General features: G+C 71.5%; 38 protein-coding genes (1 of these 38 running past the window's edge). 10 read left to right on the top strand and 28 right to left on the bottom strand.

What is annotated here, in order from left to right:
- The 12 genes from ACFYXK_RS25745 to ACFYXK_RS25690 form a co-directional block, all read right to left on the bottom strand.
- Positions 1-3,772: the 5' portion of an amino acid adenylation domain-containing protein gene (locus ACFYXK_RS25745; protein WP_389413234.1), read on the bottom strand. 47 nt of this gene lie to the left of the window's left edge; the window shows 3,772 of its 3,819 coding nt (coding positions 1-3,772); it begins with the start codon at positions 3,770-3,772; the stop codon falls past the left edge of the window.
- 259 nt (positions 3,773-4,031) lie between these two features.
- On the bottom strand, positions 4,032-4,793 hold the full coding sequence (locus ACFYXK_RS25740; protein ID WP_266674330.1) for an ABC transporter permease: 762 nt from the start codon (positions 4,791-4,793) through the stop codon (positions 4,032-4,034).
- Positions 4,790-5,743, bottom strand: a complete 954-nt coding sequence (locus tag ACFYXK_RS25735) for an ATP-binding cassette domain-containing protein (protein WP_389413233.1) — start codon at positions 5,741-5,743, stop codon at positions 4,790-4,792. The genes ACFYXK_RS25740 and ACFYXK_RS25735 overlap by 4 nt, the downstream gene beginning before the upstream one ends.
- Before the next feature lie 113 nt (positions 5,744-5,856).
- On the bottom strand, positions 5,857-6,576 hold the full coding sequence (locus tag ACFYXK_RS25730) for a thioesterase II family protein (RefSeq protein ID WP_389413232.1): 720 nt from the start codon (positions 6,574-6,576) through the stop codon (positions 5,857-5,859).
- 81 nt (positions 6,577-6,657) lie between these two features.
- Complete coding sequence (locus ACFYXK_RS25725; RefSeq protein ID WP_389413231.1) at positions 6,658-10,554, bottom strand: amino acid adenylation domain-containing protein; 3,897 nt, start codon at positions 10,552-10,554, stop codon at positions 6,658-6,660.
- On the bottom strand, positions 10,554-18,323 hold the full coding sequence (locus ACFYXK_RS25720; protein WP_389413230.1) for an amino acid adenylation domain-containing protein: 7,770 nt from the start codon (positions 18,321-18,323) through the stop codon (positions 10,554-10,556). Before ACFYXK_RS25720 ends, ACFYXK_RS25725 begins: the two co-directional genes overlap by 1 nt.
- A gap of 10 nt (positions 18,324-18,333) precedes the next feature.
- On the bottom strand, positions 18,334-26,091 hold the full coding sequence (locus ACFYXK_RS25715; RefSeq protein WP_389413229.1) for an amino acid adenylation domain-containing protein: 7,758 nt from the start codon (positions 26,089-26,091) through the stop codon (positions 18,334-18,336).
- Between the two features lie 40 nt (positions 26,092-26,131).
- Positions 26,132-27,319, bottom strand: coding sequence for an NAD(P)/FAD-dependent oxidoreductase (locus ACFYXK_RS25710; protein ID WP_389413228.1), 1,188 nt, complete (start codon positions 27,317-27,319; stop codon positions 26,132-26,134).
- Between the two features lie 233 nt (positions 27,320-27,552).
- Positions 27,553-27,783: an acyl carrier protein gene (locus tag ACFYXK_RS25705; RefSeq protein ID WP_389413227.1), complete on the bottom strand. Its 231-nt coding sequence runs from the start codon at positions 27,781-27,783 to the stop codon at positions 27,553-27,555.
- Between the two features lie 34 nt (positions 27,784-27,817).
- The gene (locus tag ACFYXK_RS25700; RefSeq protein WP_389413226.1) at positions 27,818-29,401 is read right to left on the bottom strand and encodes an amino acid adenylation domain-containing protein; all 1,584 of its coding nucleotides are present in this window, start codon (positions 29,399-29,401) and stop codon (positions 27,818-27,820) included.
- 93 nt (positions 29,402-29,494) lie between these two features.
- Positions 29,495-30,172, bottom strand: a complete 678-nt coding sequence (locus tag ACFYXK_RS25695) for an LmbU family transcriptional regulator (RefSeq protein WP_389413225.1) — start codon at positions 30,170-30,172, stop codon at positions 29,495-29,497.
- Between the two features lie 163 nt (positions 30,173-30,335).
- Positions 30,336-30,551: an MbtH family protein gene (locus tag ACFYXK_RS25690; RefSeq protein WP_030301348.1), complete on the bottom strand. Its 216-nt coding sequence runs from the start codon at positions 30,549-30,551 to the stop codon at positions 30,336-30,338.
- Positions 30,552-31,263: 712 nt separating this feature from the next.
- Here ACFYXK_RS25690 and ACFYXK_RS25685 point away from each other — a divergent pair.
- Together ACFYXK_RS25685 and ACFYXK_RS25680 are read left to right on the top strand one after the other, a co-directional pair.
- On the top strand, positions 31,264-32,013 hold the full coding sequence (locus tag ACFYXK_RS25685) for a thioesterase II family protein (RefSeq protein ID WP_389413224.1): 750 nt from the start codon (positions 31,264-31,266) through the stop codon (positions 32,011-32,013).
- Positions 32,014-32,091: 78 nt separating this feature from the next.
- Entirely contained in the window at positions 32,092-33,063 is a 972-nt protein-coding gene (locus ACFYXK_RS25680; protein ID WP_389413223.1) for a BTAD domain-containing putative transcriptional regulator, read from the top strand.
- An 18-nt stretch (positions 33,064-33,081) separates the two neighbouring features.
- Here the strand turns inward: ACFYXK_RS25680 and ACFYXK_RS25675 are convergent, their stop codons facing one another.
- The 4 genes from ACFYXK_RS25675 to ACFYXK_RS25660 form a co-directional block, all read right to left on the bottom strand.
- On the bottom strand, positions 33,082-34,311 hold the full coding sequence (locus tag ACFYXK_RS25675) for an acetylornithine transaminase (RefSeq protein WP_389413222.1): 1,230 nt from the start codon (positions 34,309-34,311) through the stop codon (positions 33,082-33,084).
- Positions 34,312-34,381: 70 nt separating this feature from the next.
- Positions 34,382-35,533 (bottom strand): bifunctional glutamate N-acetyltransferase/amino-acid acetyltransferase ArgJ, encoded by a 1,152-nt coding sequence (gene argJ, locus ACFYXK_RS25670; protein ID WP_389413221.1) that lies wholly within the window; start codon positions 35,531-35,533, stop codon positions 34,382-34,384.
- A 136-nt stretch (positions 35,534-35,669) separates the two neighbouring features.
- Entirely contained in the window at positions 35,670-36,698 is a 1,029-nt protein-coding gene (argC, locus tag ACFYXK_RS25665) for an N-acetyl-gamma-glutamyl-phosphate reductase (protein WP_389413220.1), read from the bottom strand.
- 225 nt (positions 36,699-36,923) lie between these two features.
- Entirely contained in the window at positions 36,924-38,096 is a 1,173-nt protein-coding gene (locus ACFYXK_RS25660; protein WP_389413219.1) for a serine hydrolase domain-containing protein, read from the bottom strand.
- Positions 38,097-38,439: 343 nt separating this feature from the next.
- Here ACFYXK_RS25660 and ACFYXK_RS25655 point away from each other — a divergent pair, with 343 nt between their 5' ends.
- Entirely contained in the window at positions 38,440-39,138 is a 699-nt protein-coding gene (locus tag ACFYXK_RS25655) for an LmbU family transcriptional regulator (protein WP_389413218.1), read from the top strand.
- Between the two features lie 27 nt (positions 39,139-39,165).
- On the opposite strand, the gene ACFYXK_RS25650 is transcribed toward ACFYXK_RS25655, so the two are convergent.
- Positions 39,166-39,810 carry an FMN-binding negative transcriptional regulator gene (locus ACFYXK_RS25650; RefSeq protein ID WP_389413217.1) on the bottom strand — a complete coding sequence of 215 codons (645 nt, stop codon included), beginning with the start codon at positions 39,808-39,810 and terminating at the stop codon, positions 39,166-39,168.
- 316 nt (positions 39,811-40,126) lie between these two features.
- Between ACFYXK_RS25650 and ACFYXK_RS25645 the strand changes: the two genes are divergently transcribed.
- On the top strand, positions 40,127-41,482 hold the full coding sequence (locus tag ACFYXK_RS25645; RefSeq protein ID WP_389413216.1) for a lysine N(6)-hydroxylase/L-ornithine N(5)-oxygenase family protein: 1,356 nt from the start codon (positions 40,127-40,129) through the stop codon (positions 41,480-41,482).
- An 86-nt stretch (positions 41,483-41,568) separates the two neighbouring features.
- Here the strand turns inward: ACFYXK_RS25645 and ACFYXK_RS25640 are convergent, their stop codons facing one another.
- Complete coding sequence (locus ACFYXK_RS25640) at positions 41,569-41,790, bottom strand: MbtH family protein (RefSeq protein ID WP_053788244.1); 222 nt, start codon at positions 41,788-41,790, stop codon at positions 41,569-41,571.
- Between the two features lie 431 nt (positions 41,791-42,221).
- Between ACFYXK_RS25640 and argB the strand changes: the two genes are divergently transcribed.
- Together argB and ACFYXK_RS25630 are read left to right on the top strand one after the other, a co-directional pair.
- Positions 42,222-43,130 carry an acetylglutamate kinase gene (argB, locus tag ACFYXK_RS25635; RefSeq protein WP_389413215.1) on the top strand — a complete coding sequence of 303 codons (909 nt, stop codon included), beginning with the start codon at positions 42,222-42,224 and terminating at the stop codon, positions 43,128-43,130.
- A gap of 55 nt (positions 43,131-43,185) precedes the next feature.
- Positions 43,186-43,518, top strand: coding sequence for a hypothetical protein (locus tag ACFYXK_RS25630; protein ID WP_389413214.1), 333 nt, complete (start codon positions 43,186-43,188; stop codon positions 43,516-43,518).
- A gap of 120 nt (positions 43,519-43,638) precedes the next feature.
- Here ACFYXK_RS25630 and ACFYXK_RS25625 read toward each other — a convergent pair whose 3' ends face one another.
- From ACFYXK_RS25625 to ACFYXK_RS25615, 3 genes are all read right to left on the bottom strand, one after another.
- Positions 43,639-44,100, bottom strand: a complete 462-nt coding sequence (locus ACFYXK_RS25625) for a nuclear transport factor 2 family protein (protein WP_389413213.1) — start codon at positions 44,098-44,100, stop codon at positions 43,639-43,641.
- A gap of 132 nt (positions 44,101-44,232) precedes the next feature.
- Positions 44,233-44,604: a cupin domain-containing protein gene (locus tag ACFYXK_RS25620; RefSeq protein ID WP_389413212.1), complete on the bottom strand. Its 372-nt coding sequence runs from the start codon at positions 44,602-44,604 to the stop codon at positions 44,233-44,235.
- A gap of 15 nt (positions 44,605-44,619) precedes the next feature.
- Positions 44,620-45,219, bottom strand: a complete 600-nt coding sequence (locus ACFYXK_RS25615) for a dihydrofolate reductase family protein (RefSeq protein ID WP_389413211.1) — start codon at positions 45,217-45,219, stop codon at positions 44,620-44,622.
- A 113-nt stretch (positions 45,220-45,332) separates the two neighbouring features.
- On the opposite strand from ACFYXK_RS25615, the gene ACFYXK_RS25610 reads away from it, so the two are divergent.
- From ACFYXK_RS25610 to ACFYXK_RS25600, 3 genes are all read left to right on the top strand, one after another.
- On the top strand, positions 45,333-45,959 hold the full coding sequence (locus ACFYXK_RS25610; RefSeq protein WP_389413301.1) for a TetR/AcrR family transcriptional regulator: 627 nt from the start codon (positions 45,333-45,335) through the stop codon (positions 45,957-45,959).
- 134 nt (positions 45,960-46,093) lie between these two features.
- Complete coding sequence (locus ACFYXK_RS25605; RefSeq protein ID WP_389413210.1) at positions 46,094-46,330, top strand: response regulator transcription factor; 237 nt, start codon at positions 46,094-46,096, stop codon at positions 46,328-46,330.
- A 45-nt stretch (positions 46,331-46,375) separates the two neighbouring features.
- The gene (locus ACFYXK_RS25600; protein ID WP_389413209.1) at positions 46,376-47,083 is read left to right on the top strand and encodes an SDR family oxidoreductase; all 708 of its coding nucleotides are present in this window, start codon (positions 46,376-46,378) and stop codon (positions 47,081-47,083) included.
- 11 nt (positions 47,084-47,094) lie between these two features.
- Here the strand turns inward: ACFYXK_RS25600 and ACFYXK_RS25595 are convergent, their stop codons facing one another.
- Positions 47,095-48,171: an alpha/beta fold hydrolase gene (locus ACFYXK_RS25595; protein ID WP_389413208.1), complete on the bottom strand. Its 1,077-nt coding sequence runs from the start codon at positions 48,169-48,171 to the stop codon at positions 47,095-47,097.
- Positions 48,172-48,293: 122 nt separating this feature from the next.
- On the opposite strand from ACFYXK_RS25595, the gene ACFYXK_RS25590 reads away from it, so the two are divergent.
- Positions 48,294-49,055, top strand: a complete 762-nt coding sequence (locus ACFYXK_RS25590; protein WP_389413207.1) for a TetR/AcrR family transcriptional regulator — start codon at positions 48,294-48,296, stop codon at positions 49,053-49,055.
- Here the strand turns inward: ACFYXK_RS25590 and ACFYXK_RS25585 are convergent.
- The 6 genes from ACFYXK_RS25585 to ACFYXK_RS25560 form a co-directional block, all read right to left on the bottom strand.
- Positions 49,027-49,248, bottom strand: a complete 222-nt coding sequence (locus ACFYXK_RS25585) for an acyl-CoA carboxylase epsilon subunit (protein WP_389413206.1) — start codon at positions 49,246-49,248, stop codon at positions 49,027-49,029. The genes ACFYXK_RS25590 and ACFYXK_RS25585 overlap by 29 nt on opposite strands.
- On the bottom strand, positions 49,245-50,897 hold the full coding sequence (locus tag ACFYXK_RS25580; RefSeq protein ID WP_389413205.1) for an acyl-CoA carboxylase subunit beta: 1,653 nt from the start codon (positions 50,895-50,897) through the stop codon (positions 49,245-49,247). The genes ACFYXK_RS25585 and ACFYXK_RS25580 overlap by 4 nt, the downstream gene beginning before the upstream one ends.
- 296 nt (positions 50,898-51,193) lie before the next feature.
- Positions 51,194-52,027 (bottom strand): 4'-phosphopantetheinyl transferase family protein, encoded by an 834-nt coding sequence (locus ACFYXK_RS25575; protein ID WP_389413204.1) that lies wholly within the window; start codon positions 52,025-52,027, stop codon positions 51,194-51,196.
- Between the two features lie 118 nt (positions 52,028-52,145).
- Positions 52,146-53,897 carry an acyl-CoA dehydrogenase gene (locus ACFYXK_RS25570; RefSeq protein WP_389413203.1) on the bottom strand — a complete coding sequence of 584 codons (1,752 nt, stop codon included), beginning with the start codon at positions 53,895-53,897 and terminating at the stop codon, positions 52,146-52,148.
- A gap of 193 nt (positions 53,898-54,090) precedes the next feature.
- On the bottom strand, positions 54,091-54,840 hold the full coding sequence (locus tag ACFYXK_RS25565; protein WP_389413202.1) for an acyltransferase domain-containing protein: 750 nt from the start codon (positions 54,838-54,840) through the stop codon (positions 54,091-54,093).
- 456 nt (positions 54,841-55,296) lie between these two features.
- A complete protein-coding gene (locus ACFYXK_RS25560) occupies positions 55,297-57,438 on the bottom strand; it encodes a condensation domain-containing protein (protein ID WP_389413201.1) in 2,142 nt (713 codons plus the stop codon).
- Positions 57,439-57,671: the final 233 nt, after the last annotated feature.

Below are 57,671 nucleotides of genomic sequence, written 5' to 3'. Positions count from 1 at the left end.
ATGCGGGCATGTTCATCTCGTGGTGCGTGGCGTGCACGTCGTGCACCTCGATGGAACCGGTGACGTAGGGCCGCCACAGGTGGGCGTACTGCTCGTCCTGGAGCGTCGCGCTGAAGAAGAGCACGTCACCGTCGTAGACGGGCGACTCGAACGTCATCATGAGGTTCGAGTTGTTGGCCAGCACCTTGGACATGGTGTCGAGGAAGTCCTGCCGGTTGTCGGTGCCGATGTACTGGCCGAAGAAGTCCTCGAGCTCCGACCGGTACTCCGCCAGGGTCTTGTTGGCGTGGATCTCCGTCCATCCGTGTCCGCCGGGCTGGGAGTCCAGGATGGCCACGAGGGCGATCTCGTGCCCGAGCTTGTCCAGCGCGTGCGCGACGGCCTGGACGACGGTGCCGCCGTAGGACCAGCCGACGAGGTGGAAGGGCCCCTCCGGCTGGATCTTCAGCATCTCGGCGACGTAGTCGTCGACCATCTCCGCCACGGATCCCACCAGCGAGTCCACGCCGTCGGAGCCGCGGGACTGCAGGGCGTACGCCTTCCGGTCCTGCACGTGCGTCACGAAGCTGAAGTACGCCCAGCCCAGCCCGCCTCCCCCGTGGAAGAACCACATGGGCTCCTTGCCCGTGCCGGGATCGCCGTTCAGCGGCAGAACGACCGCGAACGGGTCGTCGTTGTCCATGGGAGTGCCGATGAGCACGAGCGAGGCCAGCTCGGCCACCGTGGGGAACTTGATGATCGTCCTGATGGGGATCTCGACGTCGAACTCCTTGCGGATGCGGACGCTGAGCCGGGTGGCGAGGAGCGAGTGCCCGCCGTGCGTGAAGAAGTTGTCGTGGATGCCGACCTTCTCCCGGCGGAGCAGCTCGGCGAAGAGGGCGCACAGTTTCTCTTCGTGGGCGTCGCGCGGCTCGCCGCCGGCCACGGCGGGCGTGTGCTCCGCGGGCAGTGCCCGCCGGTCGAGCTTGCCGTTCGGGGTCAGCGGGATCTCCGCCAGCGGGATCAGCGCGGAAGGCACCATGTACTCCGGCAGGCGCCCGCGCAGGTGCTCGGACAGCTCGGCGAGCAGCTCACCGGCCGACGCGTCGGCCGGGGCTCCGGAATCGGCTGCCGGCACCACGTAGCCGACGATGCGCTTGTCGCCTTCGTGGTCCTCGCGTACGACGACCACCGCCTGCGCCACGCCGGGGTGGCGGGCCAGCGCGTTCTCGATCTCGCCCAGCTCGATGCGGAAGCCCCGGACCTTCACCTGGTGGTCGGTGCGCGCGATGTACTCGAGCTGACCGTCCCTGTCCCACCGCACCAGGTCCCCGGTGCGGTACATCCGGGCGCCGTCGGGTCCGAACGGACACGCCACGAACCGCTCGGCGGTCAGCTCCGGCCGGCCCTGGTACCCGCGGGCCACCCCGTCACCGGCGATGTACAGGTCGCCCCGCACCCCGCGCGGAACCGGTCGCAGCCGCGAGTCGAGCACGTACACCTGGGTGTTGCCAATCGGCTTCCCGATCGCCGGCGCACCCGCACCGGCCTTCAGGGGGGCCATGGTGGACCACGTGGTCGTCTCGGTCGGGCCGTACCAGTTGCCCGCTTCGGCGGCCTGCTCCGCCAGCGTGTCGGCCAGCCGGGCCGGCACGGCCTCCGCGCCGGTGATGATCCGCAGCCCCTGAGCGGCGTTCGGCTCGTGCGTCAGCAGCATCTGCCAGAACGCGGGCGTGGCCTGGACCACGGTGACGCCGTGGCGGCGTATGAACGCCATCATGGCCGACGGGTCGGTGACGGTGTCCTTCTTCGCCATGACCATGGTCGCGCCGGCGACGAAGGGGAGGTACAGCTCGGTGTTCGCCATGTCGAACGAGACCGTCGTGCTGAACAGCATCCGGTCCGCCGGCGACAGCGGGAACCTCCGCTGCGTCGAGGCGATGAAGTTCGCGAGCGCGCCGCGCGGGACGGCGACCCCCTTCGGGGTGCCCGTCGATCCCGACGTGTAGATGACGTACTGGGTGTTCTCGGGACGGACGGCCACCTCGGGCGCCTCGTCCGGGTACTGCGAGACGTCCGCCCCGGCCAGCGTCCCGGCGTCGAGGACGAGTACCGGATCCACCTGCTCGAGGATGAAGTCGATCCGGGAGCGCGGGTGCTCCGGGTCGAGCGGAACGTAGGCTCCGCCGGCCTTCAGCACGGCCAGCAGCGCCACCATCAGGTTCACGGTCCGGGGCAGGCAGACGGCGACCAGCGATTCGGCCCGCACGCCGCGGTCGGCCAGCCAGTGCGCCAGCCTGTTGGACCGCGTCTCCAGCTCCCGGTAGGTGAGGGATTCGTCCTCGCCGATGACGGCGAGCGCCTCGGGTCTCTCCTCGGCTCGTCTTCGCACGGCGTCCAGCAGGCCCTGCTCCAGGGTCGGCTCGGCGGTGTCGTTGACCTCCTCCAGCAGCCGCTCCCGCTCCCCCGCGACCAGCACGTCCACGTCCCCGACGCGCACGCCCGGGTCGGCGACCAGCTGCTCCAGAACGCGCGCGAAGCGGGCGGCCATGGCCTCGACCGTGTCCCGGTCGAACAGCTGGGTCACGTACTGGATGTCGCCCCGCAGCGCCCCCGACTCGTCCAGGGCCATGCTGAAGAACAGGTCGACCATGGCCTTCGAGGTGAGGGCCTGTACGAACTCCACGTCGAGCCCGGGGAACTCGAGGACCGGCTTCTCGAAGTTCTGCCAGCCGCACATCACCTGGAACAGCGGCCGGTACGCGGTGGAGCGGTCGGGGTTGATCGCCTCGACCAGCACGTCGAAGGGCACGTCCTGGTGCTCGTAGGCGGCCAGTGCCTTGTTCCGCACCTGCGCGAGCACGTCGGCGAACGACGGGTTCCCGGAGAGGTCCACGCGCAGGACCAGGTTGTTGACGAAGCACCCGATCAGATCGGCCAGCGCCTCGTCGGTCCGCCCGGCGATCGGGGTGCCGAGCGGTATGTCCTGCCCGCCGCCGAGCTTGCTCAGCAGCACCGCCAGCGCGGAGTGCATGACCATCGCCATGGTCGTTCCGCGGTCGGCCGCCAGCTTCTCCAGCCCGGCCGCCACCTCAGGCTCCAGGCTGAAGCCGACCGTGTCGCCGTGGGTGGTCGCCTCGACGGACCGCGGACGGTCCAGCGGCAGGTCCAGCGGCTGGGGCACCCCGTCGAGTTCGTCGCGCCAGTACTCGATCTGCGCCCAGCCGAGGCCGTCCGGGTCGTCCAGTTCGCCGAGCACCTCGCGCTGCCACATCGTGTAGTGCTGGTACTGCACGGGCAGCGGCTCCCACTGCGGCGCCCCGCCGTCCTTGCGGGCGGCGTAGGCGGCGGCCAGGTCCCGTGCCAGCGGGGCGCCCGAGCTGCCGTCCGTGGCGATGTGGTGGATGACCAGGACCAGGACGTGCTCCTCGGGCGAGCAGCGCAGCAGGTGCGCCCGGAAGGGGATTTCGACCGCCAGGTCGAACCCGTGCGCGACGGCCTCGTCGATCGCGCCGGGCACGCCCTCGGAAGCCACCTCGACCACCGACAGCCGCGTCTGCTCCGAGGCCTCGGCCATCGGCAGGATCCGCTGGTGGGGCTCGCCCTCGCCGTCGGTCACGTACGTGGTGCGCAGGATCTCGTGCCGGTCGACCACATCGCTGATCGCCGCGGCGAGGGCGTCCTGGTCGAGGGGGCCGGTCAGCCGCAGGGCCGAGGGCATGTTCCAGGTCTCCCCGCCCTCCAGTTGGTGCATGTACCAGTAGCGGCGTTGCGCGAATGACAGCGGAACCATTGCTTCACTCCTTGAGGATCGTCTGGCTCAGGCCTCAGGGGACGTGAGCAGCCGATTCCTCCGCCCACGCAGCCACCTGTGGCAGGTCGAAGTACGTACGGGCCTGTCGCTCCCCGGCTCGGCGTAGGCGCAGCCGATCAGCCGGGTGGGGAGCGGAAAATGCCCGCATGGTGCCAAACACGGAGCCGCCCCGGCGACGCGCGGTCAGCCGAGGCGGCTCGGAGGGGGACGCCGACCAGCTGGTACGAGCCGGTCGGGGTCAGGCTCTCTTCTTGAACGTGGAGACCGCCCACACGTAGCCGAGGACGGCGATCCCGACGCACCAGGCGACGGCCGCGATCGCGTCGCCGCTCGAGGGGTTGCCCGCGAGCAGCCCGCGCAGCGTCTCGATGATCGGGGTGAAGGGCTGGTACTCGGCGAACTGCCGGACGCCGACGCCCATCGTTTCCGCCGGTACGAACGCGCTGCTCAGGAAGGGCAGCATGATGAGCGGCACGGCGCCCAGGCCCGCCGACTCCGCGGTCTTCGCGGCCAGCCCCATGGCGACCGTGAGCCAGCCGGCCGCGATGCTGAGCAGCACGATGATGCCGACCACGCCGAGCCAGTCGACGGCGCTCGCCTTGGGGTCGAAGCCCATCAGGAAGGCCACGCCGATGATGGCCGCGCAGCCCACCAGGGCGCGCACGGCGGTGATGACGACGTGCCCGGTCAGCATGGCGCCGCGGGAGACGTCCATGACCTTGAACCGGTTGATGATGCCCTTGGTCATGTCGGAGTTCACGGCCGTCGCGGTGGCCCCCAGGCCGTAGCTGATGGCCATCACGAGCAGACCCGGCGTCGCGTAGTCGATGTAGTCGTCGCCGACGCTGAACGCGCCGCCGAACACCTTGACGAACATCAGCATGATCACGATGGGGAACAGGACCGCGTTGAACATCGTGATGGGGTTGCGCACGTTGTGCTTGATGTTGCGGCGCAACATGATCGAGGAATCGGCCAACGGCGTCGAAGCAGTGCTCACTGTGCGATCGCCTCCTTGCTCAGGTGCTCGGTGCGCGTGGGGTCGGTCAGGGCGAGGAAGACGTCGTCGAGGTCCGGTCGCTGCACCGAGAACTCCAGGGCGTCGAGCGAGTGCGCGTCGAGCTGGTCCAGCAGGATCCGCAGCGACCGCGTCTCACCGTCGCTGGCCACCCGCAGCGTCAGCTCCTCGTCGTCCCGCACGGACCCGGTCAGGATGCGCGCCGCCGAGTCGAGTTCGTAGACGTCGGCGAACCGGAATCGGATGTGGGTGCCGGGGATCTGGCGCTTGAGCTCCTCGGGGGTGCCCTGGGCGACCAGGCGGCCCCCGTTGAGCACCGCGATCTGGTCGGCGAGCTGGTCGGCTTCCTCGAGGTACTGGGTGGTGAGGAAGATGGTGGTGCCCTCGGCCACGAGCTCGCGGACGATCCCCCACATCGTGCGCCGGCTGCGCGGGTCGAGACCCGTCGTCGGCTCGTCGAGGAAGATGATCTCCGGGTTGCCGACCAGCGTCATCGCCAGGTCGAGCTTGCGGCGCATGCCGCCGGAGTAGGTCGACGACAGCTTGTCCGCCGACTCCACCAGGTCGAAGCGCTCCAGCAGCTGCGTGACCACCTTGTCGCCGCCCCGCACCCGCTTCAGGTCCGTCATCAGCTGCAGGTTCTCGCGGCCCGACAGCAGATCGTCGACCGCGGCGAACTGACCGGTCACGCCGATGGCCGCGCGCGCCTGCTTGGTCGCGGTGGCCACGTCGTGCCCGGCGACGCGCACCGTACCGGCGTCGGCCTTCATCAGGGTCGTGAGGACGTTGACCGTCGTCGTCTTGCCGGCCCCGTTCGGGCCGAGCAGGGAGAAGATCGATCCTGCGGCGACATCGAAATCGATGCCGTCGAGGACGATCTTGTCGCCATATGCCTTGCGCAGCCCTGAAACTGCAATCGCTGAACTTCTCATTCCTCCACTTTCCTCTCCGGGCCTGTCACGCACCTGTCACATCCCTGACACGGCGTTCGACAAGATCGCCCGGGCCAGAGGGCCGCTCATTCCCTGCGCAAACCGATCCCGCCCTAACAACCGCGGGCGGACTCCGCCTCGATCACGTCCAGCACCTCACGGCCGAGATCGACCAGATACATGTGATCGCCCGGAAACTCCACATAACTGAATTCCGCCGTGGTCGACGCCTGCCACTGCCGGGCCTCTTCCGCCGTGACCAGTCCGTCGGAGGCGCCGCGCAGCGAGGTGATCGGGACCGTCACGAGTTCGTCGGTGCTCGGGACGTAGTTCTCGTGCATCTCGCAGTCGGCCTGCAGCACGGGGAGGATCAGTTCCCGCATCTCCGGGTGGTCGAGGGCCTCGTGCCGGAACCCCGCGAACTCCTCGACCCTGGCGAGGAACTCCTCGTCCTGGAGCCCGGTGGCCCGCCGCTCGCGCTGGGTCCACGGCCCGGGCGAACCGCTGACGACCAGCCGCTCGACCTGCACGCCGCGCGCGGTCAGCAGGTGCACCAGCTCGTACGCGAGCACCGCGCCCAGGCTGTGCCCGAACAGCACGACCCGGGCCCCTTCGCCGAGGTCCGCGACGACCTCGTCGATCGAGCCCTTGGCCGCCTCGACGACGTTCCGGTACGGCTCCTCCAGGATCTTGCGCTCCCGGCCCGGGAGGTCGACGGAGGTGACGCGCCACCGGCCGGCGGCCGGCTCCCGCCACGGGTGGAAGAACGAAGGACCTGCTCCCGCGAACGGCACGCACAGCAGCGTGGCCTGGTCCCCGTGTTCCGCGGACATGCCGGGCTCTGTCACCCCGACCAACCCCAATCATCCATTCGATCGTTTGTTGAACAGCTCCGGCACATGGATGTCCGGTCGCTACGCCAGCTTGCTGCCGACGACCTCGAAGAATTCGGCCACGGGCGCGGGCATGTGCATTTCGTGGTGCGTTGCATGCATCTCGTGCACCTGGAGGGAACCGCCGACGTACGGGCGCCACAGGTGCGCGTACGACTTCTCCTCGAGCGTGGCGTTGAAATACAGCACGTCGCCGCGGTAGACCGGAGATTCGAAATCCATCATCCGGTTCGTGTTGTTGGCCATGACCTTCGCCATGGTGTCGAGGAAGCCCTGCCGGTTGCCCATGCGGATGTACTGGCTGAAGTCGTCCTCGAGCTCCGCCCGGTAGTCCGAGGACTCCTTGCCGGCGTGCACCTCGGTGAACCCGTGCCCACCCGGCTGGGCGTCCAGGATGGCCACGAAGGCGACCTCGTGGCCGAGCCGGTCGAGCGCGTCCGCGACGGCCTGCACGATGGTGCCGCCGTAGGACCAGCCGATCAGGTTGAACGGCCCCTGCGACTGGATCTTCAGCATCTGGGCGACGTAGTCGTCGATCATCTCCTGCACGGAGCCCGCCAGCGTGTCCACGCCGTCGGAGCCGCGGGACTGCAGGGCGTAGGCCGGCCGGTCCTGCAGGTGCAGCACGAAGCTGTAGTACGCCCAGCCCAGCCCGCCGCCGCCGTGGAAGAACCACACCGGCGCCTTGCCCGTACCGGGGTCGCTGTTCAGGGGCAGCACGACCCCGAACGAGTCGGCGTCGTCCGCGGGAACACCGCCGGCGAGCATCAGCGCGGCCAGCTCGGCCACCGTCGGGTACTTGATGACCGTCCTGATGGGGATGTCGATGTCGAACTCGTTGCGGATGCGGACGCTGAGGCGGGTGGCCAGCAGCGAGTGCCCGCCGAGCGCGAAGAAGCCGTCGTCGATGCCGACCTTCTCCAGGCCGAGCAGCTCGCTGTAGAGGGCGCACAGCTTCTGCTCGAAGGCGTTGCGCGGCTCCCGGCTGACCACGGTGTTGGTGTCCTCCGAGGGCAGTGCCCGCCGGTCGAGCTTGCCGTTCGAGGTCAGCGGGATCTCCGAAAGCGGAATCACCACGGAGGGCACCATGTAGTCCGGGAGGCGCTCGCGCATGTACTCGGACAGCTCGGCGAGCAGCTCACCGGTCGACCCGTCGCCGGACTCGGGCACCACGTAGCCCACGATGCGCTTGTCGTCCTCGTGGTTCTCGCGCACCACGATCACCGCCTGCGCCACACGCGGATGCCCGGCCAGCACGTTCTCGATCTCGCCCAGCTCGATCCGGAAGCCCCGGATCTTCACCTGGGTGTCGGCTCGGCCCACGTACTCCAGCTGGCCGTTGCGGCTCCAGCGGACCAGGTCGCCGGAGCGGTACATCCGCTCGCCCGGCACGCCGAAGGGGCACGCGACGAACCGTCCCGCGGTCAGATCCGGCCGGCCGTGGTAGCCGCGCGCCAGGCCGTAGCCCGCCACGTACAGCTCCCCGGTCACGCCGGTGGGCGCGGGCAGCAGGTTCGAGTCCAGGACGTAGGCGCGCAGGCCCGGGATGGCGGGGCCGATCACGCTGGCGCGGAAGCGGGCGGCGGAGTTCTCGTCGAGGTCGATGCGGGTGACGTGCACCGTGGTCTCGGTGATGCCGTACATGTTCACCAGCACCGGCGCGTCGGAGGCGTGGCGCTGGTACCAGTCCGCAAGGCGGTTCAGGTCGAGGGCCTCGCCGCCGAATACCACGTACCGCAGCGCCAGGTCCTGGCCGGGGGCATCGGCGTCGGCCTGGACGAGCTGGTAGAAGGCCGAGGGCGTCTGGTTGAGGACGGTGACCCGCTCGCGGGAGAGCAGCTGGAGGAAGTCGCCCGGGGAGCGGGAGACGTCGTAGGGGACCACGACCAGGCGGCCGCCGTGCAGCAGCGGCCCCCACAGCTCCCACACCGAGAAGTCGAAGGCGTAGGAGTGGAAGAGGGTCCACACGTCGTCCGCGCCGAAGGCGAAGTCCTCGGCGGCGCCGAAGAGACCGACCACGTTGCTGTGCGGGATCAGCACGCCCTTGGGGCGGCCGGTCGACCCGGAGGTGTAGATCACGTACGCCGGGTGCTCGGGACGCAGTGCCGTGCGGCGCTCGGCGTCGGTGAGGTCGGCGGCCGCCTCCTCGGCGAAGCCCCCGGCCCGGTCGAGGTGCACCAGCGGGAGGTCCTGGTCCAGCCCCTGCGCGGCAGCGTTCGAGCTGGTGGTGACCAGCAGGACCGGCTGGGCGTCCTGGACCATGTACGCGATGCGGTCGGCCGGCGAGTCGGGGTCGATCGGCAGGTAGGCACCGCCCGCCTTGAGCACCGCGAGCAGCGCGACGACCAGCTCGGCCGAGCGCTCCAGGCAGACTCCGACCAGGGACTCGGGGCCGACGCCCTGGGCGACGAGGTGCCGCGCGAGCCGGTTGGCCCGGGCGTTGACCTCGCCGTAGGTGAGCGCGTCACCCTCGTGGGAGACGGCGACCTCGTCCGCCCGCTGCGCCGCCTGGCGTTCGAACAGCTCGACCAGGGTGACCTCGGGGATGTCGCGGCCGGCGGGGTTCACGTCCCGCACCAGCCGCACCCGCTCCGCCGCGCTCAGCACGTCGACGTCGCCGATGCGCACGCCCGGATCGGCGGCCAGCTGCTCCAGCACCCGGACGAGCCGGGCGGCGATCACCTCGGCCGACTCGCGGTCGAACAGCTGGGTCGCGTACTGGAGGTCGCCCTGCAGCGCGCCCGACTCGTCCGCGGTCAGGCTGAAGAACAGGTCGACCATGGCGGTCGACGGGATGGCCTGCTCGAACTTCACGTCGAGCCCGGGGATGCCGAGGTCCGGCTTCTGGTAGCTCTGCCAGGCGAACATCACCTGGAACAGCGGCTGGTAGGACGCGGAGCGCTCGGGGTTGATGGCCTCGACGAGCAGGTCGAACGGGACGTCCTGGTACTCGTAGGCCGTCAGCGCCTTGTCCCGCACCTGGGCGAGCAGCTCGGTGAACGTCGGGTTGCCGGACAGGTCCGCCCGCAGCACCTGGGTGTTGACGAAGAAACCGATCAGATCGGCCAGCGCCTCGTCGGTCCGCCCGGCGATCGGCGAGCCGATCGTCAGGTCGTCGCCGCCGCCGAGCTTGCGCAGCAGCACCGCCAGCGCGCCCTGGAGGACCATCGACATGGACGCACCGCGCTCGTCGGCCAGCTTCTGCAGCCCGGCCGCCACCTCCGCCGGCACGGAGAGGCCGATCGTCTCGCCGTGCGAGTTCGCCTCCGCGGGGCGCGGGCGGTCCGTCGGCAGGCTCAGCGGCTGCGGCACGCCGTCCAGCTGCTTGCGCCAGTACTCGACCTGCTGCGCGGCGAGGCTTCCCGGGTCGGACACCTCGCCGAGCACCTCGCGCTGCCACTGCGCGTACTCCTTGTACTGCACGGGCAGCGGCTCCCACTGCGGCGCCTGGCCGTCCTGGCGGGCGGCGTAGGCGGCGATCAGGTCCCGCATCATCGGCGCGCTCGAGCTGCCGTCCGAGGCGATGTGGTGGACGACCATGACGAGGACGTGCTCCTGGGGCGAGCAGCGCAGCAGGTGCGCCCGGAAGGGCAGTTCGCCCTCCAGGTCGAAGCCGTGCGAGACGGCCTCGCCGATCGCGCGGGACGTGTCCTCGGGCGCCACGTCGGCGACCTGCACCTGGGGCGAGGCCTCCGCCACCGTCAGGATCCGCGAGTAGGGCTCTCCGTCGTCATTCGTCGCGTACGTGGTTCTCAGGATCTCGTGCCGGTCGACCAGGTCGCGGATCGCCGCGACGAGGGCGTCCTGGTCCAGGGATCCGGTCAGCCGGAAGGCGGCGGAGATGTTGTAGGTCGCCGCCCCTCCTTCCAGCTGGTGGAGAAGCCACATACGGCGTTGTGCGAATGACAGCGGAATCATCACTTCACATCCTTAACGATCATCTGGCGCAAGCTGGGCCGTCGCGGAGCGGCCGATTGCTCCGACCAGGCGGCGAGCGCGGCCACCGACGGCAGGTCGAAGATCTTCCGGATCGGTATCTCGATCCCCATCTCGGCGCGGGCGCGGCTGATCAGCCGAGTCGCGAGCAGCGAGTGACCGCCCAGCTCGAAGAAGCCGTCGTCGATGCCGACCCGGTCCACACCGAGCACCTCCGCGAACAGCTTGGCCAGGGTCTCCTCGCGGGGAGTTCGAGGCGCTCTGTAGGCGGCGCCGTTGTACTCCGGTTCGGGCAGCGCGGCGCGGTCCAGCTTGCCGTTCGGGGCGAGCGGCAGCCGGTCGAGGACCATGAAGGCGGCCGGCACCATGAAGTCCGGGAGCCGCTCCGACACGAAGGCGTGCAGCTCCTTCCTCGACGGGCCAGAGTCGTCGGTCTTCGTGTCCTCGCCGGTGACGACGGGCACGACATACGCGACCAGCTGCTTGCTGGTGCTGCCGGCGCGCCCCTCGCAGGCGATGACGACGGCCTGCGCGACCCCGGGGTGCGCGGTGACCGCGGCCTCGACCTCGCCGGGCTCGACGCGGAAGCCGCGCACCTTGACCTGCGCGTCTCCACGGCCCGCGTACTCCAGCCGGCCGTCGGCGTTCCAGCGGGCCAGGTCACCGGTGCGGTACATGCGCGAGCCGGACGGGCCGAACGGGTCGGCGACGAAACGCTCGGCGGTCAGTTCGGCGCGGCCGTGGTAACCGCGGCCCACGCTTCCGCCGACGTACAGCTCGCCGACGGCGCCGGGCGGCAGCGGAGTCAGGCCGGGGCCGAGGACGTAGGCCCGCATGTTGCCGAGCGGGGTGCCGACGGGCGTGCTGCCCGCCCCGGCCGGCATGTCGCCGTGCACGGCGAACGTGGTGGCGTAGAACGACTCGCTCTGCCCGTAGGCATTGACGACGCGCACGCCCGGGAAGGCCTTGCGCGTCTTCTCGACGAGCGACGAGGGCAGGGCCTCGCCGGCGAAGACGACCGTCTCCACGCTGGTGCGGCCGGCGATCTCGTCGACGAGTTCGGCGAAGGCGGACGGCACGGTGGAGATGACGCTGCCGCTCCAGCCCTCCCGCTCGCCCAGGACCAGGACGTCCCGGACCACTTCGACGACGCCGCCGCAGGCGAGGGTCGTGAAGATCTCGAACGCCGAGACGTCGAAGTTGACCGACGTGCCCGCGAGGAGCCGCTTGCCCGCCTCCATGCCCACGCGGGAGGCGAGCCGCAGCACGCCGTTGACCACGTTCGCGTGGGTGATGGCGACGCCCTTGGGCTTGCCCGTGGAGCCGGAGGTGTACATGACGTACGCCAGCTGGTCCGCGTGGAGCAGCAGTCCGAGGCCGGTGTCGTCCCCGGACAGGTCGAGCGTGTCGAGGAAGACGTCCGGGGCGTCGTGCCCGGGCAGCACCGCGACCGTCGTGGAGTCCGTCAGGACCAGGACCGGCCGCGCCTCCTCGAGGATGGCCTCGAGGCGGTGGCTGGGGTACTTGGGGTCGACCGGCAGGTACGCGCCGCCCGCCTTCAGGACCGCGAGCAGTGCGACCACCAGGTCCGCCGACCGCGGCAGCGACACCGCGACCACCGACTCCGGTCCCACCCCGCGCCCGGCCAGTTCGCGCGCCAGGCGGTTGGCCCGGGCATCCACCTCGCGGTACGTGAGCGACGCGCCCTCGGCGACCACGGCGACCTCGTCCGGGGTCCGCGCCGCCTGTGCCTCGACGAGCCCGTTGACCGTGACGTCCGGAGTCGGGGCGGCCGTGTCGTTGAACTCGACGAGCAGCCGCTCGCGTTCGGCCGGGTCCAGGATGTCGACCTCGGCGACCTTCAGGTCGGGGCCGGCCGCCAGCTGCCGCAGGATCCGCACGAGGCGGGCCGCGAGCACCTCCACGGCGTCCTGCTCGAAGACGCCCTGCGTGTACTGGAGGATGAAGTGGAGGTGCGGGTCGAGCGCCGCCATCAGGGTCAGCGGGTAGTTGGTGCCCGTGGCCGCGCGCAGGCCCGTGAAGGCGATCCCGTCCGCGGCGTCGGAGGCGGCGCCGATGCCTTCCTCGTCGACCGGGTACGACTCGAAGACGACCAGCGTGTCGAAGAGGGACTTCAGGCCGACGGACTGCTGGATCTCCGTGAGCCCGTGGTAGTGGTGGTCCAGGAGACGGGCCTGCCGGCTCTGCAGCCGGGTGAGGACCTCGGCGAGGGTGTCGCCGGGTCCGTACTCGACGCGCACGGGCAGCGTGTTGATGAACATCCCGACGATCGAGTCGACGTCCGTCACCTCGGGCGGGCGCCCGGAGACGGTGGCGCCGAGCACCACGTCCTGGCGGCCGGTGAGCTGGCCGAGCAGCAGCCCCCAGGCACCCTGGACCAGGGTGTTGACGGTGACGCCCAGCTCGGTGGCGCGCCGGCTCAGGGCGCGGGCCTCGTCCTCGGGGAGCGTGATCTCGACCTGTCCGACGCCCTCGCCCTCGCCTTCGGCGCCGGGAACGAGCAGGGTCGGCTCCTCGACGCCCTCCAGCTCGGCCGCCCACACCCGGGCGGTCTCCTCCTGGTCCTGGCGGGCGCGCCAGGAGAGGAACTCGCCGAAGTCGCGGGTCGCGGGCAGACCGGCCGGGTCGCCGTGCGACGCGTACAGCAGCAGCAGGTCCCGCATGAGCAGGGGCATGGACCAGCCGTCGATGAGCACGTGGTGGGCGGTCATCACGAGCTCGGCGCGGCCGTGCTCGAGGACGACGAGCGCCACGCGGATCAGCGGCGGGGTGGCCACGTCGAAGTGGGCGCCCCGGTCCTCGGCGAGGAACGCCTCGAACTGCTCGGTCCGCTCCGCCTCGCCGAGGGCGGTCAGGTCGAGGTGCCGCCACGGCAGCGACACCGTCTCGGGCACCACCTGCACCACGTCGCCGTCCGCCCGGTTGACGAACGCGGCGCGGAGGCTGGGGTGGCGCGCCAGCAGGGCCTGCGCGGCCAGGTGCATCCGCTCCGGGTCGACCTCGCCGGACAGGTGGAAGACCAGCTGCATGTGGTAGGCGTCGAACTCGGCGCCGGACAGCATCGTGTGGAACAGCATCCCGGACTGCACCGGGGTCGTCGGCCAGATCCGGCACAGCTTGCCGAACTGCCCCTCCCAGGTGTCGATCTCCTGCTGGCCCACCTCGACCAGCGGCGCGTCGCTCGGGGTCAGGCCGCCGGCCCCGGGGGTCGCGGCGTGCCGCGCGAGGGCGGTCAGCGCCTCGACCCACAGGCCGGCCAGCTCGGTGACCTCGTCGCGGGTGAGCACGCCGGTCGGGAAGCCGAAGTAGGCGGTCAGCTCGTCACCGGCGGCCACGGCGTTGATCTCCAGTGCCGACAGCACCGGCATGTCCGCGTCGGGCGCGGCGATCAGGTCCTGGTGCGTGGTGTCCGGCGCCCAGCCGAGGCCCCGCAGCTCCTCGGGGATGTCCGCGCTGGAGGCCCGGCCCAGGTAGTTGAAGCCGATCCGCGGCTCCCGCTGTCCGGCGAGCGCGGCGGCGGTCTCCGTGTTGAGGTGGCGCAGCAGCCCGTAGCCCATGCCGTTGTCCGGCACGGCGCGCAGCTGTTCCTTGACGGCCTTGACCGCCCGGCCGGCGGCGGGGCCGCCGGCGAAGGCGTCCGCGACGTCGATGCCCGCCAGGTCCAGCTTCACCGGGTACATCGCGGTGAACCAGCCGATCGTGCCGGACAGGTCGGCACCGGGTACGAGGTGGTCCTCGCGGCCGTGGCCTTCGAGCCGGACCAGCGTCGAGTCCCCGACGACGCCGCGCGTCCGGCGCCACTGCGCCAGCGCCAGCGCCAGGCCGGTCAGCAGCCCGTCGTCGACGCCGCCGCGGAACACCGCGGGCACCGTGTCGAGCAGGGTCGCGGTGACGTCGGCCGGCACCTGGATGCGTACGGTGTCCACGGTGGCCGTGACGTCGCGCGCCGGGTCCACGTCCCGGGCGCCGAGCACGGGCTCCTCGCCGCGGAGCATCTCCTGCCACACGGGCAGTTCCGCCACCCGCTCCGGGGTGGCCGCCTCGTCGGCCAGGGCGTGCATCCACCGGCGCAGCGAGGTGCTCTCCGGGGCCGCTTCCGGGGCGAGGCCCTCGCGGATCCGCTTCCACGCGGCGGCCAGGTCCGGCACCAGGATGCGCCAGGACACGCCGTCGACGACCAGGTGGTGCAGCACGATCAGCAGGCGGTCCGCCTCCGTGTCGGAGGTGAGCCACACGAACCGGGCCATGACGCCCGCGTCCGGGTCGAGCCGGTCGGCGGCGGCGTCCAGCTCGGCCTGCAGGTCGGCGTCGGCGTAGCGGACCTCGTGCACCAGAGCGCCGGCGTCCACGCTGCCGACGGGCTCCATGCGCAGGCCCGGCTCCGCGCGGTCGAGGCGGGAGCGCAGCGCGTCGTGCCGGTCCAGTACGGCCTGGAGCGTGGCGAGAAGACCCTTGCGGTCGATGTCCTCGGGCAGGGTGAGCAGCGCGGACATGCAGAACCGGCCGGTTCCGCCGCCCAGGCCGAGCACGTGCGCGCCCGTCGGGGGCAGCGGAGCCCAGCCCACGCCGCCGCCCGGCAGCTCGGCCAGGACGACCCGCTCCTCTTCCTCACGGCCGTCGACCAGTTCCGCGAGCCGGGCGACCGTGCGCTGTTCGAAGATCTCCCGCGTGCTGACGACGACGCCGCGCGTCTTGGCGCGGGCCACGACCTGGATCGAGCGGATGCTGTCGCCGCCGCTGGTGAAGAAGTCGTCGTCGACGCCCACCTGCTCGGTGCCGAGCACGTCCGCGTACACCTCGGCCAGGATCCGCTCGGCCTCGCTGCGCGGCGCCCGGTACTCGGTGCGGGCGAACTCCGGCTCGGGCAGCGCGGCCCGGTCCAGCTTTCCGTTCGCGTTCAGCGGCAGCCGGTCCAGCACCACGATCAGCGCGGGCACCATGTAGTCCGGCAGCCTCTTGGCCACGAACCGCTGCAGGTCGGCCGCGGAGACGGCGGAGGCCGGGGCGGCTTCGCCGTCGGCGCCGGCCGGCGGCGCCACGTAGCCGACGAGCCGCGCGGTGCCGGTGTGGTCGGCGCGGACCGTGACCACGGCCTGCCCGACCGCGGGGTGCTGGGCGAGGGCCGTCTCGATCTCGGTCGGCTCGACGCGGATGCCGTTGACCTTCACCTGGTTGTCGGCGCGGCCCGCGTACTTCAGGCGGCCGTTCTCGTCCCACTGGGCCAGGTCACCGGTGCGGTACATGCGCGCGCCGGCGGGACCGAAGGGGCATGCGACGAACCGCTCCGCGGTGACGGCGCCGTTGTTGTGGTAGCCGCGGGCGATCGGGCCGCCGACGTACAGTTCGCCGATCACGCCGGGCGCGACCGGGGTGAGCTCGGGACCCAGCACGTAGGTGCGCATGTTGGCCAGGGGCGCTCCGACCGGTACCGCGCCGGTCTCGGCCGACTGCTGCGGGAGCGTGTGCGTGGCGGCGTAGAAGCTTTCCGTCTGTCCGTAGGCGTTGACGACACGGACGTCGGGCAGGGCGCGGCGCACCTTGCGGACCAGGTCGGCCGAGAGGGCCTCGCCGGCGAAGACGACGGTGTCCACCTCGAGTTCGAGGCCGCCCGGGGCATCGGTGATCTGGTCGAGCAGCGCGGAGAACACCGCGGGCACGGCGCTGATGGTGGTGCCGGACCAGCTGCCGCGCTCGGCGAGTTCGAGCACGTCGCGGACGACCTCGACGCTCGCACCGGCGGTCAGCGCGGTGAAGATCTCGAACACGGAGACGTCGAAGTTCACCGAGGTCGCGGCGAGCATCCGGGAGCCCGCCTCGACCTGCACGGTCCTGCGCAGGTCCTGCACGCCGTTGACCACGCTGCCGTGGGTGATGGCGACGCCCTTGGGCGTCCCGGTGGACCCCGACGTGAACATCACGTAGGCCAGGTTGTCCGGCCCGATACGCACGTCCGGGGCGGCCACGGCCCGGCCTTCGAGGCTCAGGTCGTTGAGGTGGAGCACCGGCTGCCGGCACTTGGACACGGTCGGCGCCGTCTGATAATCGGTCAGCACCAGTGCGGGGTCGGCCGTGTCGAGCAGCAGGTCGACCCGCGCGGACGGGTAGTTGGGGTCGATCGGCAGGTAGGCGCCGCCGGCCTTGAGCACGGCGAGGAGCGCGACCACCAGGTCCGCGGACCGCGGCAGTGCCACCGCGACCAGGACGTCCGGCCCGACACCGCGGTCCCGCAGGACCGCGGCCAGCCGGTTGGCGCGGGTGTCCAGGTCCCGGTACGACAGCGTCGTCTGCCCGGACACCACGGCGGTCGCGTCCGGCGTCTGCGCCGCCCGGGCGGCGACGAGCTCCGGAACCGTCGTGCCGCGCACCGGTTCGGTCGTCTCGTTCAGCTTGGTCAGCCAGGTGCGTTCGGCGTCGGTGAGCACGTCCACCCCGCCGAGCCGCGTCCCGGAGTCGGCGACCACCTGGCGCAGCACGCGCACGTAGCGGTCGACGAGGCTCTCGGCCGTGGCGTGGTCGAACAGCTCGGTCGCGTACTCCAGCCGCCCGTACGCGCCGCCGCCGGGAGCCGGGACGATGTTGAAGAACAGGTCGAACTTCGCGGTGCCGGTGCCCGCCGGAACAGGGGTGATGCGCAGACCCGGGATCTCGATCTGCGACCACTCGAACTGCCAGGCCAGCATGACCTGGAACAGCGGCTGGTAGGCGGTGGTGCGGTCCGGGCTCAGCAGCTCCACCAGGCGCTCGAACGGAACGTCCTGGTTGTCGTACGCGGCCAGGGCCCGGTCGCGGACCTGGTCCAGCAGGTCGCCGAACGAGGGGTTCTGCGACAGGTCGACGCGCAGCACCCAGGTGTTGGCGAAGAAGCCGATCAGGTCGTCGAGCTGCTCGTCGGCCCGCCCCTCGATCGGGCTGCCGATGGTCAGGTCGTTGCCGGCGCCGAGGTGGTGCAGGAGCACCGCGAGCACGGCCTGGGCGACCATGGGCGCGGTGGCGCCGTGCGCCCCGGCGAGCTTGCCGACTCCGGCGAGGAGTTCCGGTTCCAGCTCGAAGTCGACGTGGCCGCCGCGGTGGTCTGCCGCCGTCGGCCGCGGCCGGTCCAGCGGGAGCTGGACCGGCTGCGGGACCCCGGCCAGTTCGGTGCGCCAGTAGTCCAGCTGCGCCGCGGCGACGCTGTCCGGGTCCTCCTCGTCGCCGAGGACCTCGCGCTGCCACAGCGTGTAGTCCTTGTACTGGATCGGAAGAGGAGCCCACTGCGGCGCACCGCCCTGCAGGCGGGCGTCGTAGGCCGCCAGCAGGTCCCGCATGAAGGGCGCCATCGACGCCCCGTCCGCGGCGATGTGGTGGATCACGAACACCACCACGTGCTCCTGCGGGGAGATCCGCAGCACGGTGGTCCGCAGGGGGAGTTCCGTGTCGAGATCGAAGCCTTCGCACGCGGCCTCGGCGGCCGCGGCCTCCGCCGCGTCCGCGGCCACGTCGACCACCCGGAACTGGAGGGCGGCCTCCTGCGCGGGCACGATCCGCTGCTCCGGGGTGCCGTCCGCGTTCTCGGCGATCAGGGTGCGCAGGCTCTCGTGCCGGGTGACGACGTCCGTCACCGCCGCGGCCAGGGCCGCCGTGTCCAGCGGCCCGTCCAGGCGCAGCACGAACGGGATGTTGTAGGTCGCGGACGGGCCTTCCAGACGGTGGAGGAACCACAGCCGACGCTGTGCGAAGGACAACGGGATCATCGACGTACTCCTACACGTTCATCGGGCGAAGCTGGGGGCGGTTCGACGTGCCCGTCTTCTCGAGCCGGGTCGCCAGTTCGGCGACGGTCGGACTGCGGAACACGGTGGTGACCTTCACGTCGACCTTGAGCTCGTTGCGGATGCGGCCGGTCAGCCGGGTGGCGAGCAGGGAGTGCCCGCCGTGGTCGAAGAAGTCGGCGTCGATGCCGACCTCCTGCAGACCCAGCAGTTCGGCGAACAGCCGGCAGAGGACTTCCTCGTTGTGGTTGCGGGGCCCTCGTCCGGTCACGGCGGCTTCCGTGTGGTCCGGTGCGGGGAGCGCCTTGCGGTCGAGCTTCCCGCTCGGCGTGGTGGGGAAGGCCGCGAGCGGGACGACGGCCGAGGGGACCATGTACTCCGGCAGGTTCTCCCGGGCCAGGTCCGTCAGGGCCGTGAGGTCCAGCTGGGCCTCCGCCTTGCCCGTCACCACGTACGCGACGAGCCTCTGGTCACCGGGGCGGTCCTCGCGGACCAGGGCCACCGCGCCGTCGACGTCCGGGTGCTTGGCCAGCGCCGTCTCGATCTCGCCGAGCTCGATGCGGAAGCCGCGCAGCTTGACCTGGAAGTCGGACCGGCCGATGTACTCGACCTGGCCGTCCTGGTTCCACCGCACGACGTCGCCGGTGCGGTACATCCGGGTTCCCGGCTCCCCGAAGGGGCAGGCGACGAACCGGTTCGCGGTCAGCTCCGTCTGTCCCAGGTAGCCCCGGGCGAGCCCGGTGCCGGCCAGGTAGAGCTCGCCGGTGACCCCCGGCGCGACCGGGCGCAGCGCCTCGTCCAGCACGTACACCTGGGTGTTCCACACGGGGGCGCCGATCGGCACCCGGTCGGCGCCCGGCACGTGCTGGTACGCCGTGACCTCGACGGACGCCTCGGTGGGGCCGTAGAGGTTGTGCACACCGCAGTTCGGCAGCACGTCGACGACGCGGTTGGCCAGCGCGGGCGGGAACGCCTCGCCGGCGACCTCGATCCAGCGCAGGCTGGTGCACTCCTTGGCCGAGGGCTCGTTGACGAACGCCTCCAGCAGGGAGGGCACGAAGTCCGCTCCGGTGACCCGCTCCCGCTGGATCAGGTCGGCGAGGTAGGCCGGGTCCCGGCGCCCGTCGGGACGCGCGATGACGACCGCGGCGCCGACCTGGAGCGGCGCGAACAGCTCCGGCACCGAGACGTCGAAGCTGGCCGTCGTGCTCAGCAGCACCCGGTCCTCGGCGTCGACGCCGAAGTGCGCCAGACCCCACTTGAGCCGGTTCAGGATCGCCCGGTGCGCCACCTGGACGCCCTTGGGGCGGCCGGTGGAGCCGGAGGTGAAGATGACGTACGCCGCGTTGTCCGGCGACAGTGCGCGCTCCGGGTTGGTCTCCGGGTACGCGGAGACGTCCGGCAGGTCTGCGTCGAGCACCAGCAGCGGCTTCGCGCTGTCCAGCACGCGCGCCACCCGGTCCTCGGGCAGCTCGGTGTCGATCGGCAGGTAGGCCGCGCCGGCCTTCACCACCGCGTAGATCGCCACCATCAGGTCCACCGAGCGCGGGATCTTCACGGCGACGAGCTGCTCGGCGCCGGCACCCTGCTCGACCAGCCAGTGCGCCAGCCGGTTCGCGCGCCGGTTGAACTCGCCGTAGGTCAGGGTCTCCTGCTCGCCGATCAGCGCCACACCGTCAGGGGTGCGCTCCACCTGAGCCTCGAACGCGCCCGGCAGAGTGTCCGCCGCCACCGGATGTGCCGTGTCATTGATCCCCTTGACCAGCCAGTCGCGTTCCTGTTCCGACAGCACCTCCATGGCGCCGACCGGCTTCTTCGGGTCCTCGAGGACCTGCTCCAGCACCCGGACGAGCCGGGCGGCGATCTCCTCGGCCGCGTCGCGCTCGAAGAGGTTGGTCTGGTAGTCGAGGGAGAGCCGCAGGTACGGGTCGGAGGAGTTGAGGGTGAGCGGGTAGTGCGAGCCGGCGAACGGCCGGATCGCGTCGATCGTGAAGCCTGCCGAGTCGTTCGCCTCGACGATGCCCTCGCGGTCGATCGGGTAGTTCTCGAACACGACGATCGTGTCGAACAGGGCGGGCAGTCCGACGCCGCGCTGGATGTCGGCCAGGCCGTAGTAGTGGTGGTCGAGCAGCGAGATCTGCCGGTCCTGCAGATCGGCGATGACCTCGCCGACGGTCTGGTCCGGCCGGCAGCGCACCCTGGTCGGCAGGGTGTTGATGAACAGGCCGACCATCTCGTCCGAGCCGACCAGGTCCGCCGGGCGGCCGTTGACGGCCGCGCCGAACACGACGTCGTTCTGGCCCGTCAGCTTCGAGAGGAGGACCGCCCAGGCGCCCTGGAGCAGCGTGTTCAGGGTGACGCCGAGTTCCGCGGCGCGCCGGGCGAGTTCCCGGCCCTTGTCGATCGACAGCGGGACCTCGACGCGGCCGAGGCGGGAGGCCTCGCCCTTCTCGGGAAGGTCCGCGGCCAGGAGGGTCGGCTGGTCGAATTCGGCGAGCTCGTCCTTCCACCGGGCGGCCGATGCGTCCCGGTCCTGCTTGGACAGCCAGCCCAGGTAGTCGCCGTAGCTCCGGACCGGGGCGAGCTCCTCGGTGCCGCCGTACAGCCGGACCAGGTCCTTGATCACCAGCGGCGAGGACCACCCGTCGAACAGGGTGTGGTGCGCCGTGATGATGAGCTTCGCCTTCTGCGGCCCGCAGGTGAGCAGGGCCAGGCGGATCAGCGGCGGCCGGGTGGGGTCGAGCTGGTCGGCCCGGTCGTCGGCGAGGGCCTTGTCGACCGCCGCTTCCTGCCCGGCCTCGTCGAGACCGGTCAGGTCGATGTGCCGCCACGGGACGGCGACGTTCTCCGCGACGACCTGGACCGGGTCGCCGTCGGCGCCGGCCACGAACGCGGAGCGCAGGTTCGGGTACCGCTCGAGGAGCGCCTGCCCGGCCGCCCGCATGCGCGCCGGGTCCACGTGCCCGGTCAGGTGCAGCAGGAACTGCATGTGGTAGACGTCGAAGGTGCCGTCGGCGAGCGCGGCCTGGAACTGGATGCCGGACTGGCCCGGGGCCTGCGGCCACACCTGGACCAGCTTGCCGTAGCGCTCCTCCCACTCGTCGATCTCGTCCTGCTTCACCGAGACCAGCGGGGCGTCCGAGGGCGTGAGCCCGCCGACCTGCGGGCGTGCGGCGTGCGCGGCCATGCCGTGCAGCACCTCGACCCACAGCTCGGCCAGTTCGGCGGTCCGCTCGCGGGACAGCACACCGGTGGGGAACATGAAGACGGCCTGGAGCCGGGCGCCTTCGGCGGTGTCCGTGACGACCGAGTTGACCTCCAGCGCGGACAGCGCGGGCAGGTCCGGGTCGGGCATCGGGATCAGCTGGGCGGACCAGTCGGCCGGCACCCAGCCTTCGGCGCGCAGGTGCTCGGGCACGTCGGCGTCGGAGATCCGGCCGAGGTAGTTGAAGCCGATCTGCGGCGCCGCGTAGTCCTCGAGCTGCGGGGCGGTCTCCGGGTTCAGCCAGCGCAGGAGGCCGTAGCCCAGTCCCTTGTCCGGGACACCGCGCAGCTGCTCCTTGACCAGCTTGATCGCCTTGCCGGCGGCGGAGCCGCCCGCGAGCACGTCGGCCAGGTCCACGCCCTGCACGTCGACCCGGGCCGGGTACATGCTCGTGAACCATCCGACGGTCCGGGAGAGGTCCGCGCCGGGGACGACGTCCTCCTCGCGGCCGTGTCCTTCCAGGCGGACCAGGGTCGAACGCTCGTCACCGCGCCAGCGGTTCACCGCGAGGGCGAGGGCGGCGAGCAGCACGTCGGTGCCGGTGCCCTTGAACGCGGCGGGGAGCTTGGTCAGCACCGCCTCGGTGACCTCGGCGGGCAGCTGCACGCGCACGGTGTCGAGGGTGGACATGATGTCCACGGCCGGGTCGAACGCCCGCTCGCCCAGCGGGAGGTTGGGCGACTCGAGCATGTCGCGCCAGTAGTCCAGTTCCTCTTCCCGCTCCGGGGAGAGGGCCTCGGACTCCAGCGCCGCCGCCCAGCGGCGGGCGGACGTGCCGACCTCGGGCAGCTCGGGTGCCCTGCCGGAGCGGACCTGCTGCCACGCCTCGGCGAAGTCCGACATGAGGATGCGCCAGGAGACGCCGTCCACCACCAGGTGGTGCAGCACCACGAGCAGCCTGCCCGCACCCGAGTCCGCGGTGAACCAGACGAAGCGGGCCATGGTCCCGGCTTCCGGGTCGAGCCGGCCGGCCGCGGCGTCCACCTCCGCCTTCGCCGTCTCCAGCGCGGCGGCGTCGTCCCACCCGCCGGCGACGGGCACGCGGCGGATCAGCTCCGCCGCCCGTACGGCGCCCTGCGGACGTACGACGAGGGAGGGCTCGTCACCGCGCACCAGCCGTGCGCGCAGGAGGTCGTGCCGGTCGAGCACGGCGTCCAGCGTCGCGGCCAGTCCGCTCTCGTCGATGCCCGTGGGCAGCTCGAGCACGATCGACATGGCGAAACGGTTGATCCCGCCGCCGTGCTCGAACACGTGCTGAGCCACCGGCTGCAGCGCCAGCTCGCCGACGCCGCCGCCCTCGAGCTCCGCGAGCACCGGCACCTGGTCCTTGCGGTCGGAGGCCACCTCGGCCAGCCGCTCCGCGGTGCGGCACTCGAAGATCTCCCGCGTGGTCAGGTTCAGGCCCCGGGCCCGGGCGCGGGCCACGACCTGGATGGAGCGCAGGCTGTCGCCGCCCACGGCGAAGAAGTCGTCGTCGATGCCGACCCGGTCCACGCCGAGCACGTCCGCGTACGCGGCGGTGATGATCTTCTCGGCCTCGGTGCGCGGCTCGCGGTAGGCCTCGCCGAGGAACTCCGGCTCGGGCAGCGCCGAGCGGTCCAGCTTTCCGGTCGGGCCGAGCGGCAGCTGGCTGACGGCCACGAAGGCCGACGGAACCATGTAGTCGGGCAGCCGTGCCGCGACGAACTTGCGCAGCTCGGCGGACGAGGCTCCGGCCTGAACGTCCACGTCGCCGATACCGCCGGCGCCGTCGTCGCCGACGGCCCCCTCGCCGGTGTGCACCACGTAGGCGACGAGCCGGCGCCCGTCCGAGCCCACCTCGCGGCTGATGACCACGGCCTCGCTGATACCGGGGTGCTGCGTGATCGCCGCTTCCACCTCGGCGGTCTCGATGCGGAAGCCGCGCACCTTCACCTGACCGTCACCGCGGCCGACGCACTCCAGCTCACCGCGTGCGTTCCAGCGGGCCAGGTCGCCCGTGCGGTACATCCGCTCGCCGGCGGCGAACGGGTTCGCCACGAAGCGCTCGGCGGTCAGGCCCGGGCGGTCGTGGTAGCCGCGGCCGAGGCAGGTGCCGACGACGTACAGCTCGCCGATGATGCCCTGCGGCACCGGGGCGAGGCCCGGGCCCAGCACGTAGGCGCGCATGTTCCCCAGCGGGGTGCCGATGGGCGCGACGTCGCTGTCCGCCCACTCCTCGGCCGCCGTGAGGGAGAAGGTGGTGGCGTAGAAGCTCTCGCTCTGCCCGTAGGAGTTCACGATCTGTACGTCGGGCAGGGCCTCGCGGACCTGGCGCACCAGGCGGGCCGGGAGCACGTCGCCCGCGAAGACGACCGTGCGCACGTCGGTCGCCTTGTCCAGGTGACTCACGAGTTCGCCGAGCACCGAGGGGACACCGCTGATGACGTGGCCGTCCCAGCTCTCCCGCTCGGCGAGCGCCAGCGCGTTCGGCACGACCTCGGCGGTGCCGCCGGTCGACAGGGTGGTCAGCAGCTCGAAGACCGAGACGTCGAAGTTCACCGAGGTGCCGGCGAGCATCTTCCAGCCGGTCGGCGCGTCGATGACGCGCACCAGCTCCTGCACGCCGTTGACGACGCTGCGGTGGGTGATCGCCGCGCCCTTCGGCTTGCCCGTGGAGCCGGAGGTGTACATCACGTACGCCAGGTTGTCCGGGCCCAGCGGCGAGACGCGGCCGGTGTTGTCCGGCGCCCCCTGGGGCGCGTCCCATTCGGCGCGGAGGTCGAGGTTGATGCTCGACATGTCGTTCTGCGGCAGGTCCTGCGCCGTCGCGGTGTCGGTGACCACGAAACGCGGGCGCGCCTCGGACAGCACGGTCTCCGCGCGTCCGGCGAGGTACTGCGGGTCCATCGGCACGTAGCCGGCACCGGACTTGAGGATGCCGAGGAGGCCGGCGACGAGGTCTTCGGTGCGCGGCAGCGCCAGGACCACCAGGTCCTCCGGCCCGGCACCGCGCCGGACCAGCTCCCAGGCGACGGCGTTCGCCCGGTCGTCGAGCTCCCGGTAGGTCAGCGTCCGGCCGTCGCACAGGATCGCCGGGGCGTCCGGCGTCCTGGCCGCCTGGTTCTCGAACAGCTCGGGGACCGTCAGCTCGGACGCCGCCGTGGCGTTGTCGTTGAACTGGACGAGCAGAAGGTCGCGCTCGGCCGCGTCGAGCACGTCGATGCCGCCGATGGCCCGCTCCGAGTCGGCCACGAGCTCGCCCAGCACGCGCACGAAGCGGTCCGCGAGACGCTCGACCGTCGACCTGTCGAACAGGTCGGTGGCGTACTCCAGACGGACTCCGGCCCCGCCGGCGCCGTCCGGGATCATGTTGAAGAACAGGTCGAACTTGGCCGTCTTGGTCTCGAGCGTCTCGGACTCGACACCGAGCCCGGCGAACTCCAGGTCCCCCAGGGGCTCCTGCCAGGCGAGCATCACCTGGAAGAACGGGTGGTAGGCGGTGGACCGGTCCGGGTTGAGCAGCTCCACCAGGCGCTCGAACGGCATGTCCTGGTTGTCGTAGGCGGCAAGGGCCCGGTCCCGCACCCGCCGGAGCAGCTGGAGGAAGGTCGGGTTCCCGGAGAGGTCGACGCGCAGCACCCAGGTGTTGACGAAGAACCCGACGAGGTCGCGCAGCTCCTCGTCGGTGCGGCCGGCGATCGGCGCGCCGAGGGGTACGTCGTCACCGCAGCCGAGGTGGTGCAGGAGCACCGCCAGCGCCGACTGCATGACCATCGACACCGTGGTGTCCTGTTCCGCGGCCACCTTCTCCACGGCGCGGAGCAGGTCGGGCTCGATCGGGAACTTGACCAGGTCGCCGCGGGGGCTCGTCATCTTGGGGCGCGGGCGGTCCGTCGGCAGGGCCAGCGGCTGCGCCATGTCGGCCAGTGCCCCGCGCCAGTACTCCAGCTGCCTGGCCGCCAGGCTGTCCGGGTCGGACTCGTCGCCGAGCATGTCCTGCTGCCACAGCGTGTAGTCCGCGTACTGCACCGGCAGCGGCTCCCACACGGGGGCGTCGCCCTCGTTGCGGGCCGAGTACGCCGTGGTGAGATCGCGGAGCAGCGGCCCGAGGGACTCCCCGTCCAGGGCGATGTGGTGCACCACGAGGACCAGGGTGTGGTCGAGCGCGCCGGTCCGCACCAGCGTGGCGCGGATCGGCACGTCGGCGGCCAGGTCGAAGGTCTCGACGGCAGCCGCGTCGACCGCCGCCGCCCGCTCCTGCGGCGCGACCTCGACGACCGGCAGTCCGAAGGGCTTGTGGCCGGACGCCAGCACCTCCTGGTGCGGGATGCCGTCGTCGCCCTCGACGATCACCGTGCGCAGGACTTCGTGCCGGTCGATGACATCGCGGAGCGCCGTCTCCAGCGCACCCACGTTCAGCTCACCGGTCAGCCGCAGGGCGAAAGCGCCGTTGTAGGTCGGCGAAGGGCCTTCGAACCGGTCCACGAACCACAGCCGACGCTGCGCGAACGACAACGGGATCATTGTTTCTCCAAATCGGCGGAACCAGGGAGCAAGTCGTCACTCAGCTCTGGTCGAGCAGGGTCAAAAGTTCGTCGTTGTAGAAGTCGTCGATGGAGCACGCCCCCGACAGCGTCGAGAAGTACCGGTCGATGTGCTCCTGGTGGCCGACCAGCTTGCGCAGCATGTCGACCCGGCCCTCGGGCTTGAGCTCGGCGACGTTGAGCGCGCCCTGGTAGTGGTTGAGGGCTTCGTTGCTCAGCTCGTTCTCGTAGCGCCGCAGCGCCGACTTGAGCTTGTCGTCGTCGTGCAGGCCGTCCCCGATGAAATCGGTGAGGTTCTGGGCCTGGACGAAGGCCTCGGTGATGCCGCGGGCGGTGATGGAGTCCTTGTGGTTCACCGCGTCGCCGACCAGCGCCCACCCGGGCCCGTAGGCCTTGCGGAAGTAGTTGTCCTGGTGGCCGGTGCCGTAGAGCTGCTCCACGCGCTCGCCCGACTGCATGCGCTCCCACAGCTCGGGCGCCGTCGTACGGAACGCATCGAGGTAGGCGGGTTCCACAACCTTGCGGACCGCGCCGAAGTCCGCCTGCGGGAAGTAGGCCATGAGCAGCGTGAGGTCGTTGTTGGTCGGCAGGACGCCGATCCAGCGGCCCGGCTGCTCGTACAGCTCGAAGTCCGAGGGGACCCCGGCCCAGTAGCTGTAGTAGGTGCAGGTCAGCCGCGGGTGCTCGATGACGTTCTCCGCGCCGACCTTGCGGGCCACGAGCGAGCGCATGCCGTCCGCACCGACGACCAGGCGGGCCCGTTCCGTCGCCTCGGCGCCGCCGGGCGTGGTGTACCGCACGCCGACGACCCGGCCGTCCTCGAACAGGAGGTCGTTGACGGCGCAGCCCTCCTGGAAGTCGACGCCGGCCTCGACGGCGCCCTCCGCGAGGATCGGGTCGAGCACGAAGCGCCGCGGCGCGTACGTGGCGGTCAGGCCGTCCATCGGCAGGGAGAAGCCCTCGATGCGGACACCGGGGCCCTCGTAGACCTGCTTGGTGATCGGCCGGCAGCCCGCCTCGCGGAGCTTGTCGAGCAGTCCCCACCGGTTGAGCAGCGCCACGCCCTGCATGTGCAGGTAGTGCGAGGACAGCGTGTCCTGAGGGAATCGCGCTTTCTCCAGGAGCAGCACTCGATAACCCTGCTGCGCAAATAGCATGGCCGTCGGCGAGCCCGCACAACGGGCACCGATGACAATCACGTCGTACATGGCGCCTCCGCCTCTCTTACCAGGTAGTTTTTGACCCAACGCGGCAGCAACCGGAAATCCGTTGTGATTGAGCGCGCTATCGACGCAGCGGACCGAATAACCGCCGCAGAGCATAAATTCGATGCTAGCCGATACGGACTAGCGGGATAAATAGAAACAGTGCCGGGAACACACGCCGATGCCGCGCCGTGTCTCGCCGGCGAGACACGGCAGGGCATCGACCACGCCTGCAGCTACCGGGTCGGTGCACCCAGGGATTCGATGTACTTGGAAATCGACGCCACCGTCGAGTTGAGGAACATCTGGTCCATCGGGACCTCGACGCCCAGCTCGTCCATAAAGGCACCCTGAATCCTGACCATGATCAGGGACTGGCCACCCAGGGCGAAGAAATCGTCGTCGACCGATATGTCGTCGTGCTGGAGTTCCCGGCACCAAATGGCGCGCACGCTGTCGGCAATCATCACAGCCCTCTCGGTTGTCATCAAAGTCCGTCGACTATGCGGCAATGCCGCTGTCGGCGAACTGCTTCCGGTATGCATCGACCAGCGCGACGCGGTCGACTTTCCCGTGCGGGCTGAGCGGAAGCAGCGGGACGTTCACGAATTTGGCCGGCACCATGTTGCGCGGCAGCGTCTCCAGCAGGCCGGCGCGCAGGGCGTCCTCGGCGGGCTCGTCCCCCGCCGGGACGATGAACGCGATCAGCTCGGCCTCGCCGGCGTCGGTGTACGTGATGGCCACGGCGGCCTCGCGGACTCCGGCCAGCCGGGCGAGCGCGCGCTCGATGTCGGTGGGGTCGATGCGCATGCCGCGCACCTTCACCTGGGCGTCGATCCGGCCGAGCACGATGAGCTCGCCCGCCTCGTTCACGTGGCCGCGGTCGCCCGTGCGGTAGACCCGCAGCGGCTCCCCGTCGACCTCGATGGTCGTGAACTTGGCGTTCTCGGGACCGTTGTTGAGGTAGCCCGCGCCGACACTGGCACCGGAGATGCAGATCTCGCCCTGCTCCCCCGGCGCGACACCGCGCAGGTCCTCGTCGACGAGGTGGATGTCGGTGTTGTAGGCCGGCCTGCCGACCGGCGGGACGTCGTGCTCGCCGGGCCGGTAGGCGGCCAGGTCGTACGAGGTCGCGACGTCCGTGCACTCGGCGACGCCGTACTGGTGCAGGAGGGTGCAGGTGTTGCCCTCGCGCCGCGCCCAGTCCGTGAGCCGCTGGACCTTCAGGGCCTCGCCGCCGAAGAGCACGTAGTCGAGCTTGGCGAGGACGTCGCCGCCGCGTGCGGTCTCCCAGTCCACCAGCAGGTACAGGGTGCTGGAGGCGCAGTGCACCACGCGGATGTCGCGCTCGCGGAGCAGGCGGTAGGCCATCATGGCGTCGAAGTTCCGGGTCGCCATCAGGTTCTGGGTGGCGCCGACGAACAGCGGGGTCATCAGGCTGCGCTGGGACAGGTCGAACCCGAAGGCGCTGACGACCAGGTGGTTCGACCCGCTGTGCAGGCCGTACTCGAGCTTCAGCCAGTTCATCAGGTTGAACCAGCCCTCGTGCCGCACCGCGGTCAGCTTGGGCGTACCGGTCGAGCCGGAGGTGAAGACCGCGTAGCAGATGTCGTCGCCGGTGACGGCGACGTCGGGAGCGGTCGCCGGGAGGGCCGCCAGGCCGTCGGCGAGCTGCTCGAGGTCGATGACGTCGACGTCCGCCGACTCGACCATGTCGGCCGTGGCCGGGGAGGCGACGATCAGGGCGAGGTCGGGCACCTGGCCCAGCAGCAGCTGGAGCCTGGCCGCAGGGTAGGCCGGGTCGAACGGCACGTAGGCCGCGCCTGCCTTCAGGGTGCCGAGGATGGCGACGAGCATGTCGATCGAGTAGTCGAGACAGACGCCGACCTTCGCGCCCCGGCCGTGTCCGCGCTCGCCGAGGAAGTGGGCGAATCGATTCGCCTTCACGTCCAGCTCTGCGTACGTCAGCTCCTGGCCGGCCCAGAAGACGGCGACGGCGTCGGGCGCCGCGGCCACGTTCGCCTCGAACTGCTTGTGGACGACGGGCGCCGCGGGCAGGGCGACCCGCTTTCCCTGAAGGATCATCAACTGACTCCGATGTGAGAGGTGTCCGGTCGGACGAGCCGCCGGCACACCGCCGGGAACGGGCGGTGGCCGGCACGTGGGGGCGATGCGCCTCTAGGCGGTCCGGCGCTCGGCGGTCTCGAGCAGCTGGGCCACCCACTTGTCAACGGTCAGACCGTGCGCGGCAGCCGTCTTCGCGTAGTACTCCAGCTGGCCGGCGGACAGCTCGATGGTGAGCGTGGTGCGCTTCTGCCGGCGCTTCTCGGCGGCCGCCGAGTCGGCCAGCCGGGGTACCTCTTGCTTCTCGTCGCCGCTGCCCGCGGGGACCTCGGTCGTGTCGCTCTGCACGGCCAGGCTGGCGCGGACCGACCTGCGGAGTTCGTTGCGCGACCACTTCTGCTGCTCGGCCTTGCGCAGCCAGTAGTCCTGCTCCGGCGGCGACAGGCGGGCCACCTCTGCGTGGTGGGCGAAGCTGAGGCCGTCCCGCCTGCGGTGGTGCTCGAACCGCCGGCCCACCCAGGCGTAGTTGCGCAAGGTCTGGTAGTCGAGGCCCGTGCGCTCGATCGCCTCCTTGTACCGCCGCCACCCGTAGCTGGACTCCCCGTAGTTCATCCAGTCGGCGAGCCACCAGGCGGAGGAGTTCACGAGCTCGCGCAGGTTGGTCCCGATCTGCTCCCAGGACCGCTCCGACAGGTTGTCCGGGAAGACCATCCCCGACTTCTGCACCGTGGCCTGCGACCCCACGAACGACAGGACCCCATCGCGTTGCGCGGGCTCACCGCTGTTGCCCACCGGCCCCGCCTTGTATCTGCTGGCGGTCCTCACAGCGCCGCTCACAACCTTCATCTCCCCACTCAGAGTGTTTGCCTGGGCGTACACGGGTCGCTCGAGCGAGCACCCGGGCGGCGGTCGCTGTCGTTCCCCCGCGGCCGGCCTACGAGCATCCGAGCGGCGCTCAGCCCGCCGCCATGGCCTCGCGCAGGCTCTTGGGGCGCAGGTCGGTCCAGTTCTGCTCGACGTACTGCAGGCACTCGGACCTGGCCGCCTCACCGAAGACCACCCGCCAGCCGGCGGGCACCTCGGCGAACGCGGGCCACAGGGAGTGCTGCTCCTCGTCGTTGACGACGACGTGGAAGCGGCCGTTCTCGTCGTCGAAGGGGTTCGTGCTCAAGTGGCACCGTCCTTAACTGTCATGGGGTGACTCGGAGTCGGAGATGACCCGGGCGCGGGTTCACCGATCGGCTCTGTCCGGTCGGCAGGACAGCCGGCATCGTGGCGACCCCGGCGTTGCCGCGTGACCGTAAGGACTCGGCCGTGAGCGGTACCAGGGCGGCAGGCCGGCCGACCTCCCGGTCGTCCTCTGCACGCCACTGGATTCCTGGGAGACCGGCTGCCTCACGTTCCTGGGATGAGAACGTACGGCAGCCGATCGGCCCGTCCGCTGTCCGCTCCGGTTCGAGCGGTGGCGCGGGACCCCGGCCGTCTCGGTTGGGCCGTGGTCGTCGTACGGGCTTGGCTGCCCGCGTTGCCGGTAGCCGACTTGCCGCCACTGTAGCCACGGCCCTTTTGAGACCCGGTCAAGGTCCGCTCGAGCGGCCGGGCGGCGGAGCTCTGCGCGCACCTTCGGGCCGGTCTTCGCCGCTCACGATGGCGAACCGCTCGAGATCCGCACGGACCCCGCCGCAGTCGGGCGCTGGATTTCAGGCCACTCCCGACGTACGCCCGCGCCTTCCCCGATGCGCCCCGTCCCCCATCCGCGCCGCGCCGCCGGAGGATCGCTCGAGAGCCGCCACACCGGCGGCAGAGCCGGAGTGGCGCCCGCGCCCTGCCGGTCTCGCAGCGCTCTATGGTCCGAGGACTCGCGGCCGATCGGAGGGAGAGAGATGGACGGCACACGACCTGCCTTGCGCCTGTTCGTCCTGCACCACGCGGGGGGCTCGCACCTGCTGTACCGCCACTGGCCCGCCGAACTGCCGGACACGTGGGACGTGACGCTGCTCGACGCCCCCGGCCACGGGCTCCTCCTCGACCAGCCGCAGATCGCGGACGCCGGCCGCCTCGCCGACCACCTGCTGAGCATCATCGAGCCCGGGCTGACGGGCAGCCCCTACGCCCTATTCGGGCACAGCATGGGCGCCCTCCTCACGTACGAGATCACCCGGCGGGCCGTCGACCGGGGCCTGCCGCTGCCGGTGTGGATCGGTGTCTCCGCACGGACCGCACCGCAGCTGTCAGGGCCGAAGAACCGGTACCACCAGCTGCCCGACGCCGAGCTGCGGACCCGCCTGAAGCTGCTCGGCGGCACACCCGACGCGGTCTTCGACGACCCCGACCTGTGGGCCCTGTTCGAGCCGGTCATCCGGGCCGACCTGCGCCTGGTGGAGACCTGGCGCCCCGATCCCGGCACCGGTCCGCTGCCCGTGGCGCTGTCCGCCTACGCGGGCGGCGAGGACCACTCCGCCTCACCGGCGCGGATGACCGGCTGGGAAGAGCACACCGAGCACTTTCTGGGCCTGCGCGTCTTCGACGGCGGTCACTTCTACTTCCAGGACGATCCCGGGCCGCTGCTGCGGCAGATCGAACGGGACGCGACCACCGCGCTCGCCGCGGCGGGCGCGATCCGCTCCTCCTGAATCCTTCGGCGCACCGCCGACGCGTGGCCGCCCGACTCCTGCAACTGACTGAGATGCCAGCGTGTGTGAGGGGATGAGATGGAGTTCCGCCTGCTCGGTCTCGTGGAAGTCCAGGACGAACGGACCGGTCTGCGGATCGTTCCCACAGGTGCCAAACAGCGTGCACTGCTGGGTGCGCTGGTGGTGAAGGCCGGGCACAACGTCTCCGTGCAGCGGCTCATCGACGAGCTGTGGGGCGAGCACCCGCCCGCCAACGCGGCGAACGCGCTGCAGCTCCACGTGGCCCGGCTGCGCCGGCTGCTGTCCGGCCTGGAGGGCCGGAGCGTCACACCGCACGAACAGCACGCACAGCACCCGTGGATCGTGACCACCTCACGCGGCTACACCCTGCAGCTCGCGCCCGTCGAGACGGACGCCGCACGCTTCCAGCACCTGACCGACGAGGCCCGGCGGATCCTGCCCGCCGACCCGGACCATGCCGGTGAGCTGCTGCGCCGGGCGCTGTCCCTGTGGCGCGGCCCGGCTCTGGAGGGCAGCGTGCTGGGCGACATCTGCGCGGGCAAGGCGGCCCAGCTCGAGGAGCACCGGCTGACCGCGCTGGAGATGATGTACGACGCGTACCTGCGTACCGGGCGCCACGGCGAGATCACGGGCGAGCTGGTGGAGCTCACCACCGATCACCCCGTGCGGGAGAGGTTCTACGACCTGCTGATGGTCGCCCTGTACCGCTGCGGCCGGCAGGCGGAGGCGCTCCGCGTGTACGAACGGGCGCGCAACCGCCTGGTCCACGAACTCGGTGTCGAGCCGGGCCCCGCTCTGCGCGGCCTGATGGAGGCGATCCTCCACCACGACCCGGCCCTCGCCGCGGCGGCGCCCGCGCAGACGGACGCGACGGCCGACGACGCGGTGCTCCCCCTGTGCGAGGAGATCGCCCGCCTGCACCGCCGCATCGAGCGGCTGCAACAGGAGCAGAACCGACTGCTGTGCCGCTTCAACGAGCTGACGGCGAGCACCGCGCCGCGGTTGACCGCCGGCGCGGTGCTCGCCTAGGTGGTGGACCGCGGGCGGTCAGGCCGCCGTCAGCACCTCGCCGAGGGCTTCGGACAGGGCCGCCCGGAAACCGTCGAGGAACGTGTCCACCTCACGGTCCGACACGTTCAGCGGCGGGGCGAGCCGGATGACGTCCGGCATCACCGCGTTCACCAGGAGGCCCTTGTCCTGGGCCGCCTGCTGCACCTGCGCCGCGAACTCCCCGTTGAGCACGACGCCCAGCAGCAGGCCGGCGCCGCGGACCTCGCGCATCAGCGGGTGGTCCAGGGTCTCCAGGCCGCGCCGCAGCCGTTCCCCCGTCCAGGTCACGTGGTCGAGGATGCCCGTCCGCTCGATGGTGTCCAGTACGGCGAGGGCGCCCGCGCACACCACGGGGTTCCCGCTGAAGGTCGAGCCGTGTGCGCCTGGCGTGAGCAGCTGCGCGGCCGCGCCGAAGGCGAGCGTCGCGCCGATGGGCAGTCCGCCGCCCAGGCCCTTGGCGAGGGTGACGACGTCCGCCTCGACGCCTTCGGCCTCGGCCGCGAACCAGCGGCCCGTGCGCCCGATGCCGGTCTGGATCTCGTCCAGGACGAGGAGGGTGCCGGTCGCTGCGGTGATCTCGCGGGCGGCCCGCAGGTAGCCGGGCGGAGGTACGACCACGCCGTTCTCGCCCTGCAGGGGTTCCAGCATCAGCAGCGCGGTGTGCGGGGTGACGGCGGCGCGCAAGGCCTCCACGTCCCCGAACGGCACGTGGCTGACGTCGCCCGGCAGCGGGTGGAAGGGGCGCTGCTTGGCCGGCTGGCCGGTGAGGGCAAGGGCCCCCATGGTGCGGCCGTGGAAGCCTCCGACGGCCGACACCATGTGCGTGCGGCCGGTGAGCCGGCCGATCTTGAAGGCCGCCTCGTTGGCCTCGGCGCCGGAGTTGGAGAAGTAGACCCGGCCCTGGCGCCCGGCGAGCTGCAGCAGGCGCTCGGCGAGGCGCACGGTCGGTTCTGCCATGAAGAGGTTCGAGACGTGTCCGAGTGAGGCGATCTGCTCGGACACGGCCCGTACGACCGCGGGGTGCGCGTGGCCGAGCGAGTTGACCGCGATGCCGCCGACGAAGTCGAGGTACTCGTTGCCCTCCGCGTCCCAGACCCGGGTGCCCGCGCCCCGGACCAGGGGCAGCAGGGGGGTGCCGAAGTTGTCCATCATGGCGCCCTGCCAGCGGCGGGTCAGCGCCGCGTTGCCCGCCCCGGTCAGGTCCGCCATGTCCGCGCCGTTGCTCATGCCGTCGCTCCCTCGAAGCTCACGTCGTTGTTCACTGCGTACGGGCAGATCTCATGAGACGCGGAAGCGCTCATGAGGCGTACTCGCTGTTCTCGTGGACGTACTCGGCGGTGAGGTCGTTGGCCCAGATGACGGCGGATTCCGCGCCCGCGGCCAGGTCCACGGTGATCCCGACTTCGCGGCCGGTCATGTCCACGAGCGTGCGGTCCTCGCCCACCGATCCGTTCTTGCAGACCCAGACGCCGTTGATGGCGACGCCCAGCCGGTCGGGCTCGAAGGCGGCGGAGGTGGTGCCGATGGCGGACAGGACGCGGCCCCAGTTGGGGTCCTCGCCGTGGATGGCGCACTTGAGGAGGTTGTTGCGGGCGACCGAGCGGCCCACCTCCACGGCGTCGTCCTCGCTCGCGGCGCCCACGACCTCGATGCGGATCTCCTTGCTGGCGCCCTCGGCGTCCCCGATGAGCTGCCGCGCCAGATCGGCGCAGACCGCGTGCACGGCCTGCGCGAACTCGGCGTAATCCGGGGTGACTTCGGATGCCCCGGAGGAGAGCAGCAGCACGGTGTCGTTGGTGGACATGCAACCGTCGGAGTCGACCCGGTCGAAGGTGGAGCGGGTGGCGTCCCGCAGCGCCCGGTCCAGGACCGCGCTGTCCAGGGCGGCGTCCGTGGTGAGCACGACGAGCATGGTGGCCAGGCCGGGGGCGAGCATCCCGGCGCCCTTGGCCATGCCGCCGACGGTCCACTCGCCCCGGGTGACGGCGGCCGTCTTGTGCACCGTGTCGGTGGTCATGACGGCGACCGCCGCGTCCTCGCCGCCGGACTCGGACAGCCGGGTGACGGCGCTCTCGACGCCGGCCAGGATGCGGTCCATGGGCAGCGGCACGCCGATGAGCCCGGTGGAGCAGACCGCCACGTCCGCCGCCTCCAGGCCGAGCTGCCCGGCGGCCTTCTCGGCGGTGGCGTACGTATCCTGGAAGCCCTGCGGCCCGGTGCAGGCGTTGGCGCCGCCGGAGTTGAGCACGACGGCGCGGATCTTGCCGTCGGCGAGTATCTGCCGGGACCACTGGACGGGGGCGGCCTGCACCCGGTTGGAGGTGAAGACGCCGGCCGCGGCGCAGCGCGGCCCGTTGTTGACGACGAGAGCCAGGTCTCGGTTGCCGTTCTGCTTGATTCCTGCGGCGATGCCCGCCGCCGTGAAGCCTCGTGCTGCGGTGACGCTCACTACATCTCCTTGTTCGCCCCGCCGCGGTTGCGGCTGAAGTCACTGCCGCCCGTGCAGCGCAGAGGTGCGACTGTCGTCGTCTGCGGCCCGGCAGCTGCGGGTGTTGCCCCAGCTGCCGCTGGGAGGTGCCCCCAGCTCACGGTGCGACTCCGATGGTGGAAAGCCCCAGGCCCTCGGGCAGGCCGAAGGCGGCGTTCATGCTCTGGACGGCACCGCCCGCGGTGCCCTTGGTGAGGTTGTCGATGGCGCTGATCGCGATGATCCGGCCGACCGCCGGGTCGAGGGCGACCTGGATCTGCGCGGCGTTCGATCCGTACACGGCGGCGGTGCTGGGCCACTGCCCCTCGGGCAGCAGCCGTACGAAGGGCTCGTCGGCCAGCGCCTTCTCGTACGCGGCCCGTACGTCGTCCGCGCCGACCCCGGGCCGCGCCGCGGCGGAGCAGGTGGCGAGGATGCCGCGCGGCATGGGGGCCAGGGTCGGGGTGAAGGAGACGGCGACCCGGTGACCCGCCGCGGCGCTGAGGTACTGCACCATCTCGGGCGTGTGCCGGTGGCCGCCGCCCACGCCGTACGGCCGCATGGAGCCCATGACCTCGCTGCCGAGCAGGTCCGCCTTGGGCGCCTTGCCGGCGCCGGACGTGCCGGACGCCGCGACGACCACCGCCTCGGGTTCGGCCAGTCCCGCCGCGTACGCGGGGAACAGGGCCAGCAGGACGGAGGTCGGGTAGCAGCCCGGGACCGCGATGCGCTTGGTCCCTGCCAGTGCGGCGCGGGCTCCGGGCAGCTCGGGCAGGCCGTAGGGCCAGGTGCCCGCGTGCGGCGTGCCGTAGAACCTCTCCCAGTCGGCCGCGTCCGCGAGGCGGAAGTCCGCGCCGCAGTCGATGACGAGCGTCTCGTCGCCCAACTGCTCTGCGACGGCGGCGGACTGGCCGTGCGGCAGGGCGAGGAAGACGACGTCGTGCCCCTTGAGGACGTCCGCAGTGGTGGGCTGTAGCTCCCGACCGGCCAGCGGAGCCAGGTGCGGCTGCAGCGCGCCGAGGCGCTGTCCCGCGCTGGAATGCCCGGTCAGAGCGCCGATCTCCACTTCGGGGTGGGCCAGGAGCAGGCGTAGGAGCTCGCCCCCCGCATATCCACTCGCCCCCGCCACGGCTGCTCGCACTGTCATGAACCCTCCCGGTGTGACACACATGTCCTTCTCACGCGATCCGGGCCTGTCACCCATCGCGTTTGCCGTACATACGACAGCCTCGGAATTGATTGCGGCTCGAAGGCACGGCTCACCGGTGCCGGGCCCGCACGCGCCGACGGCTCGTCGTGCGGGCCGGCGTCCTGGTGTCACCGGGTGTCGCGGTCGGGGAGGGCGCTCTTGCGACCCGCCTCGGCGTCAGCGTCAGGACGCGCCGCAGTACTCGGCGTTGAGGATGGTGAGGATGTCGTCCGGTCGCCAGTCGCTGTTGTAGTTGAACGTGAGCTGGTGGCCGGCGTCCTCGGTGGTGGCGACCAGGGAGAGCCAGCCCACGGTGCCTCCGTCGCGGTACCAGATGGTGGTGCCGCAGCCCAGCGTCAGCCGTTCGAGGCCGAGGCCGTAGGACGAGAGCGGGAAGTCGGGGTTGACGACGGTCGTCTTCATCTCCGCCAGCTGCTTCGGCGGCAGCAGCCTCCCGCGCATCAGGGCGCTGTAGAACCGGTTCAGATCGGCTGCGCTGGAGATGATGTCGAGGTTGCCCCAGGCCTGCGACCCGTTGACCTCGGTGACGTCGTCGATCTTGTCCGGCTGCGTCTGGAAGAAGAGCTTGGAGTAGGCGCGGCTGCTCGGCTGGGGCAGGTTGATGCCGTTGCCGGGGGTGGACGTCGCCGTGAGCCCGAGGGGTTCGATGATGCGCTTGCGCACCTCGTCCTCGTACCGCTTGCCGCCGACCTTCTCGACGATCATCGCGGACAGGATGTCGTTGGTGTTGGAGAACCCGTGCCTGGCGCCGGGCTGGAACGCCGGCGCGTGCGAGAGCGCCACCTCCACGCGCTTCTTGTGGGGCATGGTCTCGTACCGGTGCTGGAGGTAGCCGTCGCCCAGGACGTACGTCGAGACGTAGTCGCCGTCGGCGAAGTAGTCGTACAGGCCGCTGGTGTGGTTGAGCAGCTGTCGTACGGTGATCGCGCGGCCGTCGTTGCCGTTGCCCGTCACCAGGCCCGGCAGATGGCGCTCCACGGTGTCGTCGAGGCTGAGCTTCTTCTCCGCCTCCATCTGGAGGAGGACCGTCGCCACGAAGGTGGCGGTGACGTGCCCGACACGGAACCGGTCGTTCTTGCCGCGCGGCGCACCCGTGTTCAGGTTGCCCACGCCCGACGCCGACTTCCAGACCCCGTTGGCATCCCGCGCTTCGACCGTGATGCCGGGGATGCCGGCCGCAACGGCCGCGTCGATCGCGCGCTGCGTCGCCTGGTGCTCGGCCGCCTTGGGGGCCGTGTCCTCCGCCGCCTGGGCGGGACCCGTGAAGGCGGTGGCCATGATCGCGAGTGCCGCCAGACCGACCACACCGGCCTTTGGTCTCTTCCGTATCGTCATCGTCATTCCCCGTCCTGAAGGTCGTCTGAATTTCGCTGATGCGGTACTTGTGCGGTCCTCCGGCGAAGTCGAACCACGGCATGAAAATACCTGCCCACTGGTTCTTTTTCGACATTCGGGCGGCCGAATTACGCGCAAAATCAGGCTCATTGGCGTCCCGCAGCAGCAACTCGGGCGGGAATGAAACCATGGCCGGCATTGAATTCCGGTCGGGGCGGGAAACGCGGTCGCGCGTCGTCCTGTCGACGGGACAGCCGTGCGGTCGTTCGAACGCCGCTCCGGTACCGCTCCAGCCCCCGCCGCGAAACTTCTCGCCGGTTATGTACACCCTTCTGATGGAGGCATGATGGCACGTCAGGCCGGTCTAACCGCAGGGCCGCATGGCGGCCCGGCAGCCGCTCCCCCGCAGCCCCCGGCACGACAGCCGCGCAGTGCGGGGGCCGCGCCGCGCCGGGGCCAGGTGCTGACGACCAAGGTGGGGCTGCAGATGCCGACGGGGATGGCCTACGACGAGTGGGAGCGGGCCGGGCGCCAGCTCGCCGGCGTCCTCGACTCGTCCTCGTGGTGGCTGGGCGACTGGCTGAGGTACGGCAAGGACCACTACACCGACCGGTACCAGCGCGGGATACAGGCCGTCGGCCTCTCGTACCAGACCCTGCGCAACTACGCATGGGTCGCGAGACGCTTCGACTTCACCCGGCGGCGGCCCACCCTGAGCTTCCAGCACCACGCCGAGCTGGCCTCCATGCCGGTCGAGGACCAGGACCGCTGGCTCGACCGCGCCGAGCAGGGGCAGTGGACCACCAAGCAGCTGCGCAACGCCATCCGCGCCACGCGCCAGGGCGAGCAGCTGCCCCGCACTCCCACCGAGCCGAGCCGCCGTCTGGAGGTCCCCGGCAGCCGTGTCCAGTGGTGGCACAAGGCCGCGGAGCAGCTGGGCGTCGACTTCGAGCAGTGGGTGATGACCACGCTGGACAGCGCCGCCGCGAGCGCCCTGGACGACCTCGCCGAGCAGACCCGGCCCGTGGCCGTCAGCGCCTGAGTCCCCGCCGCCGAAGCCTTCGGCGCGTCAGGACAGCCGGCTCATCAGCCCGGCGGTCTCGCGCTTGTACGTGCACGCGCTCTGCCCGAACGACTCCCGCACCCGCTCGCGGACCTCGTCCGGCTGCTCCTGGCTGAGCTTGAACATGCCCTCGGCCCCGGTCACCGTGAACCGGAAGGCCCCCACGGCCGGCGCGATCTTGCGGAAGTAGTCGAGCGACTCGGTCATGTCCCAGCCGTTGCCGAACGCCCCCTCGAAGGCGCGCACGGTGGACTCGACCACGTTCAGCGTCTCGTCCATCGACTCGATCTTCTCCACCACGCCCCGGACGTGCACCGCGGTGAAGTTCCAGGTCGGAGCGGCCGGCGTCTTCTCGTACACCGTGGGCGACACGTAGGTGTGCGGGCCGGTGAACGTCAGCAGCAGGACGCCGCCCGTCTCCAGCGCCGACCAGTGCGGGTTGGCCCGGTTCATGTGTCCGAGCAGGGTGGCGCCCGGCAGCTCGCCGGACCAGTCGCCGGACGTCTCGGGGTCGAAGATGACCGGGAGGTGCGTGGCGAACGGACCGTCCTCGGGGCTGCCATTGGCCACCGCGAGCGCCAATGGATTACCACGGATCAGGTCCACCATCCACGAACTGTCCGGTTCGCGGTAAGAGCTGGGCACGAACATTCGGATACACCCTTTCAACAATTGGCTCAGGGCATGACCCTGGCTCAGGGCATGACTGATCGCATTACTCCGGACACAGGACACGTGGGCAAACTGCCACCGGCCGCGTCACGCGGAGATCTTGATAATCCGCGCCGACCATATCGCCGTCCCGTCGACAGGACAAAGCCTTCGGATAATCGAGCAACTCGAGAAGCCCTCAAAACAGTCTTCAGGCCGTCTTCAAGTTGCCTTGAGATACTCTCGGGAGCAACACTGCAGAACGGTCTCTCGGGCCACCGGCCGAGTTTTCCAGACGCAAGCGGGAGAAATTTCTATGGGCATAACTGGCAGGCGCAACCAAGAGATCTACGACGTGGTCGGTATCGGGTTCGGCCCGTCCAACATGTCGCTCGCGATCGCCTTGGAGGAGCACGGGGCGAGCGCTCCGCAGCATCCGGTCAAGTCCCATTTCTTCGAGCGACAGCCCTCGTTCGGCTGGCACCGGAACATGCTGCTGCCGTCGACGACCATGCAGATTTCATTCCTCAAGGACCTCGCGACCTTCAGGAATCCGATGTCCCGGTTCAGCTTCATCTCGTATCTGCACGCCTCCAACCGGCTGGTGCAGTTCGTGAACAACCAGGACTTCTTCCCGACCCGGCACGAATTCCACCAGTACCTGGAGTGGGCGGCCGCCGGCCTCCGCGACAAGGTCACCTACGGCGCCGAGGTCACCTCGATCCGGCCCGTCGCCGAGGCCGGATCGCAGACGCCCAACCTCCTCGAGATCGAGGTGCGCGGCGGTGACGGCACCACCAGCGTGGTCACCGCGCGCAACGTGACCATCTCGACGGGCCTGGTGCCGCGCCTGCCGGAGGGCGTGACGTCCGACGAGCGCGTGTGGCACAGCTCGGAGTTCCTGAGCAAGTTCAACTCCCAGGCCTCCGGCGAGCTCAAGAGCGTGGCGGTGGTCGGCGCAGGCCAGAGCGCGGCCGAGATCACCCGGTTCCTCTACGACTCGCTGCCGCACGCCCAGGTCTCCGCGGTCATCCCGTCGTACGGCTACTCCGTCGCCGACGACACCCCGTTCGCCAACCAGGTGTTCGACCCGGACGCGGTCGACGAGTACTACTTCGGCACCGAGCGGGCACGGGACGCGTTCTGGCGCTACCACCGCAACACCAACTACTCGGTGGTCGACGCCGACGTCATCCGGGCCCTGTACCAGCGTTCGTACGAGGAGCAGGTGCGCGGCGGCAGCCAGCGGCTGCACTTCCGCAACCTCACCCGGGTCTCCGAGGTCGAACGCGTCGGCAACGGGGCGCGGGTGGTCCTGCACTCGGTGCTCGACGACCGGACGGAGGAGCTGGCCGTCGACGCGCTGGTGTTCGCCACCGGCTACGACGGCCTGGACCCGGCCCGTCTGCTCGGCGACTTCGACCAGCACTTCCAGCGCGACGCGGCGGGCAGGCACCGGGTGGAACGCGACTACCGCCTGGTCACCGCATCGGGACTGACCTGCGGCGTCTATCTGCAGGGCGGCACCGAGCACACGCACGGCATGTCGTCGTCCCTGCTGTCGAACATCGCGGTGCGCAGCGGCGAGATCGCCGATTCGATCGTGCTGCGGCGCACCGAGCGGGAGCTGGACCTCAACCACTCCGTGGCGGAAGCGTCCTCGGCCGCCTGAGGCAGCACACCGTGGGGTGTGCCCCGGTGCTGCGGCTGCAGCACCGGGGCACACCCCACGGCGGTTCCGGGCCGTGCCCGGTCAGCTCACGCGGCGTCGGCGACCATCGCGTCCCGCAGGCTCTGCGGCCGCAGGTCGGTCCACTTGTCCTCGACGTACGTGAGGCACTTGTCGCGGCTCTCCTCGCCGAACACGATGCGCCAGCCGGCGGGAACCTCGGTGAACGAGGGCCACAGCGAGTGCTGCTGCTCGTCGTTCACCAGCACGTAGAACCGGCCGTCTGCGTCGTCGAACGGGTTGCTGCTCATCAATCCACTCCAATTCAAGCCGTCCACGATTCACTTTCGAACAGAAAATGAATCATCATCCATCGGTGGGATGGTGTTGGCGAGACCGCCAAGCCAGATCATGCACCGATAGGGAACCCCGTGGAGGCTTGCGGGACCCATTCCCTCGATATCTGTCGCCCACTGTCCTGTCGACAGGACGTGTCCCGAAAACTGGACACACTCATGTGGCAGAATCGGTCGCCTTTTCGCGCGAGTCGACTGGATCGACTTCCATTGGCCCGCGTCCGCGCGCGATGATTGCGGAACACGCACAGCCCGGGCCGAAATGTATTCACCATCCCAAAAGCCCGCTGCGCAGCCAAGTGTTTTCGTGCCGTTCTCGAGCGCACGTCCACCGGCCATCGGGGCCCGGCCCGTCGCCGGGGTCTTCCACAGAAGGAGTCGTGCCTATGACCGCCAGCATGCACCCGGCCATGGCCAAGGCCCAGTCCATCGGCGACGCCCTGCCGTGGCTGGCCCGCCACCAGGGCCGGACGGTCGTCATCAAGCTGGGCGGCCACGCCATGGTCAACGAGGACCTCACGGCGGCCTTCGCCCGCGACATCGTCTTCCTGCGCTACGCAGGGCTGCGGCCCGTGGTCGTGCACGGAGGAGGCCCCCAGATCGATGCCGAGCTCGCGCGGCGGGGCCTGGAGCGCGAGTTCAGAGCCGGGCTCCGCGTCACCTCGCCGGCCGCGATGGACGTGGTGCGGATGGTCCTCGCCGGCCAGGTGCAGCGCGAACTGGTCGGGCTGATCAACCGCTTCGGCCCTCTCGCCGTCGGTATGACGGGCGAGGACGCGGACACGATCACCGCGGTGCGGCACGTGCCGTGGATCGACGGGGAGCCGGTGGACGTCGGCAGGGTCGGCGACATCACCCGCGTGGACACCGGCGCGCTGGAGAGCCTGCTGGCGGACGGCCGGATCCCGGTGGTCTCGCCGCTCGCCCGCAGCGCCGAGGACGGCCTGGTCTACAACGTCAACGCCGACACCGCGGCGGCGGCGCTCGCGACCGCGCTGCGCGCCGAGGCGCTCGTCATGCTGACGGACGTCGCGGGTCTGTACGCGGGCTGGCCGCACAGTGACGAGGTCATCCAGCGGCTCACGGCCTGCGAGCTGGAGAAGCTCCTGCCGGAGCTGAGCGACGGCATGGTGCCCAAGATGACCGGGTGCCTGCAGGCCGTGCGGGGCGGCGTGGGTGCGGCCCGGGTGATCGACGGACGGGTCCCGCACTCGGTTCTCCTGCAGATGTTCGCCGACGACGGGGTCGGCACGGTGATCGTGCCGGACCCGGACGAGGCGGAGATCCTGCGGTGAGCGATCAGCGGCAGCAGCGTGCGACGGCACGCGGGCGAAGGGGAGGGCAGCGCCAGTGACACGCACACCTCGGGAGCTCACGGTGGTTCCGCCCCCGTCCGGCGCGCCCCGGAACGGTCCGCCCGACGGTCTCGTCCGCCTGCGGTTCGCCGATGCGATCGCGCTCGAACGGGCCGGCGCCGCCTTCGGCGCCGGATCGCTCCCGGGCCTCGGCGACGCGTGGAGCGACCCCGCGACGCTCACCCTCCAGATCCCCGCCGACGCCGGCATCGAGACCCTGCGGGCCGTGCTCGCGGTCCTCGACGCGGCGGCGATCACCTCGGAGTCGCTCACCGTGCACACGCACGAACTCGACGACGTCTTCGCCGCGTTCACCAGCCTGTCCTGAGCTCCGGGCGGGACCGCCGCCGGTCCCGCCGGCCGCGCACGAGCGCAGCAGGCCACCGCCGGCCGATGCCCGGGAGCACCGGTCGGCGGTGGCCCCTCGGCGTCGTGTCACGACAGTGGCTCAGGCCAGGTCGTCGCGGATCACCCGGCGGTGCGCGATGCGCCACTCGCCGCGGCTGCGGACGAGGACGTCCTCCATGACGCACACGTACAGGACCTTGGAGCTGCCTCCGGTCGGCGTGGCGCACACCAGGGCCGAGCAGCGGGTGTGCAGCGACCCGTCCGCCCGGGGCCGGACGTCGAGCATCCCGACCCAGTGGCTGAGGGGGCTGCCGGCCCGCCGCTGCGCGGCCGCGCCGGCGCGCTCGTAGCGGGCGAGCCCGGCGCGGGCCGGCACCGGCCGGTGCAGGGAAGGCAGTTCGACGACGGCGTCCTCGGTGAAGGTGCCCGCCCAGCGCTCGGTGTCGTGCACGTCCAGGATCTGCATCTGGAGGGCGTAGAACTGCTGCACCTCCGCGTACAGGGCCGCGAACTCCCGGCCCTGGAGCGTACGTTCGGCAGTGGACACCATCTCGACGGTCATGATCCAAGCCTCCAGGGAGTCCGTACTCGGTACGGACAGTCTTCGGGGCTCGGATCGAGCATCCTTCAAATACTCCTCAAGCACTCCCGCCGGCGGCGGACGTGCGACGAGTGGCCGGTCCGGCGGCGGCCGTCACCGGGCCCAGGGCAGCACGCGGGTGCCTTCGGTGCCGGGCACGCAGACCACTCCGTCCGCGCGCATGGCGACGTGGGCCTCGGCCGCCTGCGCGGCGTGGACCTGCCGGAGCGCCTGCGGCGGCAGGACGAGCGTCTGGCCGGCTTCGATCCTCTCGGTGCGACCTTTGCAGGTGACCTCGAGGGCGCCCGAGGTCACCGTCCAGACCTGTTCACGGCTGACGGAGTGCTCGGGGCCGCTCTGGCCGGCCTCCATCGCGACGGTCCAGGTACTGAGTTCCGCACTGCCCCGGCTGGGAGCCGCCAGGCCGGTCATACGGGCGTTCGGCGACACGGTGACGTTCTCGGCGGTGGGGGTGATCACGAGCATGGCGGGTTCCTCGGTTCAGTCGGTGCTGCTGTCGTCGGAGGTCTTCGTGTAGCTGAGGATGAGGTTGCCGCCTTCGAACACGCGGCTGTCCGTGAGGCGGAAGGTGTGCGGCGAGAAGTCGGCGCGGAAGAGCGGGATGCCGCTGCCGGCCACGACCGGGTACTGCTTGACGATCAGCTCGTCGATCTCGGGCAGCAGCCGGCCGGCCAGGTCGGCGCCGCCGCAGAGCCAGATCCCGAGCCCGTCCTCCTGCTTGAGCTTGCGGACCAGGGCGACCGGGTCGTCGGCGGTCACCTCGACGGCAGGGTCCGGGCTGGTGGTGAGCGAGCGGGAGAGCACGATCTGCCGCAGGTGGGCGTACGGGCTGGTGAGGCCTGCGGACAGGCCTTGGGCGTAGGTGGCGCGGCCCATGAGAACGGTGTCGAAGCGGGTGTTGGGCCCGTCCGCGACACCGAGGGCGGCGCGGCCCGCGGTCGGGAGGGTGTCCGCGTACTCGGCGGCCAGGTGCGGGAGGTAGTCCTCGGTGACGTGCGCCATGAGGAAGTCGAAGCCGCCGTCAGGGGCGGCGATGAAGCCGTCGATGCTGCTGCCGACGAAATAGGTGAGCTTGCGCATCCAGTTCCGTTCACTCGGAGTAATTTTGCGACGGACGTAACTTTAGGCAGTGCCGCTTCGCTCGGTCAAGCGTAATTTTGCTATGGATGTAAGATTTCCCCATGGCTACCGAGATGGGGCTCCGTGAGTCCAAGAAGCAGGAGACCAGGCAGCTGATCTCCGACTGCGCGACCAGGCTCTTCATCGAGCAGGGCTTCGAGCAGACCACCATCGCCGAGATCGCCGCCGCGGCACGCGTGGCCAAGAAGACGGTGACCAACTACTTCGCCCGCAAGGAGGACCTGGCCCTCGACCACCACGAGGTGTTCACCGAGGGCCTGGCCCGGACCGTCGCCGAACGCGAGCCCGGCGAAGAGCCGCTCACCGCCCTGGGCCGGACGTTCCGCACCGCCCTGCTGGAGCACGACCCCGTCGTCGGCTTCACCGGCCCCGCGTTCGCCCGCATGGTCGCCGACAGCCCCACCCTCACCGCCCGGCTGCGCGAATTGCACGACCAGCGGGAGGCGGCACTCGCCGCAGCCCTGACGGCCGCGGCCCCGGACCAGGCCCCGGCCATCGCACCCCGGGCCGCCGCAGCCCTGATCGCCGCGGCGGACCGCCTGCTCTTCCGGCGGATCCAGGAGCTCACCCTGGCCGGCTGCACCGACGACCGGATCGAGGCCACGCTGCTCCCGGAGACCGACCTCCTCGGCGCCATGCTGGGCGCTGCACTGCAGACGGGCCCTGTCACACGCCCGTGACAGTCGACGGACACCGTCGTGAAGGTGCGAGCGCAGGATTTTTAGCAGGACAAACCGGACATTCGACCACATGTCCACCTGCTTCCGAGGGCGCGAGCAGAGATGACCGATCCGATCCGTCGGAGGGAAATCCCATGAGCCTCACCCTCACCACCCCGCAGACCGAGACCGAGACCGCCGCCCTGTCCCTCGCCCCGCGCGAGCAGGAGGCACTGGGCCACATCGCCGCCGGCCGCACCTACGTGCAGACGGCCCGCCACATGGGACTCTCCAAGCACACCGTCGACGCCTACCTCCGCCGCATCCGCGCCAAGCTGGGCATCAACAGCACCGCCGAACTGACCCGACTGGCCATCTCCCTCGGACTGTGACCCCCTGAACGTAGACGGGCGCGGCTGAACCGAGGAGGGAGCGGCATGACGGATGGCGAGCGGACCGTCTCCTTGGTCACCGGCGGCAACAGGGGCATCGGACGGGAAGTGTGCCGGCAGCTCGGCGCGCTCGGGCACACCGTCCTGCTGACCGCCCGTTCCCTGCCCGCTGCCGAGGAGGCCGCGGCGGAGCTGCGTGCCGCGGGAGGGGACGTCCACCCGATGGCCCTCGATGTGCGGGACCGGGCGAGCGCCGAGCAGGCCGCGCGCGAGACGGGCGAACGCTTCGGGCGGCTCGACGTCCTGGTCAACAATGCGGCCATCGCGTACGACACCTGGCAGCGTGCCGCAACGGCCGACCTCGATGTGGTCGCCGAGGCCGCCGACACCAACCTGTACGGTCCCTGGCGCACCGCGCAGGCCTTCCTCCCGCTGCTGCGGGCCGGCCGGCACGGGCGGATCGTCAATGTCAGCAGCGAAGCCGCGTCCTTGACGAGCATGGGCGGCGGGACCCCCGCCTACACCGCCTCCAAGGCGGCGCTGAACGCCCTCACCCGCATGCTCTCGGCCGAGCTGCGCGGCGACGGCATCCTGGTCAACTCCGTCTGCCCCGGCTGGGTCGCGACCGACATGGGCGGCCCGGGCGGCCGTCCCGTACGGGAGGGAGCGGCGGGGATCGTCTGGGCCGCGACCCTCCCGGACTCCGGGCCCACCGGCGGCTTCTTCCGCGACGGCCGTCCGCTGCCCTGGTAGCGCACGCGGTCCTAGGTGTGCGCGGCCCCGGCCAGCACCGGACGGACCCGGGTCAGCATCAGGTGCAGGAACCGGTCCGGGTGGCGGAACGAGGCGAAGTGGCTCGCGTCCTCGATCAGCGCGAACTCCTTGACCGGAGCCTCGACCTCGTCGAAGAACGCCCGGGCGCGTCCGGCCGGGGTGATGACGTCCCGGTCGCCCTGGAAGACGAAGAACGGCAGCTCGAAGCGGGTGCCGTCGGCCCGGTCGTCGAACGCGGCCAGGGCGGGGGTGAGCTGCGCGGAGAACTTCATGCCCGCGAAGTACTGCCCCAGCTCGCGCAGCGAGTGGAGCGGCGAGAACCACAGCGACCCCAGCACGACCTTCTTGAGGGTGTCGAGCGTCAGCGGATCGGAGGCCACGGACAGCTTGTCGTACGTGGCCCGCTGGTCGGCGGTCAGCGGGTGCGGGCCGCCGCCCATCGCCGCCACCGAGGCGGCGTCCTTGTGCCTGCCGGCCGCGCGCAGCCGGGCCAGGAGCGCCTCGTGGACGGAGGTGTCGCGGCCGGCGTCCAGGATGTTCTGGTCGGTGCCGACGTAGGCGGAGTACAGCTCGGGGTGGCTGCGGGCCAGGCGCAGGCCGAAGACGCTGCCGAGCGAGCTCGCGACCAGGACGACCTGCTCGGCGCCGAGCCGCTCGCGGGCGTAGCGGGTGACCTCGAGGGCGTCCTCGTACAGCCGGGCGAAGCTCATCTCTCCCTGGCCTCCGGGGCCGGAGCGGCCGAAGGTCTTGCCCGCGCCGCGCATGTCCCAGCGCACGACAGTGAAGTGCTCCTCCCAGGACCGGGTGCGCGTGGCGAAGATCGAGTGGGAGGCGCCGGGGCCGCCGTGGAGCTCGACCACCACCGGGTTGGCCGTGTCCTCGCCGCGGATCGAGATCCACTGCTCGATGCCGCCGATCCGGACGAAGCGCTGTTCGTCGATCCCGCGCGGCCCCTCGATGCGCAGGAGCCGGGCGTTGCCGGCGCGGCGCACGGCGCGGTGACCCAGCAGGCCGGCGGCGGGCGTCGCGAGCAGGGCGATGGAGGCTGCGAGGACGGTGGCGAGCATGGCGACTCCTCAGGACTGCGAGAGAACTGCGTATGCAATAAGCGATTTCGTTTATGTTATATACAGTTCCAGGGCGTGCCGTCAACGGGTCCGGTGCGCAGCGATGCGAGGAGCGGGGCCTCATGGCCAGGAGCAGGGACGAGAAGCGCGATCCGGCGGTCAGCCTGGCGCTCCTGTGGGGCGAGCAGGGGCAGCCCAAGCGCGGCCCGAAGCCTTCGCTGAGCGTCGAGCGGATCGTGGACGGCGCCCTCGCCATCGCCGATGCGGAGGGACTGGACGCGCTGTCCATGCAGTCCGTCGCCGCGCGCCTGGGCGTGACCACCATGGCGCTGTACCGCTACGTGCCCGGCAAGGCCGAGCTGCTCGACCTGATGGTCGACGCCGCCTTCGGACCGGCTCCCGGCGTCGCCGACGCGCCGGGGGGCTGGCGTCCGCAGCTGGACGCGTGGGCGCGTGCGTGCTGGGAGCAGTACCGGCGCCGGCCGTGGATGGTGGCCGCCACCGGAATGCGCCGCCAGCTCATGGGGCCCCGTCAGCTGGCCTGGCTCGACTCCGCCCTGGCCGCGCTGTCCGGGACGGGGCTGCCCTACGCGCAGCAGCACGCGGCCTTCCTGCTCGTCGTCGGCCACGTCCGCAGCCTGGCGCAGCAGCTCGTCGACGACGACGAGGAAGGCCGTCAGGAGTGGAACCGGCTCACGGCGGACGTGTGGGAACGGCACGGCGACCGGTTCCCGGCGCTGACCGCGGCCATCGCGGGCGGGGCCTTCGCCCCGCACGGCGAGGATCCGCTCGAGTTCGGGCTCGAGCGGATCCTGGACGGCATCGCCGCGCTGATCGAGGACGGTGGGGAAGGGCCTACGAGGCCCAGGCGCCCGGTGCGATGAAGGACGGCCGGGGGCGCAGGGGCAGCTTCTCCACCTTGGCCTCCGCCTGCGGGGCCTGCGCCTGCGTCTCGTGCCGGAGCCGGATCCGGGAGGCCAGGAGCACGGCCAGGGCCGCGACGTCCTCCGCCGACGGGTTGCCCTTGGTGATGCGCATCGCCGCCAGTGCCAGGGCGGTCCTGTCGTCGGCGGTCACAGCGGAACGTTCCCGTGCTTGCGGCTCGGCAGCTGGGCGTGCTTGGTGCGCAGCATGTCGAGGGTGGAGATGAGGCGCGTACGCGTCTCGGCCGGGTCGATGACGTCGTCGACGAGGCCGCGTTCGGCGGCGTAGTACGGGTGCATCAGCTCGGCCTGGTACTCCTTGATCTTCTGCGCGCGGGTGGCCTCGGGGTCGTCGGAGGCGTTGATCTCGCGGCGGAAGATGACGCTGGCCGCGCCTTCCGCGCCCATGACGGCGATCTCGTTCGAGGGCCAGGCCAGGGCGACGTCCGCGCCGATGGAGCGGGAGTCCATGACGATGTACGCACCGCCGTACGCCTTGCGCAGGATGAGGCTGATGCGCGGCACGGTGGCGTTGCAGTAGGCGTACAGGAGCTTCGCGCCGTGCCGGATGATGCCGTTGTGCTCCTGGTCGACGCCGGGCAGGAAGCCGGGTACGTCGATCAGGGTGACCAGCGGAATGCTGAACGAGTCGCAGAACTGGACGAAGCGGGCCGCCTTCTCGGACGCGTGGATGTCGAGGACGCCCGCGAGGTGGGCCGGCTGGTTGGCGACGATGCCGACGACCTGGCCGCCGAGGCGGGTCAGGGCGCAGACGACGTTGCGGGCCCACCGGGCGTGGACCTCGAAGTAGTCCCCGTGGTCGGCGATCTCCTCGATGACGTCGCGGATGTCGTACGACTGCGTGGGCTTGCCCGGGACCACGTCGAACAGGCGCTCGCAGCGCCGGTCCACCGGGTCCTCGAGGTCGCCGGCCGGAGCGGATTCGCGGTTGTTGGAGGGCAGCAGCGACAGCAGGTGCCGTACGTCCTCGAGGCAGCTCTGCTCGTCGTCGTACGCGAACGCGGCCACGCCCGAGGCCCCGACGTGGCTGTCGGCGCCGCCGAGGTCCTCCATCGTGACGGTTTCACCGGTGACGGCCTGGACGACGTCGGAGCCGGTGATGAACATCTGCGAGGTGCCGCGGACCATGAAGACGAAGTCCGTGAGGGCGGGCGAGTACGCGGCGCCGCCCGCGCAGGGGCCGAGGATGACCGAGATCTGCGGGATGACCCCGGAGTTGCGGACGTTGCGCTGGAAGATGCCGCCGTACCCGGCGAGTGCGGTGACGCCTTCCTGGATGCGGGCGCCGGCGCCGTCGCACAGGCCCACGACAGGGGCCCCGACGCCCTCGGCCAGGTCCATCAGCTTGTGGATCTTCTCGGCGTGGGCCTCGCCCAGCGCGCCGCCGAAGATGCGGAAGTCGTGGGCGTACGCGAAGACCGTACGGCCGTGGACCTTGCCCCAGCCGGTGACCACTCCGTCCGTGTAGGGCTTCTTGTCCTCCAGGCCGAAGCCGGTGGCGCGGTGCCGGCGGAGCTGCTCGACCTCGTTGAACGTACCTTCGTCGAACAGGAGCTCGATGCGCTCGCGCGCGGTCAGCTTGCCCTTGGCGTGCTGGGCGGCGGTGGCCCGTTCGCCGGGGCCGGCCTCGGCCAGCGCGCGAACTGCGTGCAGTTCCGCCGTGCGCTCGCGCAGGGACGCGAAGCGGACGCCGTCCTCGTGGTGGCGGGCGGAGGGCGGGGGAGTGAGCCCGTCGTCCGGTGCGAGCACGCTCTCCAGTGGTCTTTCCTCGACGATGCTCATACGGGCCCTTTCGACACAGAGGCACCGGGTCCGGCCGGTGTCTCGTCGTCCAGCATCGACCGCGGTGCTACAGCCCGGCTCGAATTCCGTACGGGGCCGCTCGCGCAGCGGGCGGGGCGGGGCCGGACATGCCTGTGCCCCGCTGCCCGGGCGTGGGTGTTCGGGCAGCGGGGCAAGAGGAGCGGCACGCTCCCGGCCGGGGGGTTGACCGGTGCCGGCCGCAGGACCGACTCTCCTCCGGAGAACTCGGACGCGCCTACAGCGATGGTGTGGCAGCGGTGGTGCCGCCCGCGGTGTCAGGCCCGTTCGAGGAGGCCTGCCACCGTCGTCAGGAACCCCTCGTCGAGCATCGTCGAGACGGCGGTGTCGCGCGAGGTGCCCAGGCCGGTGTCGTGGCAGGCGATGCTGACCAGGTAGCGGTCGAGCACCGGGTACGTGCCGAACGCCCACTCGCCACGGGCCGCGGGGGTGCCGTCCGGGGCGAGCAGGCCCGCGTCGCCCCCGCTGCCGGTCGCGAAGCCGAACTCGGAGAAGCCCAGCCGCAGTCCCTGGCCGAGCGCCTTGGTGTAGGCCTCCTTCAGGGTCCACAGCCGCAGCATCGCCGCGGACTGCTCCGCCTCGGGCAGCGCCGCGAGTTCGGCCTGCTCCCCGGCCGTCAGCACCTGGTCCTGCAGGAGGCGCAAGGAGAGCCTGCGGTCGACGGGTTCGGTGTCGATGCCGATCCGGCCGGTGCGGCTGATGCCCACGGCGATCAGGTCGTCGGTGTGGGTCAGGCTGACGTCGATCTGGTCGAAGCCGCGCAGGTACGGTCGGCCGCCGATCTTGTACGCGAGGTCCAGGTCGGCGGGGTCGACGCCGAGCGCGGCCGCCGCCGTGTACTTGACCGCCAGCCGGGAGGCGACGAAGCGGTACCGGATCGTCGGGTCGACGGTCTGCCGGTAGCGCAGCCAGTCCCGGCCGAGCAGCGGGCGCAGCGCGGGTTCCGCGAGCGCCGCGGTGAGCCACTCGCCCCAGGTGGTGAACACCGAGGCGTTCCCGCGCAGGGCCATGCCGTCCTCCACCTCCTGCCAGGGACCGGCCGGTCCGGTGACGTGGACCGGAGTGGTGATGCGCTGCGCGTCGTCCGTCATCGGGCTGTCCTCCCCTGGTGCTGGGTGTGCTGGGTGTACCGGGTGTGCCGGTCGTACGGGATGTACCGGACGGGGAACACGGGATGCCGGGCTGCCGTGCCGAGGCGGGGCGGCTGGGTCACTGCGCGAGTTCCGTCGCGTCGAGGTCGCAGCTGCGGCCCGAGCGGTAGCGGCGCATCAGCTCCTCCAGTACCTGCTCGAGGCAGCCGTCCGGCAGATCCGGCACGGGGATGCCGAGCCGGCCGCCGAGCCGGGAGAGCGCGAGCACCGCCCAGGCGGGGGCAGCCAGGAAGGGATCGCTGCCGTCCTGGCCCTCCCAGGTGCCGAGGACCGAGGCGGCCGCGAGGACGAGGGCGTAGCGGTCGCTGAGCACGCACAGGGCGGGGTCGGACAGGGTCGCGGGGGTGCCGTGGGCGGGAATCGCCCGGCAGCGTTCGCGCAGGGCGCGCAGTTCGGTGACGAACCCCTCGGCGAGGTCGGCGAGGACGGCGAGCTGGCCCCCGACCCCGCGTACCCCGGCCAGCCGCGCGGCGGACTCGACGAGCGAGGCGGCGAGGAAGTCGCCGCCGTCGGCGATGCCGAGCAGCCGGTAGTCGAGGGCGGGCAGCGCGGCCCCGGTGCGGAACAGCTCGGGCGGCGGCTCCTCCTCGCGGAACCACGCGCGTTCGGCGAGGGTGCGCAGCTGGGGGACGATCACGGCCTGGCAGGCGGCGGTGCCCGCGTGCCCGAGGCCGGCCACGGGCAGATCGCGTCCCAGCTTGTCGAGGGCGCCGTAGGCCGGGGTGCCGCGCTGGTAGCCGCGGGAGCCGAGGACGGTGGCGAGTTCCTCGAGGTCCTCCCGCAGCAGGTCGGGGACCACGTACTTGACGGCGGCGGCGAGCACATGGGTGCGTTCGGGCAGCAGGCTCAGGGCGCGCAGGGCGACGGTGGCCATGCTGTCGCAGGCGAGCATGTCGGCGAAGACCCCGGCGAGCGGCTTGTGCCAGCGGCGGGCCAGGGGACGGCTGCGGCCGGTGGTCGCGGCCCGTACGGCGGAGTGCAGGACGGTGTCGACGGCCGCGACGGCCGTCGAGGCGATGACGCAGCGGTTGACCTGGTACGTGCGCAGGGCGAGGGCCACTCCTTCGCCGGGGCGGCCGACGAGCGCATCGCCGGGGACGGCGCAGTCGGTGAACTCCAGCCCGGAGAACAGGTTGCCGCGCATGCCGGTGGTGGGGACCCGGGGCAGGTGGTTGATGCCGCGGAGCTCGGCCGGGTCCACGAGCAGCACGGAGTGGCTGTACGGGGTGCGGGCCGGGTCGGTGCGCGCGTAGACCACGTACGCCTGGGCGCGGGCGGCGTTGATGATGACGTCCTTGCGGCCGTTGAGCTCGTAGCCGCCGCCCGGTGCGGCGCCGGCGGTGAACTCGTCGCGCAGGATGTCGTTCGCGTGCGCCATCTCGTGGTGGACGATCGAGGCGCGGCCGCCGCCCAGCAGCATGTCGGCGGTGAACCTGCGCTGGGCCTCGGTGCCCGCCGCCCAGACGGCGGAGGTGGCGAAGAGCGAGGTGATGCCGAAGCCGAAGCCGAGGGCGAGGTCCCGGCGGAAGACCGGGCGCAGCACCTTGGCCAGGTGGTCGGCGCGGGTGAGCCGGCCGCCGTACTCGGCGGGCACGAACTCGGCTCCGAGGCCGGCCTCGGTGAGCAGCTGCTCGGTGGCCTCGGGCGGCTCGCGCCGCTCGTCGGCGGCGAAGAGGGCGCCCAGACCGTGCGGGTTGGCAGGGTCGTACGGGTCGCCGAGCTGCGCCTCGAGCCGCGCCGCGCGGCGCAGCGGGGCGATGGGCTCGGCATGTCTGGTGGCAGGGTCCGCGTGGATCTCGGTGGTGGCCATGGTCGCGGGATCAGCTCCTTCGTCGCGGGACTCGCCGTTGCTGGTGGTCCGGGGCTGGTCCGTCCGTGTGCACGGGTGTCGAGGCTGCTTAGCCTCACGGGACTCGCTCGACAGCCGCTCGAGCCTTCGTACAGCCGGACACGGGAGTTGCCGGAAGCCGCCGGGAGCGGCGGCTTCCGGTGGTCGGCCGGCCTCAGGCCGGCGGCGTGGCCTCGGCGAAGACCATGGGCCAGGAAATCGGGTGGCCGTGGTCGTGGAGGCGGCCGAGAGAGGCCAGCACGGAGTCCACTTCGCTGCCGAGGGCGGTGCTTCGCGCGTCGGGTCCGCAGGGGTGGGTGCGGTGGAATCCGGCGGCTTCGAGGGCGCTCTGCGCGGCCGCGGGCGAGGGTGTCGCAAGGGCCTGGCGCAGGAAGTATTCGGCGGTGAGGGTCCGCTCACCGGTGCGGGGACCGAGCAGGTCGCCGGTCGTTGCGCAGATCAGGGTGAGGTCGGGTGCGTTGATGCGGCAGCCCTTGGCCACCCGGAGGAACCGCTTCTCGGACGCGGCCCGGGCCTTGTGCGGTGCCTCGCAGGTGGAGAGCCGTCCGCGGGCGACCACGAGGCGCGCCGCGTCGTCCAGGTCGAGCACGCCGGCCAGGTACGCCGCGGAGATCTCGCCCACCGCGTGTCCGGCCACGGCCCGCGCCTCCACACCCCAGGACTCCCACACCCGGAACAGGGCGACCTGGTAGGCGAACAGGGCGGGCTGGGCGAAGGCGGCGTCCCGGATCAGGGCGGCGTCCACCCCCTCCCGGGGGGCGAACACGACGGCGGCCAGCGGCAGGGGCAGCCAGAGGTCCAGTGCCTCGGCGACCTCGTTCCACGCCGTGGCGAAGGCCCGGAAGGTGCCGTAGAGGTCCCGGCCGAGGCCGGGCAGCAGCGGGCCGTCAGCCGTGAACAGCACGGCCTGGTCCGCCGGTGCACCGGGTGCAGGGCCGGCCCGGTCGGCCGGGCACGGAGCGGCACAGGAGCGTCCTGCGGCCCTCGGCGGCGCGGCACCCGGTCCTGCGAGCAGGCTGCCCGAGGAGCGCTCATCGGACACCGGGCACCGCCTCCGTGGTCGCGCGGCGGCCCTTCGGGGCAGGGCGCTCGTCGGTGTCACCGTGCACGGTCGGCTCGTTGAGGAAGGTCACCATGGTCGCTCTCCTCGGCTCTGCTCGGGGTGTGGGGCAGCGGGGTGCCGCTGCCCGGGGGTGACGGCTGCTGTGCACACGGTCCGCGGTGGGGCTCAAGGAATCTTCGAACGCCGCTCGAGAAGTCCCGCAGGAACGGCACGGGGCCGACGGACCGGAGGGTGTCACGGCCGCGCGCCCAGACCGGGGGCGCCGCTCCGGTCCGAGCGCCGAGTGGGCCAGCGGATTCAGCCCGGCCGGCCGGCCGCGGCCTGCAGGGTGCGTGCGAGGTCGCGCACCGAGGCGGAACTCCCGTCCGCCGTGCCCGCGATGGCCACGAGCGGAGGCAGCCAGCCGTGCGCGGCAATGCGCTGGGCCACCTCGTACGCGACGCTCCCGCCTCCGGAGAAGCAGCCGAGGAGCAGCGGTTCGCCGGCCGCGAGCGCGGGCCGTACGGCGGCCAGGCAGGCCGCCGTGTCGGTCGGGGCGGTGACCGTGGTGAGCGCCTCCGGGCCCCGATAGGCCTGTACGAGGGCGTCGTAGCAGGCCTCGGGTGCGGCCGGCGGCGGTACGAGCAGGATGGTGCCGGCGTCGGGCCGCGCGGCCGCGCGCAGCGTGCGCAGACCGCCGCCGGGCGGGACCGGGGCGGGCGCCACGGGCCCGGGCACCGGCAGGCCGGCCAGGATCTGCAGGACCTCCCCGACCTTGGTCGTGCCGTCGACGAGCACCGGGAACTCGCGCAGCAGCCGCGCGGTGCGTGCGAGCGCCGCGGCCGCTTCGGGATCCGCGATCCGGGTCCGGTCGTTGACCGCCGTCAGCAGCAGGGCGCCCTCGGCGTCGTGGTGGGCGCTGACGGCGATGGGCTGGGGCGTGTGCGGGCCCACGGCCTGCGGGAGGTCCACCCGGACGCCCTCGGCGTCGAGTTCGGTCCAGAGCGGGTCCCGGCCGTCCGGGGCGGGCGGCGGGCCCTGCGGGGCCTCGAAGGCGACGATCGAGTCCGTGAGTTCGTCGGGGACGGCCCGCCCGCTCCACTGGTGGACCTGGCCCGCCGAGACCCATTCGTACGCGGCCGCGCCCAGGGCCCGGTCGCGCAGGTCGGCCAGCAGTCGCTCCATCGGGGACTCGGGGTCCACGTCGACGTGGACGGGCAGCGCGCCCCGCAGCGGGGCCGGGATGCTCGCGGCGCCCTCCAGGGCGATGCCGCGGCCCGAGACGGCCATGCCGAAGGCGACGGGCGCGGGCGCCGGGCCCGATCCGCCGTCCCGGTACAGCAGCAGTGCCCAGGCCGCGTGCAGCGCCGTGCTCTCCGTGGCGCCGAGCCCGGCGGCCCAGTCCCGCAGCCGGGCGGCCTCGTACGGGGTCAGCCGCTGGCGCGCGAGCCCGTGGCCCCAGCGGGCGCCGTCGCCGGCGGGCAGCCCGGCCGCGGTCGGGCCGGGCAGGGTGCGGGAGCCGGCCGGGGGTGTGGCGGCGGACCAGAAGTCGCGGGGCGGGGTGAGGTCCTGGTCGCCCAGCCAGCGCAGGTGGTCGCGCACATCGGGGCGGCGCTCGCCGCCGATCGTGCGCCCCTCGGCCAGGTAGGCGCGGTAGAAGGCGCGCAGCAGCAGGCGCACGCTCCAGCCGTCGAGCATGGCGTGGTGGTAGGTGAGCAGGATGCGGGTCGGCCCGGCGGGTCCGGCCTGTTCGTCAAGGAGCGCGATGCGCAGCAGCCCGGGCCGGTGCAGGTCGAAGGCGCGCAGCCGTTCGCTCACGAGCAGGGAGTGCCAGTCGGCGGATCCGTGGTGGTGGCGGACGAGCTGCGGTGAGGCCTGGCGGTGCACGGCGACGCGGGGGGCGGTCCCGGGGCCGTCCGTGCGGGCGCGGTCGGTGAACGCGGCCCGCAGCACGGGCTCCTGCAGGAAGACGGCCTTCCAGGCGGCGTGGAACCGCCCGGTGTCCAGCGGCCCGTACCAGCGCCAGTGCAGCTGCTCGATGTGCAGGCCGGCGCCGGGCCTGCCGACGAGGACGTCGAGGAGCACGTCGCGCTGGCGGGCGCTCGCGGGGAGTCCGCCCACGGGATGCACGGCCGGGCTGTCGAAGGGGCCGGGTGCGTCCTGGCCGCCGGTTTCCTCCGGGGCCAGGCTCTCCCACGCGGTCCGCGGCGCCTTCGCCTGCGCGGGCGTCTTCCGCGACCGGGCTCCGGGGGCGGTCAGCAGATCGGCCACCGTGCCGGCCGGGGAGTGCTGCGGGGGCAGGTGCAGGGTGTGGTGCGTCGCCGTGTGGCGGCGCAGGGTGGGGGTGCCCGAGGGCAGCGCGGAGAGGGCCGCCGCGAGGGCGTCCTGATCGAGGGGACCGCGCAGGTCCAGCGCCGGGGCGAAGCCGGGCGCGATGACCACGGTCATGGCGACGCTCATCCACTCCCCCTCGTCTGGCGCTCGCCGGGCGGCGTCACAGTTCAAAGGGGTCGAGTATGCGTGGCACACCCACGTTTCGCTGACGCGCCGCTGACACGCCGCCGGAGCCCCGCCGGAGCCCCGCAAGGCTCCACGCCCAGGTCGTCTCTTTCGGATCTTGCCGGTCAAGCCCGCGTCGTCCGGTGCCGTGCATCGCAAGGCGGAGGGGCGCCCGAGTACTGGACGTACTCGGG

It is taken from the genome of Streptomyces sp. NPDC002209 (genome assembly GCF_042890265.1).
In the GTDB taxonomy this organism is placed as follows: Bacteria; Actinomycetota; Actinomycetes; order Streptomycetales; family Streptomycetaceae; genus Streptomyces.
Note: the sequence above shows the minus strand (reverse complement) of the source record. Positions and strands in the feature narration are given on the sequence as shown.

Coding starts and splice junctions, on each gene's coding strand:
- ACFYXK_RS25715 (WP_389413229.1), bottom strand. CDS start 26,091: ATGATCCCGTTGTCGTTCGCGCAGCGTCGGCTGTGGTTCGTGGACCGG.
- ACFYXK_RS25655 (WP_389413218.1), top strand. CDS start 38,440: ATGATGGCACGTCAGGCCGGTCTAACCGCAGGGCCGCATGGCGGCCCG.
- ACFYXK_RS25675 (WP_389413222.1), bottom strand. CDS start 34,311: ATGAGCAACGGCGCGGACATGGCGGACCTGACCGGGGCGGGCAACGCG.
- ACFYXK_RS25650 (WP_389413217.1), bottom strand. CDS start 39,810: ATGTTCGTGCCCAGCTCTTACCGCGAACCGGACAGTTCGTGGATGGTG.
- ACFYXK_RS25595 (WP_389413208.1), bottom strand. CDS start 48,171: ATGCTCGCCACCGTCCTCGCAGCCTCCATCGCCCTGCTCGCGACGCCC.
- ACFYXK_RS25615 (WP_389413211.1), bottom strand. CDS start 45,219: ATGCGCAAGCTCACCTATTTCGTCGGCAGCAGCATCGACGGCTTCATC.
- ACFYXK_RS25730 (WP_389413232.1), bottom strand. CDS start 6,576: ATGTCCGCGGAACACGGGGACCAGGCCACGCTGCTGTGCGTGCCGTTC.
- ACFYXK_RS25720 (WP_389413230.1), bottom strand. CDS start 18,323: ATGATCCCGTTGTCCTTCGCACAGCGTCGGCTGTGGTTCCTCCACCGT.
- ACFYXK_RS25705 (WP_389413227.1), bottom strand. CDS start 27,783: ATGATTGCCGACAGCGTGCGCGCCATTTGGTGCCGGGAACTCCAGCAC.
- ACFYXK_RS25605 (WP_389413210.1), top strand. CDS start 46,094: ATGAGCCTCACCCTCACCACCCCGCAGACCGAGACCGAGACCGCCGCC.
- ACFYXK_RS25680 (WP_389413223.1), top strand. CDS start 32,092: ATGGAGTTCCGCCTGCTCGGTCTCGTGGAAGTCCAGGACGAACGGACC.
- ACFYXK_RS25685 (WP_389413224.1), top strand. CDS start 31,264: ATGGACGGCACACGACCTGCCTTGCGCCTGTTCGTCCTGCACCACGCG.
- ACFYXK_RS25560 (WP_389413201.1), bottom strand. CDS start 57,438: ATGAGCGTCGCCATGACCGTGGTCATCGCGCCCGGCTTCGCCCCGGCG.
- ACFYXK_RS25570 (WP_389413203.1), bottom strand. CDS start 53,897: ATGGCCACCACCGAGATCCACGCGGACCCTGCCACCAGACATGCCGAG.
- ACFYXK_RS25660 (WP_389413219.1), bottom strand. CDS start 38,096: ATGACGATACGGAAGAGACCAAAGGCCGGTGTGGTCGGTCTGGCGGCA.
- ACFYXK_RS25580 (WP_389413205.1), bottom strand. CDS start 50,897: ATGAGCATCGTCGAGGAAAGACCACTGGAGAGCGTGCTCGCACCGGAC.
- ACFYXK_RS25725 (WP_389413231.1), bottom strand. CDS start 10,554: ATGATTCCGCTGTCATTCGCACAACGCCGTATGTGGCTTCTCCACCAG.
- argC (WP_389413220.1), bottom strand. CDS start 36,698: ATGACAGTGCGAGCAGCCGTGGCGGGGGCGAGTGGATATGCGGGGGGC.
- ACFYXK_RS25590 (WP_389413207.1), top strand. CDS start 48,294: ATGGCCAGGAGCAGGGACGAGAAGCGCGATCCGGCGGTCAGCCTGGCG.
- ACFYXK_RS25620 (WP_389413212.1), bottom strand. CDS start 44,604: ATGCTCGTGATCACCCCCACCGCCGAGAACGTCACCGTGTCGCCGAAC.
- ACFYXK_RS25645 (WP_389413216.1), top strand. CDS start 40,127: ATGGGCATAACTGGCAGGCGCAACCAAGAGATCTACGACGTGGTCGGT.
- ACFYXK_RS25625 (WP_389413213.1), bottom strand. CDS start 44,100: ATGACCGTCGAGATGGTGTCCACTGCCGAACGTACGCTCCAGGGCCGG.
- ACFYXK_RS25700 (WP_389413226.1), bottom strand. CDS start 29,401: ATGATCCTTCAGGGAAAGCGGGTCGCCCTGCCCGCGGCGCCCGTCGTC.
- ACFYXK_RS25575 (WP_389413204.1), bottom strand. CDS start 52,027: ATGACGGACGACGCGCAGCGCATCACCACTCCGGTCCACGTCACCGGA.
- ACFYXK_RS25610 (WP_389413301.1), top strand. CDS start 45,333: ATGGGGCTCCGTGAGTCCAAGAAGCAGGAGACCAGGCAGCTGATCTCC.
- ACFYXK_RS25640 (WP_053788244.1), bottom strand. CDS start 41,790: ATGAGCAGCAACCCGTTCGACGACGCAGACGGCCGGTTCTACGTGCTG.
- ACFYXK_RS25735 (WP_389413233.1), bottom strand. CDS start 5,743: ATGAGAAGTTCAGCGATTGCAGTTTCAGGGCTGCGCAAGGCATATGGC.
- ACFYXK_RS25600 (WP_389413209.1), top strand. CDS start 46,376: ATGACGGATGGCGAGCGGACCGTCTCCTTGGTCACCGGCGGCAACAGG.
- argB (WP_389413215.1), top strand. CDS start 42,222: ATGACCGCCAGCATGCACCCGGCCATGGCCAAGGCCCAGTCCATCGGC.
- ACFYXK_RS25710 (WP_389413228.1), bottom strand. CDS start 27,319: ATGTACGACGTGATTGTCATCGGTGCCCGTTGTGCGGGCTCGCCGACG.